Annotated in this window: 52 protein-coding genes, 1 tRNA gene and 1 pseudogene (1 of these 54 running past the window's edge); 35 read left to right on the forward strand and 19 right to left on the reverse strand. The window is 68.7% G+C overall.

Annotated features, from left to right (window positions below; all coding sequences use genetic code 11):
* The 17 genes and pseudogenes from HDC31_RS20350 to HDC31_RS17295 form a co-directional block, all read left to right on the forward strand.
* Positions 1–1338: pseudogene (locus tag HDC31_RS20350) on the forward strand (primosomal protein); the annotation flags it as partial.
* Complete coding sequence (locus HDC31_RS17220) at positions 1338–2375, forward strand: HAD-IIA family hydrolase (RefSeq protein ID WP_058633033.1); 1038 nt, start codon at positions 1338–1340, stop codon at positions 2373–2375. The pseudogene HDC31_RS20350 and the gene HDC31_RS17220, both read left to right, overlap by 1 nt.
* A 51-nt stretch (positions 2376–2426) precedes the next feature.
* Positions 2427–2603 carry a hypothetical protein gene (locus tag HDC31_RS17225; protein WP_179516377.1) on the forward strand — a complete coding sequence of 59 codons (177 nt, stop codon included), beginning with the start codon at positions 2427–2429 and terminating at the stop codon, positions 2601–2603.
* Positions 2600–3397: a TlyA family RNA methyltransferase gene (locus HDC31_RS17230; protein WP_179516378.1), complete on the forward strand. Its 798-nt coding sequence runs from the start codon at positions 2600–2602 to the stop codon at positions 3395–3397. Before HDC31_RS17225 ends, HDC31_RS17230 begins: the two co-directional genes overlap by 4 nt.
* A complete protein-coding gene (locus tag HDC31_RS17235) occupies positions 3394–4314 on the forward strand; it encodes an NAD kinase (RefSeq protein WP_046749378.1) in 921 nt (306 codons plus the stop codon). Before HDC31_RS17230 ends, HDC31_RS17235 begins: the two co-directional genes overlap by 4 nt.
* 13 nt (positions 4315–4327) lie before the next feature.
* Positions 4328–6019, forward strand: a complete 1692-nt coding sequence (recN, locus tag HDC31_RS17240; RefSeq protein WP_058633031.1) for a DNA repair protein RecN — start codon at positions 4328–4330, stop codon at positions 6017–6019.
* Between the two features lie 17 nt (positions 6020–6036).
* Positions 6037–7731, forward strand: a complete 1695-nt coding sequence (locus HDC31_RS17245; RefSeq protein WP_046749376.1) for a CTP synthase — start codon at positions 6037–6039, stop codon at positions 7729–7731.
* Positions 7724–8305, forward strand: coding sequence for an NUDIX hydrolase (locus HDC31_RS17250; RefSeq protein WP_046749375.1), 582 nt, complete (start codon positions 7724–7726; stop codon positions 8303–8305). The genes HDC31_RS17245 and HDC31_RS17250 overlap by 8 nt, the downstream gene beginning before the upstream one ends.
* Positions 8306–8307: 2 nt before the next feature.
* Positions 8308–9210: a site-specific tyrosine recombinase XerD gene (xerD, locus tag HDC31_RS17255; protein WP_179516379.1), complete on the forward strand. Its 903-nt coding sequence runs from the start codon at positions 8308–8310 to the stop codon at positions 9208–9210.
* A 194-nt stretch (positions 9211–9404) separates the two neighbouring features.
* Complete coding sequence (locus tag HDC31_RS17260; RefSeq protein ID WP_168441067.1) at positions 9405–10238, forward strand: ParA family protein; 834 nt, start codon at positions 9405–9407, stop codon at positions 10236–10238.
* Positions 10222–11079 (forward strand): ScpA family protein, encoded by an 858-nt coding sequence (locus tag HDC31_RS17265; protein WP_046749373.1) that lies wholly within the window; start codon positions 10222–10224, stop codon positions 11077–11079. Before HDC31_RS17260 ends, HDC31_RS17265 begins: the two co-directional genes overlap by 17 nt.
* Entirely contained in the window at positions 11069–11677 is a 609-nt protein-coding gene (gene scpB / locus HDC31_RS17270) for an SMC-Scp complex subunit ScpB (protein ID WP_046749372.1), read from the forward strand. Before HDC31_RS17265 ends, scpB begins: the two co-directional genes overlap by 11 nt.
* Before the next feature lie 14 nt (positions 11678–11691).
* Positions 11692–12516, forward strand: a complete 825-nt coding sequence (locus tag HDC31_RS17275; RefSeq protein ID WP_113681022.1) for a pseudouridine synthase — start codon at positions 11692–11694, stop codon at positions 12514–12516.
* The gene (locus HDC31_RS17280) at positions 12513–13649 is read left to right on the forward strand and encodes a prephenate dehydrogenase (RefSeq protein WP_141369221.1); all 1137 of its coding nucleotides are present in this window, start codon (positions 12513–12515) and stop codon (positions 13647–13649) included. Before HDC31_RS17275 ends, HDC31_RS17280 begins: the two co-directional genes overlap by 4 nt.
* Positions 13642–14361, forward strand: coding sequence for a (d)CMP kinase (gene cmk, locus HDC31_RS17285; protein ID WP_113681019.1), 720 nt, complete (start codon positions 13642–13644; stop codon positions 14359–14361). Before HDC31_RS17280 ends, cmk begins: the two co-directional genes overlap by 8 nt.
* A 40-nt stretch (positions 14362–14401) precedes the next feature.
* On the forward strand, positions 14402–15874 hold the full coding sequence (gene der / locus HDC31_RS17290) for a ribosome biogenesis GTPase Der (RefSeq protein WP_218867908.1): 1473 nt from the start codon (positions 14402–14404) through the stop codon (positions 15872–15874).
* Between the two features lie 61 nt (positions 15875–15935).
* Entirely contained in the window at positions 15936–16841 is a 906-nt protein-coding gene (locus HDC31_RS17295) for an NUDIX domain-containing protein (RefSeq protein WP_113681018.1), read from the forward strand.
* A gap of 63 nt (positions 16842–16904) precedes the next feature.
* Here the strand turns inward: HDC31_RS17295 and HDC31_RS17300 are convergent, their stop codons facing one another.
* The 5 genes from HDC31_RS17300 to HDC31_RS17320 all read right to left on the reverse strand — a co-directional run bounded on the left by HDC31_RS17300 (position 16905) and on the right by HDC31_RS17320 (position 20444).
* Positions 16905–18209, reverse strand: coding sequence for a 13E12 repeat family protein (locus HDC31_RS17300; RefSeq protein WP_257022299.1), 1305 nt, complete (start codon positions 18207–18209; stop codon positions 16905–16907).
* Between the two features lie 62 nt (positions 18210–18271).
* Positions 18272–18643, reverse strand: a complete 372-nt coding sequence (locus HDC31_RS17305; RefSeq protein WP_171011041.1) for an RNA-binding S4 domain-containing protein — start codon at positions 18641–18643, stop codon at positions 18272–18274.
* Positions 18643–19368, reverse strand: a complete 726-nt coding sequence (locus HDC31_RS17310) for a lysoplasmalogenase (protein WP_258546361.1) — start codon at positions 19366–19368, stop codon at positions 18643–18645. Before HDC31_RS17310 ends, HDC31_RS17305 begins: the two co-directional genes overlap by 1 nt.
* The gene (locus HDC31_RS17315) at positions 19365–19820 is read right to left on the reverse strand and encodes a hypothetical protein (protein ID WP_113681017.1); all 456 of its coding nucleotides are present in this window, start codon (positions 19818–19820) and stop codon (positions 19365–19367) included. The genes HDC31_RS17310 and HDC31_RS17315 overlap by 4 nt, the downstream gene beginning before the upstream one ends.
* 33 nt (positions 19821–19853) lie before the next feature.
* The gene (locus HDC31_RS17320) at positions 19854–20444 is read right to left on the reverse strand and encodes a GNAT family N-acetyltransferase (RefSeq protein WP_113681016.1); all 591 of its coding nucleotides are present in this window, start codon (positions 20442–20444) and stop codon (positions 19854–19856) included.
* 106 nt (positions 20445–20550) lie between these two features.
* Between HDC31_RS17320 and HDC31_RS17325 the strand changes: the two genes are divergently transcribed.
* Positions 20551–20627 (forward strand) — tRNA-Pro (locus tag HDC31_RS17325).
* 122 nt (positions 20628–20749) lie between these two features.
* On the opposite strand, the gene HDC31_RS17330 is transcribed toward HDC31_RS17325, so the two are convergent.
* From HDC31_RS17330 to HDC31_RS17340, 3 genes are all read right to left on the reverse strand, one after another.
* Entirely contained in the window at positions 20750–21487 is a 738-nt protein-coding gene (locus tag HDC31_RS17330) for a M23 family metallopeptidase (protein WP_179516380.1), read from the reverse strand.
* A 229-nt stretch (positions 21488–21716) separates the two neighbouring features.
* The gene (locus HDC31_RS17335) at positions 21717–22625 is read right to left on the reverse strand and encodes a M23 family metallopeptidase (protein WP_170224181.1); all 909 of its coding nucleotides are present in this window, start codon (positions 22623–22625) and stop codon (positions 21717–21719) included.
* Positions 22626–22729: 104 nt separating this feature from the next.
* Positions 22730–23224: a hypothetical protein gene (locus HDC31_RS17340; RefSeq protein WP_179516381.1), complete on the reverse strand. Its 495-nt coding sequence runs from the start codon at positions 23222–23224 to the stop codon at positions 22730–22732.
* A gap of 213 nt (positions 23225–23437) precedes the next feature.
* Between HDC31_RS17340 and HDC31_RS17345 the strand changes: the two genes are divergently transcribed.
* On the forward strand, positions 23438–24022 hold the full coding sequence (locus HDC31_RS17345) for an NADPH-dependent FMN reductase (protein ID WP_061017084.1): 585 nt from the start codon (positions 23438–23440) through the stop codon (positions 24020–24022).
* Positions 24023–24037: 15 nt separating this feature from the next.
* Here HDC31_RS17345 and HDC31_RS17350 read toward each other — a convergent pair whose 3' ends face one another.
* On the reverse strand, positions 24038–25729 hold the full coding sequence (locus HDC31_RS17350; protein WP_257022318.1) for a 2-isopropylmalate synthase: 1692 nt from the start codon (positions 25727–25729) through the stop codon (positions 24038–24040).
* A gap of 251 nt (positions 25730–25980) precedes the next feature.
* Here HDC31_RS17350 and HDC31_RS17355 point away from each other — a divergent pair, with 251 nt between their 5' ends.
* Positions 25981–26649, forward strand: coding sequence for a FadR/GntR family transcriptional regulator (locus tag HDC31_RS17355; RefSeq protein ID WP_058633197.1), 669 nt, complete (start codon positions 25981–25983; stop codon positions 26647–26649).
* Entirely contained in the window at positions 26649–27473 is an 825-nt protein-coding gene (locus HDC31_RS17360; RefSeq protein WP_061017089.1) for an ABC transporter ATP-binding protein, read from the forward strand. The genes HDC31_RS17355 and HDC31_RS17360 overlap by 1 nt, the downstream gene beginning before the upstream one ends.
* A gap of 16 nt (positions 27474–27489) precedes the next feature.
* Here the strand turns inward: HDC31_RS17360 and helR are convergent, their stop codons facing one another.
* The 3 genes from helR to HDC31_RS17375 all read right to left on the reverse strand — a co-directional run bounded on the left by helR (position 27490) and on the right by HDC31_RS17375 (position 32581).
* Positions 27490–29634, reverse strand: a complete 2145-nt coding sequence (gene helR, locus HDC31_RS17365; RefSeq protein WP_113681011.1) for an RNA polymerase recycling motor ATPase HelR — start codon at positions 29632–29634, stop codon at positions 27490–27492.
* Between the two features lie 125 nt (positions 29635–29759).
* The gene (locus tag HDC31_RS17370; protein WP_061017094.1) at positions 29760–31349 is read right to left on the reverse strand and encodes an amidohydrolase; all 1590 of its coding nucleotides are present in this window, start codon (positions 31347–31349) and stop codon (positions 29760–29762) included.
* Positions 31346–32581: an MFS transporter gene (locus tag HDC31_RS17375; RefSeq protein WP_179516382.1), complete on the reverse strand. Its 1236-nt coding sequence runs from the start codon at positions 32579–32581 to the stop codon at positions 31346–31348. Before HDC31_RS17375 ends, HDC31_RS17370 begins: the two co-directional genes overlap by 4 nt.
* A 188-nt stretch (positions 32582–32769) precedes the next feature.
* Here HDC31_RS17375 and HDC31_RS17380 point away from each other — a divergent pair, with 188 nt between their 5' ends.
* Positions 32770–33372, forward strand: a complete 603-nt coding sequence (locus HDC31_RS17380) for a TetR/AcrR family transcriptional regulator C-terminal domain-containing protein (protein ID WP_061017096.1) — start codon at positions 32770–32772, stop codon at positions 33370–33372.
* A 334-nt stretch (positions 33373–33706) separates the two neighbouring features.
* Positions 33707–34090: a hypothetical protein gene (locus HDC31_RS17385; protein WP_046749353.1), complete on the forward strand. Its 384-nt coding sequence runs from the start codon at positions 33707–33709 to the stop codon at positions 34088–34090.
* 15 nt (positions 34091–34105) lie between these two features.
* Here HDC31_RS17385 and HDC31_RS17390 read toward each other — a convergent pair whose 3' ends face one another.
* From HDC31_RS17390 to HDC31_RS17400, 3 genes are read right to left on the reverse strand one after another with little or no spacing between them, the layout of a single operon-like run.
* A complete protein-coding gene (locus HDC31_RS17390) occupies positions 34106–37564 on the reverse strand; it encodes an error-prone DNA polymerase (protein WP_179516383.1) in 3459 nt (1152 codons plus the stop codon).
* Positions 37564–39102: a DNA polymerase Y family protein gene (locus HDC31_RS17395; protein WP_179516384.1), complete on the reverse strand. Its 1539-nt coding sequence runs from the start codon at positions 39100–39102 to the stop codon at positions 37564–37566. Before HDC31_RS17395 ends, HDC31_RS17390 begins: the two co-directional genes overlap by 1 nt.
* Complete coding sequence (locus HDC31_RS17400; RefSeq protein ID WP_113680243.1) at positions 39099–39887, reverse strand: hypothetical protein; 789 nt, start codon at positions 39885–39887, stop codon at positions 39099–39101. The genes HDC31_RS17395 and HDC31_RS17400 overlap by 4 nt, the downstream gene beginning before the upstream one ends.
* Before the next feature lie 127 nt (positions 39888–40014).
* On the opposite strand from HDC31_RS17400, the gene HDC31_RS17405 reads away from it, so the two are divergent.
* From HDC31_RS17405 to HDC31_RS17430, 6 genes are all read left to right on the forward strand, one after another.
* On the forward strand, positions 40015–40485 hold the full coding sequence (locus tag HDC31_RS17405) for an A24 family peptidase (protein ID WP_113680242.1): 471 nt from the start codon (positions 40015–40017) through the stop codon (positions 40483–40485).
* Positions 40486–40534: 49 nt separating this feature from the next.
* Positions 40535–40747: a hypothetical protein gene (locus HDC31_RS17410; RefSeq protein WP_046749348.1), complete on the forward strand. Its 213-nt coding sequence runs from the start codon at positions 40535–40537 to the stop codon at positions 40745–40747.
* Positions 40740–41354 (forward strand): CYTH domain-containing protein, encoded by a 615-nt coding sequence (locus HDC31_RS17415; RefSeq protein WP_113680241.1) that lies wholly within the window; start codon positions 40740–40742, stop codon positions 41352–41354. The genes HDC31_RS17410 and HDC31_RS17415 overlap by 8 nt, the downstream gene beginning before the upstream one ends.
* Positions 41355–41416: 62 nt before the next feature.
* The gene (locus HDC31_RS17420) at positions 41417–42577 is read left to right on the forward strand and encodes a type III polyketide synthase (RefSeq protein WP_218867898.1); all 1161 of its coding nucleotides are present in this window, start codon (positions 41417–41419) and stop codon (positions 42575–42577) included.
* The gene (locus HDC31_RS17425) at positions 42574–43311 is read left to right on the forward strand and encodes a methyltransferase domain-containing protein (RefSeq protein WP_113680240.1); all 738 of its coding nucleotides are present in this window, start codon (positions 42574–42576) and stop codon (positions 43309–43311) included. The genes HDC31_RS17420 and HDC31_RS17425 overlap by 4 nt, the downstream gene beginning before the upstream one ends.
* Positions 43298–44416 (forward strand): NAD(P)/FAD-dependent oxidoreductase, encoded by a 1119-nt coding sequence (locus HDC31_RS17430; protein WP_113680239.1) that lies wholly within the window; start codon positions 43298–43300, stop codon positions 44414–44416. The genes HDC31_RS17425 and HDC31_RS17430 overlap by 14 nt, the downstream gene beginning before the upstream one ends.
* 66 nt (positions 44417–44482) lie before the next feature.
* On the opposite strand, the gene lpdA is transcribed toward HDC31_RS17430, so the two are convergent.
* The gene (gene lpdA, locus HDC31_RS17435; RefSeq protein WP_046749343.1) at positions 44483–45880 is read right to left on the reverse strand and encodes a dihydrolipoyl dehydrogenase; all 1398 of its coding nucleotides are present in this window, start codon (positions 45878–45880) and stop codon (positions 44483–44485) included.
* Between the two features lie 9 nt (positions 45881–45889).
* Complete coding sequence (locus HDC31_RS17440) at positions 45890–46540, reverse strand: copper resistance CopC family protein (RefSeq protein ID WP_113680238.1); 651 nt, start codon at positions 46538–46540, stop codon at positions 45890–45892.
* Between the two features lie 100 nt (positions 46541–46640).
* Between HDC31_RS17440 and HDC31_RS17445 the strand changes: the two genes are divergently transcribed.
* The 3 genes from HDC31_RS17445 to HDC31_RS17455 all read left to right on the forward strand — a co-directional run bounded on the left by HDC31_RS17445 (position 46641) and on the right by HDC31_RS17455 (position 48457).
* Entirely contained in the window at positions 46641–47126 is a 486-nt protein-coding gene (locus HDC31_RS17445) for an FHA domain-containing protein (protein WP_046749341.1), read from the forward strand.
* Positions 47126–47812, forward strand: a complete 687-nt coding sequence (locus HDC31_RS17450) for a MerR family transcriptional regulator (protein WP_046749340.1) — start codon at positions 47126–47128, stop codon at positions 47810–47812. Before HDC31_RS17445 ends, HDC31_RS17450 begins: the two co-directional genes overlap by 1 nt.
* A 99-nt stretch (positions 47813–47911) precedes the next feature.
* Positions 47912–48457: a MerR family transcriptional regulator gene (locus HDC31_RS17455; protein WP_046749339.1), complete on the forward strand. Its 546-nt coding sequence runs from the start codon at positions 47912–47914 to the stop codon at positions 48455–48457.
* Positions 48458–48532: 75 nt separating this feature from the next.
* On the opposite strand, the gene HDC31_RS17460 is transcribed toward HDC31_RS17455, so the two are convergent.
* Complete coding sequence (locus HDC31_RS17460; RefSeq protein WP_046749338.1) at positions 48533–49345, reverse strand: ParA family protein; 813 nt, start codon at positions 49343–49345, stop codon at positions 48533–48535.
* A gap of 93 nt (positions 49346–49438) precedes the next feature.
* Here HDC31_RS17460 and HDC31_RS17465 point away from each other — a divergent pair, with 93 nt between their 5' ends.
* The 3 genes from HDC31_RS17465 (at position 49439) to def (ending at position 55088) form a co-directional block, all read left to right on the forward strand.
* Complete coding sequence (locus tag HDC31_RS17465) at positions 49439–52846, forward strand: pyruvate carboxylase (RefSeq protein ID WP_113680237.1); 3408 nt, start codon at positions 49439–49441, stop codon at positions 52844–52846.
* A 65-nt stretch (positions 52847–52911) separates the two neighbouring features.
* On the forward strand, positions 52912–54597 hold the full coding sequence (locus HDC31_RS17470) for a MinD/ParA family protein (RefSeq protein WP_179516385.1): 1686 nt from the start codon (positions 52912–52914) through the stop codon (positions 54595–54597).
* Positions 54597–55088, forward strand: a complete 492-nt coding sequence (gene def, locus HDC31_RS17475; protein WP_046749335.1) for a peptide deformylase — start codon at positions 54597–54599, stop codon at positions 55086–55088. The genes HDC31_RS17470 and def overlap by 1 nt, the downstream gene beginning before the upstream one ends.
* Positions 55089–55143: 55 nt before the next feature.
* Here the strand turns inward: def and HDC31_RS17480 are convergent, their stop codons facing one another.
* Positions 55144–56511: the 3' portion of a long-chain fatty acid--CoA ligase gene (locus tag HDC31_RS17480; protein WP_058632789.1), read on the reverse strand. It continues 465 nt past the right edge of the window; the window shows 1368 of its 1833 coding nt (coding positions 466–1833); its start codon lies beyond the right edge, outside the window; its stop codon occupies positions 55144–55146.

Consider the following 56511-nt stretch of genomic DNA (forward strand, 5'->3'; position numbering starts at 1 on the left):
CCTCGTCGTGAGGGCGGCTACAACCGCGATGGCGGTGCTCCCCGTCGTGACGGTGGTGCGCCTCGTCGTGAGGGCGGCTACAACCGCGATGGCGGTGCTCCCCGTCGTGACGGTGGTGCGCCTCGTCGTGAGGGCGGCTACAACCGCGATGGCGGTGCTCCCCGTCGTGACGGTGGTGCGCCTCGTCGTGAGGGCGGCTACAACCGCGATGGCGGTGTTCCCCGTCGTGACGGTGGTGCGCCTCGTCGTGAGGGCGGCTACAACCGCGATGGCGGTGCGCCTCGTCGTGAAGGCGGCTACAACCGTGACGGTGGTGCGCCCCGTCGTGAAGGCGGCTACAACCGCGAGGGCGGCGACCGCTCCGCTGGGCGTTCCTTCCCGCAGCGCGGGGGCGCGGGTCGGGAGCGGCCGGCGCAGGCCGCCAACGAGCGTCCGCGGTTCGATGAGCCCCACATCCCCGACGATGTCACCGCGCGTGACCTCAACGGGGCGGCGCGCAACGAACTCAAGACGCTGAGCAAGGAGAATGCCGAGCACGTCGCCCGTCACCTCGCGATGGCGTCACGGCTCATCGATGAGGATCCTGCGCTCGCCCACCAGCACGCACTGGCCGCCTCCCGACGCGCCGGTCGCATCGCGATCGTCCGGGAGACCCTCGGCATCACCGCGTACGCCACGGAGGACTTCGCTCTCGCGCTGCGCGAACTGCGCACCTACCGTCGCATCTCCGGTAAGGACGATCAGATCGCTCTGATGGTTGACAGTGAGCGGGGTATCGGTCGCTCTGACCGGGCGCTCGAGACCGGGCGTGCAGTGGAGCGCTCTGCCCTCGAAACGCCTGTCCGCGTCGCACTCGCCATCGCCATGTCGGGAGCCCGGCTGGATCAGGGCGATCTCGAGCTCGCGCTCGGTGAGCTGGAGATCCCCGAGCTCGACCCCGATCGCGCGTTCGAATGGAGCCCCGCTCTGTTCGCTGCCCGTGCCGCCGTGCTCGAAGACCTCGGGCGCACCGACGAGGCGGAGTTCTGGGCGCACCGTGCCGAGGTCGCCGCGGAAGCACTCGGGATCGACGAAGCGGGCGACGAAGAGATCTTCATCGAGGACAGCCTCATCGAGGGCGAGTTCCCCGACGAGGACGACGCCTCGGCCGAGGCGTCCCAGGCGGACGCCGATGCAGCTGAGTCTGAAGCAGCTGAGTCCGATGCGGCTGAGTCCGATTCATCTGAGTCCGACGCATCAGACGAGGAAGAGCCCTCGGTCGAAGACGAGGTGCGCGAGCTGCTCGGCGAGGATCAGGACGAAGATCAGGACGCCGACGAGTCGGAGCCGGAGGCGTAGTGGCGCTGTTCTCTCGGAAGCGGTCGGCACCTACTCCGCTCGACGGTGTCGACACTGTCCTCGCCGACCTCGACGGGGTGGTCTATGCCGGTCCCGGGGCACTGCCGTTCGCGGTCGAGAGTCTCAACGAGGCGGCGAAGTCCGCTCGGCTCGGATACATCACCAACAACGCTGCGCGGACCGACGCGTCCGTGGCTGAGCACTTGAGCAGCCTCGGGCTCCACGTCCAGGCGACGGATGTCGTCACCAGCCCGCAGGCCGCGATGCGTCTGATGGCCCAGATCGTGCCCGCACCGGCGACGATCCTGGTCATCGGCGGTGACGGGCTCGTCGACGAGGTGCAGAAGGCGGGTTACACGGTCACCCGCAGCGCGGACGATGCACCCAGCGCCGTGGTGCAGGGCTTCGCGCCCGAGGTCGCCTGGACCGATCTCGCTGAGGCGGCCTTCGCATTGAAGCTCCCGGAGGACGAGGGCGGGATCCCGTGGATCGCCACCAATACGGACTGGACGATTCCTCGGGAGCGTGGCGTCGCGCCGGGGAACGGAACGCTCGTCTCCGCTGTCCACACCGCGATCGGCCGGCTCGCGACCGTCGCGGGGAAGCCGGAGGAGCCGATCTTCCAGGAGGCGCTCGCACGCTTCGGTGCGACGAAGGCGCTCTTCATCGGTGACCGTCTGGACACCGACATCATGGGCGCCAGCCGGGCGGGCATCGACTCCGCTCTGGTGCTCACGGGCATCGATCGGCCGAAGCATGTGCTGGCGGCACCGGAGGGGTCGCGTCCTACGTACATCCTCGGCGACCTGCGCGAGCTGCATCTTCCGTACCCTGAAGTGACTCAGCAGGACGGCGTCTTCCGTGTCAACGGCGCCGCCGTGCGTGTCACCGGTGCCGATGTCGAGATCGTGGCGGAGTCCGCAGAGCAGATCGATCTCCTGCGGGCGGGCGCTGCCGCCATCTGGGCCTCGGGAACGCCCGTGTTCGTGCTGCGGGTTCCCGAGCGTCTCTACGAGGATCCGTTCCACCGCCCCTGACGCCGTCGCGTGGCGCCCTCCTGCGTCGGAGGGGCCGCGTACAGTAGAACCGTGAGCGATGAGACGACGAGCGCACCGACCGATGGTCTGTGGAGTCGGCTGCGCCTGATCGAGGGTCAGCCGCTTCCTGCCCGTGCCGACGCGTATTCTGCGCTGCACGACGCGCTCTCCCGTCGCCTCGAGACCGGTGCGAAGGTCGAGCAGCGGGAGACGTCGGGATCCCGATGACGCGACTCGACGCCGCCCTCGCCTCCCGAGGACTCGCCCGTTCGCGCACCCACGCGGCGACCCTCATCTCAGAGGGGCTCGTCAGTGTCGATGGCCGACCGGTCGTGAAGGCGTCGACGTCGGTCGGCGAGGGGGCCGAGATCACGATCGCCGGAGCCGACCACTACGTCGGCAGGGCCGCGCACAAGCTCATCGCGGCTCTCGACGGCTTCGCCGTCCCGGTGCAGGGGCGTCTCGCGCTCGACATGGGCGCATCCACCGGCGGATTCACGCAGGTGCTGCGCGAACTCGGCGCGCGCACGGTCCTCGCTGTCGACGTCGGGCACGGGCAACTCGCTCCGTCCATCGCCGCCGACCCCGGCGTCATCGCCGTCGAGGGCTACAACGTCCGTCACATGACACGCGAGAACCTCACCGCGGCGACCGGCGAGACGGCGGCACCCGATCTCATCGTCGGCGACCTCTCGTTCATCTCCCTCGAACTCGTGCTTCCGGCCGTCGCCGCCGTGGCAGTGCCGGAGTCGGACATCCTCCTGCTCGTGAAACCCCAGTTCGAAGTCGGGCGCACAGCCGTCCGCGGCGGTCTGGTCACCGACCCCGCAACGCGCGCCGACGCCGTCGCCAGAACGGTGTGGAGCGCGTGGGATCTGGGACTCGGCATGCTCGGGATCCTTCCCTCCCCGATTCTCGGTACGCACGGGAACGCGGAGTATCTCGTGCACCTCGCCCCGGGGCGGGGCAGCAATCCGACAGAATGGCTGGACACCATCAACCGACTGGCAGGAGGACGATGAACGAGCGCTGCATCCTGGTCGTCGCTCACGCGGGCCGTGTCGACACCGTCGAGGCCGCCCGTCGGGTGATCGACGCTCTTCGAGAGGCCGGAGCGCGACCCGTTCTGGCCGTCGACGATCACGAGGACCTCGCGGCCGTCGACCCGTTCTTCGTCGACACCGACGTGCTCGGGCGTTCCGTCGACCCGGCCGACCTCGAGCTGGCGATCGTGCTGGGCGGGGACGGGACGATCCTGCGAGCCGCGGAACTGGTGCGGGACAGCGGCGCACCCGTGCTCGGCATCAACATGGGGCATGTGGGCTTCCTCGCGGAGATCGACCGCGATGACATGGACAAAGCGGTGCGCCGTGTGATCGATCGCGACTACGAGGTCGAAGAACGGCTCGCGCTGTCGGTGCGGGTCAAAGATGTCGATGGCACGGTCGTCTACGAGACCTGGGCGCTCAACGAGGCGACGGTCGAGAAGGCCAGCCGTGAGCGGATGATCGAGATCGTGCTGGAGATCGATGGACGCCCCCTGTCGAGCTTCGGCTGCGATGGCATGGTCGTGTCCACTCCGACCGGATCGACCGCCTACAACTTCTCGGCGGGAGGCCCCGTGATCTGGCCCAGTGTGGAGGCGATCGCCGTGGTGCCGCTGTCTGCGCACGCGCTGTTCGCCAAGCCGTTGGTGGTCAGCCCGGACGCGTCGGTCGCGATCGAGATGCTCGAGCGCACGGACGGCTCCGGCATTCTGTGGTGCGACGGACGCCGTTCGCACGAACTGCCGCCGGGCGCTCGTGTGGTGGTGCGTCGTTCTTCACGTCCCGTGCGGCTCGCGCGCCTGCACCCCACGGCCTTCACGGACCGTCTCGTGCGCAAGTTCCAGCTGCCCGTCGCCGGGTGGCGTGGCCAGGCGACGGAAGCGACGTCGTGAGCGAGAGGTCGTCATGATCGAGGAGATGCGGATGCAGGGGCTCGGCGTCATCGCCGATGCCGTTCTGCCGCTGGGCCCCGGCTTCACCGCGGTCACGGGTGAGACCGGTGCGGGCAAGACCATGGTCGTCACCGGACTCGGGCTGCTCCTCGGCCAGCGCGCCGATTCCGGGGCGGTGCGCGCCGGTGCGTCGCAGGCATCGGTCGCCGGCGTGTGGATCGTCCCCGAAGAGGGCAGCGTCGCAGAGATCGTCGCCGACGCCGGCGGAGAGCTGGAGCCCGCGGGTGGCGGCAGCGCCGAACTCTACGTGTCGCGCACGCTGAGCGCGGAAGGGCGCTCCCGCGCGAGTGTGGGTGGCCGCGCCGCTCCGGCGGGAGTACTCTCTTCGCTCGCGGAAGAGCTTGTCGTGGTCCACGGCCAGTCCGAGCAGCTGCGGCTGCGATCAGCGACCGCCCAGCGCGATGCGCTCGATCGTTTCGGTGGTGCTCCGATCGCGGAAGCCGTGAACACCTATGCGGCCGCTTTCGCTCGTTGGCGTGCGCTCGACGCCGAGATCTCGGAGATCACCGAGAACCGGGATCGGCGGGCCGAAGAAGCCACGCGACTGCGGGAGGCCATCGCACTGATCGAGGCGACCGCGCCGGAGCCGGGGGAGGACCAGGAGCTCACCGAGCGCTCCGAGCGTCTCGCCAACGCCGAGGAGCTGCGTCTCGCAGCATCTCTCGCCCACGCCGCGCTGTCGAGCGAAGACGGCGAGCCCGATGCCGCGGCGCTCGTCGCGGAGGCACGTCGCGTGCTCGAACGAGCCTCTGATGCCAAGTTGACCGAGATCGGGGAGAACCTCGCCGACATCGGCTACCGGATCGCCGACACGGCGGGGCTCCTCTCCGCCTATCTCGCCGACCTCGACGAGACCGGTCCGCATGAGCTCGCGGCGGTCGAAGAGCGGCGTGCGGCTCTCGGGACCCTGATCCGTGCCCACGGCTCGCTCGATGAGGCTCTGACTCTCTGGCAGACCGGATCCGCGCGGCTGGCCGAGCTCGACGACGACGGTGACCGCATCGAAAGGCTGATCGCCGAGCGCGATGCGGCCCGGGTCGAGCTCGACGCGCACGCCGATGCACTGACTGCGGTGCGCACCGAGGCGGCTTCTCGCCTGGGCGCCGCTGTGACGGAGGAGCTCCACGCTCTCGCCATGCCGGACGCCCGCCTCGAAGTCGCGGTCTCCGAGGGCACCGAGAGCGCCCACGGCCGAGATGATGTCGCGATCCTCCTCGCGCCCCACCCCGGCGCCGAGCCGCGATCGGTCTCGAAGGGAGCCTCTGGCGGCGAGCTCTCCCGTGTGATGCTGGCCATCGAGGTCGTGATCGCCGCGACCGACCCGGTTCCGACGTTTGTGTTCGACGAGGTCGACGCGGGCATCGGCGGCGCTGCGGCCATCGAGGTCGGACGCCGACTCGCCCGACTCGCCGAGAAGTCGCAGGTCATCGCGGTCACACATCTCGCGCAGGTCGCAGCTTTCGCCAACAACCACCTGTCGGTCGTGAAGGCCAATGACGGCGCGGTCACGGCCTCCAGCGTGCGGCGTCTGGAGGGGGAGGAGCGCGAAGCCGAGATGGCACGTCTGCTGTCGGGGCTCACCGATTCCGACGCCGCTCTGACCCACGCGCGTGAACTTCTCAGCCTCCGAGTGCCCACCGCCTGATAGGATCGAAGCCCGTGATGAACTCTTCTTCTGCGGGACCCAAGAACGACACGACCAAGCACATCTTCGTGACTGGTGGTGTCGTTTCGTCTTTGGGCAAGGGACTGACGGCGGCCAGCCTCGGAAACCTCCTCACGGCCCGCGGCCTGCGCGTCGTGATGCAGAAGCTCGACCCGTACCTGAACGTCGATCCGGGCACGATGAACCCGTTCCAGCACGGCGAGGTGTTCGTGACGGACGACGGCGCCGAGACCGATCTCGACATCGGCCACTACGAGCGCTTCCTCGACATCAACCTGTCGGAGGCGGCCAACGTCACCACTGGCCAGATCTACTCGCAGGTGATCGCCCGCGAGCGTCGCGGCGAGTACCTCGGCGACACGGTGCAGGTCATTCCGCACATCACGGACGAGATCAAGCGCCGGATGCGCCTGCAGGCGTCGGAAGACCCGCGTCCCGACGTGATCATCACCGAGGTCGGCGGCACCGTCGGCGACATCGAGTCGCAGCCGTTCCTCGAGTCCGCGCGCCAGCTGCGTCACGAGCTCGGCCGCGACAGCGTGTTCTTCGTGCACGTGTCGCTCGTGCCCTTCATGGGCGCCTCGGGGGAGCAGAAGACCAAGCCGACGCAGCATTCCGTGGCGGCCCTGCGCCAGGTCGGCATCCAGCCGGACGCCCTGGTGCTCCGCAGCGACCGCCCGGTCAGCGCGAGCAACCGCAACAAGATCGCGCTGATGTGCGACGTCGATGTCGAGGGCGTCATCAACACCGTCGACCTGCCGAGCATCTACGACATCCCCTCGACGCTGAACGAGCAGGGTCTCGACTCGTACATCGTGCGCCGCCTCGGCCTCGACCAGAAGGCGGCCGACGTCGACTGGACACGCTGGAACAAGGTGCTGCACGCGGTGCACAACCCCAAGCACGAGGTGACGATCGGCCTGGTGGGCAAGTACATCGACCTCCCCGATGCCTATCTCTCGGTGACCGAGGCTCTCAAGGCCGGAGGCTTCGCACAGGAGACCAAGGTCAACATCCGCTGGATCCCCTCCGACCTCTGCGAGACCCCGGAGGGCGCCAGGGAGCAGCTGGCCCAGCTCGACGGCATCTGCGTGCCGGGAGGCTTCGGCATCCGCGGCATCGAAGGCAAGCTCGGCGCGCTGAAGTTCGCGCGTGAGCAGGGCATCCCGACGCTCGGCCTGTGCCTCGGCCTGCAGTGCATGGTCATCGAGTACGCACGCGACGTCGCCGGCATCGAAGGCGCGTCCTCGAGCGAGTTCGACCCGGAGACGGCGGAGCCCGTCATCGCCACGATGGCCGAGCAGGTCGACATCCTCGACGGAGGCGACCTCGGGGGCACCATGCGCCTCGGTCTGTACCAGGCCGCCCTCGCCGAAGGATCGCTCGCCCGTGAACTGTACGGTGCGCCCGAAGCCTCCGAGCGCCACCGTCACCGCTACGAGGTGAACAACGCCTACCGTGACCGTCTCTCGGAGGCCGGACTGGTGTTCTCCGGTCTCAACCCGGAGCTCGACCTCGTCGAGTACGTCGAGCTTCCCCGCGACGTGCACCCGTACTACATCGCCACTCAGGCGCACCCCGAGCTGCGCTCGCGTCCGACCGCTCCGCACCCGCTGTTCCGCGGACTGGTCGGCGCAGCGATCGAGCGGAACCGCGCGAGCGAGCTGTTCGACGTCAGTGCGGATGACTGAGTCGCCGCAGGACCTCCGCGACGAGCCGTTCGAACCGGAGGTCCTTCACAGCGACCTCGTATACCGCGGCAGGGTCTGGGACGTCCGCTCCGACCGTGTGCGCTACGGAGACGGTGAGATCGTCCGACAGTACGTCGATCACACCGGCGCGGTGGCGATCGTCGCCCTGGACGATGAGGGGCGCGTCCTGCTGATCCAGCAGTACCGTCACCCGATTCGGCATCGGGATTGGGAGCTCCCTGCAGGACTGCTGGATGTGGAGGGGGAGGAGCCTCTTGCCGCAGCCCGGCGGGAGCTCGCCGAAGAGGCCGACCTCGTCGCCGAGCGCTGGGAACCCCTGGTCTCCTCCTGGACGACTCCGGGCGGGAACGACGAGATCATCCACGTGTTCCTCGCGACCGGGGTCTCCTCGGCTGACGCGGCACACGACCGGGAGGACGAGGAGGCGGACATCCGGGTGGCGTGGGTGCCGCTTTCGGACGCCGTCTCGGCGGTGCTCGAGGGGCGGATGCGCAACGGCATCCTCGCCATCGGGGTGCTCGCGGCATCGCAGAGGCTGCGCGACCGGGACTGACGATGCAGCTCGAGCGCGCCCTGGACGCCTACCTGCGTCATGTCACGGTCGAGCGGGGCCTGAGTGCCCACACGGTCGCGGCGTACCGGCGTGACCTCGGCGTCTATCAGGAGTGGTTGGTCGCAGAAGGGATCGCCGGCACGGCTGAAGTGACCCCTGCCGTGATCGACCGGTTCATCGCGGAGCGGGCATCTGCCCAGCCGCCGCCCGCCTCGACGAGCCTCGCGCGCCTGCAGTCGTCGGTCCGGGGCTGGCACCGTTTCCTGGCACGCGAGGGCATCGAGGCTGACGACCCCAGCGGCCGGCTCCGCCCGCCCAAGGCGCCGCGACGGCTCCCCAAGGCCCTGACCATCGAGCAGGTCGAGCGCCTTCTCGCCGCGCCATCGCCCGAGGACCCGCTCGGCATCCGCGATCGCGCGCTGCTCGAACTCCTGTATGCGACCGGAGCCCGGGTGTCGGAGGCCATCGACCTCGACGTGGACGACCTGGCGCACGGCGACGTGCTGCGACTGCGGGGGAAGGGGGCCAAGGAGCGCATCGTGCCGGTGGGCTCCTACGCGCGCGCCGCCGTGGACGCGTACCTGACGCGCGTGCGTCCGGGACTGGCGGCCAAGGGACGTGCCTCTGCCCGACTGTTCCTCGGCGCTCGGGGCGCCCCGCTCTCACGCCAGAGCGCCTGGCTCGTCATCCGCGCTGCCGCCGAGAGAGCGGAGATCACGGTCGACGTCTCCCCGCACACCCTGCGGCACTCGTTCGCGACGCACCTCCTGCAGGGCGGGGCGGATGTGCGCGTGGTCCAGGAGCTCCTCGGGCATTCGTCGGTCGCGACGACGCAGATCTACACCCACGTCTCCGTCGACGCGCTCCGCGACATCTACGCGACGTCGCACCCGCGCGCCCGATAAGAGTTGCCGCGCCCGCTCGGGTCGCCTGCCGCGTGTCGGTGGCGCTGCCGCGCGCCGATCGCTCTGCCGCGTGCCGAGGCGGCCGGAGAACCGCATGGCCGGTACAATCGACCAAGCACGACGGAGCAGGAGAACGGGTGGCTGAGAAAGTGGCGAAGTCCAGGGCGAAGGCGCAGAAGGCCGACGAGACCCCCATGGGACCCACCGGCCGTCCGTATCACGGCTTCCCGATCCCCGAGCCGCTGAAGTCCCACGGCCCTGCACGCATCATCGCGCTGTGCAACCAGAAGGGCGGCGTCGGAAAGACGACCACGTCGATCAACCTCGCCGCGTCGCTGGCCGAATACGGCCGGAAGGTGCTGGCGGTCGACTTCGATCCCCAGGGTGCGCTCTCTGCGGGCCTCGGTATCCCCACCCACGACGTGCCGACGATCTACGACCTGCTGTTGGACACCAAGCGCGACGCCCACGATGCGATCGTGCACTCGAGTGTCGAGGGCCTCGATGTCATGCCGGCGAACATCGATCTCTCCGCTGCCGAGGTGCACCTCGTCAACGAGGTCGCGCGAGAGACGATCCTCGCCCGCGTCCTGCGCCAGGTGGCGGGGGAGTACGACGTCATCCTGATCGACTGCCAGCCTTCGCTCGGCATCCTCACCGTGAACGCGCTGACGGCGGCCCACGGCGTGATCATCCCGCTCGAGTGCGAGTTCTTCGCCTTGCGCGGGGTCGCGCTGCTGATCGAGACGATCGACAAGGTCCGCGACCGGCTCAACCCTTCGATCACGATGGACGGCCTGCTGGCGACGATGTACGACCCGCGCACGCTGCACTCCCGTGAGGTGCTCGAGCGTGTGGTCGAGGCATTCGGCGACGATGTGCTGGAAACCGTGATCGGCCGCACCGTGAAGTTCCCTGACGCCTCCGTGTCGGGCGTGCCGATCACCGAGTTCGCCCCCGAGCATGCCGCCGCTCAGGCGTATCTGCGGCTGGCGCGGGAGCTGGTCGCCCGTGGCGCCGTCGCCTGACGAAGCACCCGTCGACCCGTCGCTCCAGGAGAGCGCAGACGAAGGAGCGTCCGCCGAAGCCAGCGGCTTCACGGTCTCGCTGTCGAACTTCGACGGCCCCTTCGACCTGTTGCTGAACCTCATCTCGAAGCACGAGATGGACATCACCGAGGTATCGCTGAGCGCGGTCACCAACGAGTTCATCGCGTACCTCGGCCAACTTGACGACGACGAGGACCTCGATCAGGCGTCCGAGTTCCTGGTCGTGGCCGCGACCCTGCTCGACATGAAGGTCGCCGGTCTTCTCCCTCAGGGCGAGCTGGTCGATGCCGAGGCGGTGGCTCTGCTCGAGGCGCGCGACCTGTTGTTCGCACGCCTGCTGCAGTATCGGGCCTTCAAGGAGGTCTCGACCTGGTTCGCCCGCTGTCTGCAGCGCGAAGACCGTCGTCACGTGCGCGCTGTCCGTCTGGAGGAGAAGCACCGACGTCAGACGCCGGAGCTCGTGTGGTCCTTGAGTGTCGACGACTTCGCCGCTCTCGCCCTCCTGGCCTTCGCCCCGAAGGAGATCCCGCACGTCGGGCTCGATCACCTGCACGCGCCCCTGGTCAGCATCCGCGAGCAGGCGGCGATCGTGGTGACGCTGCTGCGCGGCACCGAGTCGGTGAGTTTCCGTGAACTCGTGGCCGGCGTGACCGAGCCGGGCATCGTCGTGGCACGGTTCATCTCGGTGCTGGAGCTCTACCGGCACGCGGCGCTGTCGTTCGAACAACTGGAACCGCTCGGCGAGCTGACGCTGCGCTGGGCAGCCGACTCCTGGTCGGATGAGACGCTGGCGACCCTGGGAGCCGACTATGACCGATGATGTGACGGACGAGACGAACGCCGACCTGGCCGGTGCCGAGGAGATTCCTCTGACCGAGCGGATCGAGGCGATCCTCTTCATCGTGGATGAGCCGATCGGTCTCGTCGCCCTGGCCGCCGCGGTCGGCTCGCCGGTTCCTGCCGTGCGCCAGACCCTGGAGATGCTGGTCGAGGACTACGACGGGCGCGGGAAGGGACCGCGACGCGGTTTCGAGCTTCGGGAGGTCGGCGGCGGGTGGCGTCTCTACGTCAGGGAAGAGCTCGACGACGTGGTGGCGGCATTCATCGGCGGTCAGGCTCCCGCACGTCTCTCGCAGGCCGCCCTGGAGACCCTTGCCGTCATCGCCTACAAGCAGCCGGTCACGCGCAGCCAGGTCGCCTCCATCCGCGCGGTGAACGTAGACTCCGTCGTCCGTACGCTCGTCGCTCGTGGACTGATCACCGAATTGTTCGCAGACTCCGAGACCGGTGCGATCAACTACGGCACCACCGACGCGCTCCTCCAGCATCTGGGCATCAACTCCCTCGACGAGCTGCCCCCGATCTCCCCGCTGCTCGACGATGGCGCAGACGGATTCGACGAAGGGACCATCCGATGACCGGCCACGACGCCATGAACGACGCCTCGAACGCAGCCTCGAACACCGCCTCGAACGATTCCGGGGCTGCACCCGAAGGCGTGCGCCTGCAGAAGGTTCTCGCCGCTGCAGGAGTCGCTTCACGCCGCGTGGTCGAGCAGTACATCACCGAAGGCCGCATCCGCGTCAACGGCATCGTGGTCTCCGAACTCGGGAGACGGATCGACCCGGAGAACGACCTCGTCGACGTTGACGGCACCGCCGTGCAGCTCGACGTCTCGAAGCGCTACGTCATGCTCAACAAGCCCACCGGTGTCGTGAGCAGCATGAAGGACGAGAATGGCCGCCCCGATCTGCGCCGGTTCACCGCCGACTACGAGGAGCGGCTGTACAACGTCGGACGGCTGGATGCCGAGACGAGCGGTCTGCTCATCCTGACCAACGACGGCGCGCTCGCTCATGTGCTGGCGCACCCGTCGTTCGGCGTGACCAAGGTGTACATCGCGAAGGTCGAGGGAACGGTGCTGCCACAGACGATCTCGAAGCTCACCAAGGGCATCGAGCTGGAGGACGGACCGATCGCCGCCGACAAGGCGCGGCTCCTGGACACCTCACGAGGGTCGAGCCTGGTGGAGTTGACACTGCACTCCGGTCGCAACCGCATCGTCCGTCGGATGCTCGCGGCCGTCGGCCACCCGGTCACGGAACTGGTCCGTCGACAGTTCGGTCCGCTCCACCTGGGAACCCTCCCGGCCGGAAAGACGCGGGAACTGAGTAAAATCGAACTCGGCGCGCTTTTGACCCTGTCGCGCCGTGATTCCGGTGTCGCCGAGGCGCCAGGCGAGCAGGAGAGCGAATGACCGATACGACGAGTGCGCCCGCGGGGCGGAGAGCGGGCTTCGTCGCGCCGCGTCTCTCCGGGACCGTCCGCATCGTCGGCGCGGGCCTCCTCGGCGCGAGCATCGGTCATGCCCTCCGTGCGAAGGGCGTCGACGTGGTGCTGTCCGACGCCTCGCCGGCCCAACTGCGCCTCGCGGTCGACTACGGCGCCGGCCGGATCGCGGCGGAGGACGACGCCCCCTCTCTCGTGGTGGTCGCCGTTCCGCCCGATGTCACGGCAGACGTGATCCAGGCCGAGCTCGAGCGGTTCCCGCAGGCGGTGGTCACCGATGTCGCCAGTGTGAAGCTCGAGCCGTTCCGCACTCTTCAGACGCGCGGCGTGGACCTCGCCCGCTACATCGGCTCGCATCCCCTCGCCGGCCGTGAGCGCGGTGGGGCGATCTCTGCTCGCGCTGACCTCTTCATCGGACGCCCCTGGGTCGTGTGCCGAGACGCGGAGACGAAAGCTTCCGATCTCGCGCTCGTCGAGGCCCTCGCCCTCGATGTGGGAGCGACGCCGCTCGAGATGACCCCGGAGGAGCACGACCGTTCTGTCGCGCTGATCTCGCATGTGCCGCAGGTGGTGGCGAGTCTGCTCGCCGGTCGCCTCGCAGAGGCCGAGGAAGGGGCGCTCCGTCTCGCGGGCCAGGGCGTCCGCGACACGACGCGCATCGCTGCGTCGGCACCGGAACTCTGGGTGCAGATCCTCGGGGCGAACGCCGAACCGGTGGTCGAGATCCTCGATGCCCTCGCTTCCGACCTCGGTGAGATCTCCGACGCCCTGCGCGATCCGGCCGCCCCCGGCGCCCGCCGCACGGTAGCCGAGACCATCCGCCAGGGCAACGACGGGGTCGAGCGTCTTCCCGGCAAGCATGGACAGAACCAGCGCTTCGACACCCTCGTCGTCATGATCGACGACACCGCCGGGCAACTCGGGCGGCTCTTCGGCGAGCTGGGTGAACTCGGAGTCAACGTCGAGGACCTGCGCCTCGAGCATTCGCCGGGAGCGCAGTTCGGCCTCGCCGAGATCAGCGTCGACCCGGCGGCTCTGCACGGCGCGATCACCGGGCTCCAGGAACGCGGCTGGCGTATCGCGGGGAGCACCAATGACTGACATCTCATTCTCCGCCGCGGAGGCGCACGTGACCGACGCACAAAAGTTCATCGCGATCGACGGCCCCGCCGGCTCCGGCAAGTCCAGCGTTTCCAAGGCTGTGGCGCGCAAGCTCGGCTTCGGGTACCTCGACACCGGGTCCGCCTACCGTGCGCTCGCTTGGCATGTGCTCGACCGCGGGGCCGACACGGACGACTCCGAGGCCGTCCTCGCTGCGGCGACCGACTTCCCCGTGCGACTGGGCCTCGACCCCGACGACCGCACGGTGCTCGTCGGAGACGTGGAGGTCACCGAGGCCATCCGCGACCCGCGAGTCTCCGGAGCGGTGAGCGGCGTGGCGCGCGTGCCCGAGGTGCGAGCACAGGTCAACGAGCTCTTCCGCCGGCTGGTAGCCGAGTCGTCGTATCCCGCCGTCGTGGTGGAGGGACGTGACATCACGACCGTGGTGGCACCGGACGCCCCTGTACGGATCCTTCTCACCGCAGCCCCCGAAGTGCGGGCTGCGCGACGTGCCGGTGAACTCGCCGGCGAGAATGCGGCTGCTGTCGCCGCGGCATTGCACAAGCGCGATGCCTCAGACAGTGCCGTCGTCGACTTCCTGAACGCTGCAGAAGGCGTCGAGGTCGTCGATTCGACGGAGCTCGATTTCCCCCAGACCATCGACGCCGTCCTCACGGTGATCGAACGAATCCAAGGAGCACCCCGTGGCTGACGACGAATACGAAGGCGGCCCCGACCAGCTCGCCGAGAAGATGGACCAGCTCGACGAGCATCTCGCCGAGCAGCGTGCGGAGACCCTCCGCGCCGGCCTCTCCGACTACGAGCTCGACGACGAGGACGCGGAGCTCCTCGCGGGCATCACGCTCGGCGAGGACGGCATCCACTACAGTCCCGCACTTCCCGTGGTGGCGATCGTCGGACGGCCGAACGTGGGCAAGTCCGCGCTCGTGAACCGCATCCTCGGTCGCCGTGAGGCCGTCGTGGAGGACACCCCCGGTGTGACCCGCGACCGCGTGACGTACAAGGCGGAGTGGGGAGACCGTCGCTTCTCGCTCGTCGACACAGGCGGGTGGGAGCCGGACGCCCGCGGCATCGACCGCTCTGTCGCGATGCAGGCGGAGGTGGCGATCGACCTCGCCGACCTGGTGCTGTTCGTCGTCGACGCCATGGTGGGTGCGACCTCCACCGATGAGCACGTGGTGAAGCTGCTGCGCAAGAGCGGCAAGCCTGTGTTCCTGGTCGCCAACAAGATCGATGACGCCCGGCAGGAGCCGGAGACCGCAGCTCTGTGGAGCCTCGGTCTCGGCGAACCGCACCCGGTGTCCGCCATCCACGGACGCGGTGTCGCCGATCTGCTCGACGCCGTGATGAAGAAGCTTCCCGAGGTCTCGGCGGTCGCCAAGCAGGAGATCGGCGGACCCCGCCGGGTCGCCATCCTCGGTCGCCCGAATGTCGGCAAGTCGTCGCTGCTGAACAAGGCGGCCGGCGAGGAGCGCGTGGTCGTCAACGATCTCGCCGGCACCACGCGCGATCCGGTCGACGAGGTCGTGGAGCTGGGTGGCAAGATGTGGCGTCTGGTCGACACCGCCGGCATCCGTCGTCGCGTGCACATGGCGCAGGGCGCGGACTTCTACGCGTCGCTGCGCACCTCCGCTGCGCTGGAGAAGGCGGAGGTCGCTGTCGTCGTGCTCGACGTCTCCGAGTCGATCAGTGAGCAGGACGTGCGCATCATCGACCTGGTGCTGGAGTCGGGTCGTGCACTGGTCCTCGCGTTCAACAAGTGGGACCGCCTCAACGACGACGACCTCGAGAACGCCGATCGCCGTCGCTACCTCGAGCGGGAGATCGAGCAGGACCTCGCACACGTCGCCTGGGCCCCGCGCGTGAACATCTCCGCGAAGACCGGGCGTCACCTCGACAAGCTCGTTCCCGCCTTGGAGACCGCGCTGGAGAACTGGGACCGTCGTATTCCGACGGGCAAGTTCAACGCGTTCCTCGCGGAACTCGTGGCGGAGCACCCGCACCCGCTGCGTGGAGGCAAGCAGCCGCGCATCCTGTTCGGTACGCAGGCATCGACGCGCCCGCCGACGTTCGTGCTGTTCACGACCGGTTTCCTCGACCCCGGGTACCGCCGGTTCATCCAGCGGCGTCTGCGCGAGCTCTACTCGTTCGAGGGCACGCCGATCGTGATCAACATGCGCGTGCGCGAGAAGCGTCAGCGCTGATCTGTTCCGGCGCATGTCGCGCCGTGGTGCCGTCGCCCCGATGCTGTGAAAGGCTGAGTGTGTGACTGTCGTACCTCCTGCTTCCGGTGAGCCGCGTCGCCCCGAGGGGCCGCGGAATCCCGGCGATGCCTGGGTGATCTCGGAGTCGGGGGGAAAGTACTGGGGGCGCTTCGGCGCCGCCGGTCTTCTCGCCTACGATCCCGCGCGCGGGATCCTGCTGCAGCACCGCGTCTCCTGGAGCCACTTCGGGGGGACGTGGGGGCTTCCCGGCGGGGCGCTGCACGAGGGGGAGAGCGCGATCGACGGAGCCGTCCGCGAAGCCCAGGAAGAGGCCGGCGTGCCCGACGGTGCTGTGCGCGCCCGGTTCACGAGCGTGCTCGACCTCGGGATCTGGTCGTACACGACCGTCATCGCCGACGTGCAGGTGCCGTTCGAGCCGGTGATCAGCGACCCCGAGAGCGTCGCCCTGGAATGGGTGCCGGTGGATGAGGTCGACGCCCGCCCTTTGCACCCGGGGTTCGGGGCGTCGTGGCCTGCGCTGCGGGCGCTGCTCGGGACGCGTCCTGCGATCGTGGTGGATGCGGCGAACGTCGTCGGTTCGGTCCCGGACGGCTGGTGGAAGGACCGTGCCGGAGCGGCGGCTCGACTTCGCAGCCGTCTCGAACGCTTGGCTGTTCCCGCCGAGGAGCTGGAGCTCGGGGGAGATGTGTGGTTCCCCGAGGTCTCGCTGGTGGTCGAGGGACAGGCGCGAGGCATCCCCGACGAACCGGGACCCGTCCGCCTGGTACGTGCCGAGGCTGAGGGCGACGACGCGATCGTCGCTGAGATCGAGCGTCGGGTCGCGGGCGAGGAATCCGTCGTCGCCGTCACCAGCGACCGCGGCCTTCGGGAACGGGCCGATCACGCGGGCGCCGCGCACATCAGGTCGGCGGGATGGCTGCTCGAGTTGCTCGACGCGCAGGGCTGACGTCGAATCCCTGCGTCGCGGTCCGGTCGCCGTCGCCCCCGGAAGCCCGGAGTCAGACGAACATCACCCTTCGAGGAGGCGAGTCGGCGTAGTCCCGGCCCAGTGGGCTGTGCCAGGTGACGCTGCCGTCTCTCTCCTGCTGAGCGGTCCACCGATGCGCCTCCGGAATGTCGGGGTGCTTGAGCGTGTGGTGATTCCGGCAGAAGTGCGCGAGATTGTCGAGCGCGGTCGTGCCGCCCTTCGCATGATCGTGGTTGTGGTCGATCTCGCAGCGGTGCACCGGCGGCTCCAGCCCGTGTTGCGCGCTGCGAGCTCGCGCGCGACGTCGGGGTGCAGCGCTCCGTGCCCGTCGAGCTCCGCCGGGTCGTCGTCAGCGCCGGTGAGGGTGCTGGCCGCGATCGTCACCTGCACGCGGGCCTGGATGCCGTCGAGGCCGTCCCCGTGTGCGGCGCTCGGGTCTGCCGTGAGGAGCAGATCAGCGAAGAGGTCGGCCTGGGTCTGTGCCCACGTACGGGTGTCCGCCGGGAAGCGCACGACGTCGGGGTCGGTCGTGAACGTGCTCTCGTCGATGCCACGGATCACACGGTCATCGAGGAGGTCGAACACCGGATCGTCGAGGGAGATGTCCTCGGGGCTGATGCCCTCACGCCCGTCGTCGAACCACCAGGGCGGAGGAACGACATCGCTGTCATCCCGGGCGCGTACGACCGCTCGTGTCATCTGATTCAGTCGGTCGGCGATGGCGGTGGCGATCCACTCGGGCAGCACGGCGGTGAGCAGCGCGAGCCCGTCGTCGAGCGACTTCACCGTCACGCACCGTTCCTCGGCCGCACGTCGGTGTCTGTCGACGAGCGTCTCGCCGACGAGGGCGGCGACGACCTGTCGAGCGTGCGCCTTGGTGCGCGCTGCGGTGTCCTGCTCGGCGACCACCAGCACCGCCGTCTCGAACAGCTCCATGACTGCCGGATCGATCTTGCGGTTGCGGATGGCCTCGGCCACGCTGGCGCTGGCCCTGGCGATCTCGCGAACGTGTCCAGCGCTGACAGTGCCGCGCGAGAACGAAGCGCGGGTCGCGGGGAGATGACCGACCAGGGCCTGGGCGTCTGCGAAGGCGAACTCCATGGACCCCTTCGGCAGGCGGCCGGCAGCCGAGAACTCCGCGACCATCGACCGGTAGATCGCATCGCGGTGGAACGGGCTTGAGGCGACATCGGCATCGTGGATGGCGATCTGCTCCGTGAGCAACTCGGCTGCCTCGGCCTCGAGTGCGGCGATGCGGCGACGGGTCGCGACCCAGGCGTCGAGAACTCGACGACGTTCCTCGAGATCGAGATCGAGGTAGAGGTCGGGTTTCTTATCGTTCGCCATGAACTCAGTTTAGAACAAAGCTTCGAAAGCGAGAAGGTGCGGCCACGATGCATGCCGAGATATCAGCTCGGGAGATCGTCGTTGCGGCCGCGCAACCGATCGATGTCGCGTCGTTCGCGTTTGGTCGGTCGCCCCGCTCCGCGGTCGCGCACGCCCAGTGCTGCCTGAGGCTCTCGTTCGGGCGTCCGGTCGTCGTAGGCGAGAGCGGCGACGGGAGCGCCGACACGCTTGACGAGCAGCTGGCGGACGAAGAGGATTCGATCGAACCCGGCGATCCTGATGCGGACCTCGTCGCCCACCCGGATCTGCTGCGCGGCCTTCACCCTGTCTCCGTTCACGCGCACATGCCCCGCGCGGCATGCCGTCGTCGCCGCCGAGCGCGTCTTGTAGACACGGATAGCCCAGAGCCAGCTGTCGATGCGTGCGGCATCCATCAGGAACTGCTCTTCCTCAGTGCCACGAGAGCGCCGGCGACGATCAGTCCCTGCCCGATCGTGTAGGTGAGCATCACGGCGGGGCTGCTCCAGGGCGGCAGGGAATCGGGGAGGAAGAGTCGGAAAGCGAGGATCGTGTCGCTCGCGAGGAAGAACGACCCTCCGACGGCGATGACGGGATGGCAGCGCGCGGAGAAGGCGGCGGTCCCCGCGAGCACCAGTCCGTAGAGAGCGACGGCGACGAGAAGGCCACCGGTGTGCGGACCGAGCACGGCGATCATGGCGACCCACCAGCCGGCGTACACGAGAGCCCACCAGGGCATGCGCCGGGTCGACAGGTGACGTGCGAAGAGCAGGATGTAGGCCACGTGGGCGATGCCGAAGAACAGCAGCATCAGGGGCAGTTCGGGGCCGCCGGGGAAGAATGTCCCGGCTCCGTCGCCGAGCCAGGAGAAGAACACGGCAGCGAGCAGCAGGATCAGCGCGGAGCGCGGAACGAGGCGTCGCGCAGAGACCACGACCGGAACAGCCAGCAGCGGCATCAGGAGCAGTTTGGTGGGCGCGGCGAGCGGGCTGTCGACCGCCAACAGGACGACGTGGAGGAGAGACACGACGGTGTAGGGGAGGAACGTGGAGGCGAAGAGCACGCGGCGCCGCTGGAGCTCGTCGTCGTGTCGCGGCACCGACGGGGCCTGCGACCCGTCCCTCATGGCGCTGCTGTTCACGATTCGACGGTGACCTCGACGACGCTGTCGTCGACACCGAGATGCACAGCCGGCCAGTATCCCTCGGGGAAGTGCTCGCCGCAGCCGTCGGTCAGATGGAGAACGACCGTGCCGTCGGCGGCCGCTTCGATGGCCTCGACGGCGAGGTCTGTGCTGGCCTCGTCGAGCTCGAGACTTCCCGGTTCGCCCGCGCTGAACTTCGTGACGACGGCATCCGTGGCGATGCGTCGCACGATTTCGAGTCGCTTCACCGTGTCGCGCAGTCGGGGGAGCAGAGGCTCGACCTCGTCGGGGGCCGTGCCTTCCAGCATCAGTTCGAGCTCGGTGCCGTGGACCGAGACCGTGCCGACGAACCAATCGTGTGTCAGCACCGTTCCATCCGTGAGTTCCGAGCGTGCGCGCGTGAACGTGCCGAGCTCAGGATCGTCGATGGTCGGAGTCTCGTTGCTCATGACTTCACGCTAGCGGCTTCTCGTCGGTGGCGATCATCCGACGTGATCGAAGGAGAGCGCCACGAGCGTGCGACCCGGCTTGAGCTCGGCCTGTTCCATGAAGCCGGCCGCGAGGAACGTTCCGAGCGTGCCGTGGAAGAGGCCGTTGGAGCGCTGCTTCTCGCCGCGGGTGTCGACCGGATACCCCTCGATGAGGCGTGCCCCGGATTCTCGGGCGTACTCCACCGCCGCGCGCAGGAGCTCGAGGTTGAGTCCGCTGCCACGGTGCTCTCGGCGCACCACGAAGCACGTCACCGCCCAGACCGACTCGTCATCGAACGGCTCGGTGCTCGCCGCCGCGATGATGCGTGTGCGAGCGACCCGCGCTTGGCGCGTGCGAGGGCCGATGCGGATCCAACCGGCAGCCTCGCCGTCGACGGAGGCGACGATTCCCGGAGGCGGTCCCTCATCGATCTCGGCGCGGAACATCTCCGTGCGCTGCGGCGTCGTGGTCGTGTTCCAGTCTTTGTTGCTCAGCACGGGCCAGATGCACTGGCAACTGGCGCCGTCTCCGCCACCCGTGAGCGCGTGCTGGACATCGTCCCAGCGCGCCATCGTCGCCAGCTCGGTCGTGATCGTCGCCATGACGCGACGCTACGCGGGGCATCCGACACTCGCAACGCCTCGGTTCGCGGAGGGGGTGCGGATACGGCTAAGATAGGGGAGTTGCCTGCGCGAGAGTGCAGAACAACGGGCTGTGGCGCAGCTTGGTAGCGCACTTGACTGGGGGTCAAGGGGTCGCAGGTTCAAATCCTGTCAGCCCGACCATAAAAGCCCCGGAGAACCGCTGAAAAACGCGGAACTCCGGGGCTTTTTCCGTCTCCGGCGCCGTGCGGAGGGCTCCCACCGAGCACTCGGCATGGTGGGAGCCTTCCGTCACGCGCTCGCGACTACGCCGTCGGCGCCCCGATATAGCCGGCGAGGAAGGTGAAGGTGTCCCAGGAAACTCCGGGCACCTTCGAGAGCTCGGGCAGAGGCATGAGATCGGTTGCTCCGAGGCTGCGCAGGGTGTCGACCTGCATGCGGAAGTCGTTGTACTGCTGCTGGCTGGCGAAGTCGGTCTTCCCGCCGTACCTGAGGTGAACCACGGCTCCGGTCGGGACCTTCACGATTGCTTCCATTGCTGTCTCCTGTTGAGGTGTCGTCGGTCCGCTCCCTGCGAGCGGCGCGTCGTCGATGTAGGGATCGGGGTTGAGTGCCACGCCGTTGCGCTGGACTTCGATGTGCAGGTGCGGACCGGTGGACTGGCCGGTGTTGCCGACTCTGCCGATGAACTGCCCGCGTGAAACCGGCCCTGTGCCGATGCGCGTGCCCTCGAGCATGTGCGCATAGACGGTGCGATAGCCGTCGGCGTGCTGAATGTGAATGCTCTCGCCGTAGGCGCCCTTGTTCCCGGTGATACTGCTGATGACGATCGTCCCATCGGCGACTGCGTGGATCGGCGTCCCCAAACCCGGGGTGTAGTCGATTCCGGCGTGCGCCGGGTACTGTCCGACGAAGCCGCGCGAGCGCCCGGAACGGAACGTGAACGGGTAACCCCAGGTCACGGCCGCGGCCGCTGATTGCGGGCGACCGACCGCGCCCACGCCGGCAGCAGTGACCGCCGCCGTGATCGCAGCGGCCGTCATGAACGTTCTGCGACCTACTCCGGGCAGCACTGATGGGGGTTTCGGTTCGTTGGGGTGCATGTCAATGACAGTAGCGGGCTGTCCCCAGATCAACGTGCCGTGGTCCGATAGACGCTCGGGCGAGGTAGACCGCTGAACAGTACATGCAGATCGTCCGGCCCCCGAAGGCGGGCCGGACGATCTGACGGTCATCGCGTCTGGAAGCGGGACCGTAACAGCAGGGGCGGCGTCACGCCGGCCAGTAGTTCTTCTTGACCGTGACTTCTTCGATCTTCGCGGTGCCGCCGACCGACCGCACATGCGCGTAGAGCCGGACCGGACCGACCAGGGTGTACGGCATCACGTACTGCGCGTGGGTGATCCCGTCACTGGAGACGGTCTTCGGGATCTCGACGGTGGGCTGCACGAACGACTGTGCGACGGCGCCAGCGGAGTTCAGAGCCTCCGCGACCACACGGAGCTGGAGGGCGGAAGCGACGCCGGATGCCCGCAGGTTGACGACGACGTCTCCGGTCTCACGCCGTCCGGCGGCGAGTACCGCGAGATAGAACTCGGTTGCCCCGACGCGCACGGGCATCCAGGAGTTCGCAGGGATGACGGTGTTCCATGCGTAGGTGGTGGACTGATGGGTGGGCACGGGATCCTCCGAGGCGGGGGGTTGACTGGGTGAGTTGTCGATGACGTAGTTCTCGAAGTCGACGGTGTTCCTGAATCCGAGCTGGTTCGGTGAGCCGCCGATCCAGAGTGAGACGTGGACGTGTGCTCCGTAGCCGGTCTCGCTGTCGAAACCGGACGCTCCCGAGTAGGCGATGACCGTTCCCTGCGTCACGCGCGTGCCCACTCGGACCACACTCGAGTCGAGGTGCAGATAACGGATGTAGTTGCCGTCGTCCCCGCGGAGCGCCAGGTAGCGGCCCGTCGCCGTGGACGTGGTGTCCTTGCGATCGACGATGAGGCCATTCGTCACGGCCATGACGGGCATGCCCCTCGGCACGGAGTAGTCGGTGCCCGGCTCCGCGGAGTTGCGGTTGCGGTGCCCCTGCCAGGAGTCGGAGATCGGTGCGTAGCCACACGGCCGGATGTACGTCCCGGCTGCAGCCGCTCTTTCTCCGGGGGCCACGACGTTCAGCCCGAACATCGCGGCGCCACCTGCGACTCCGGAGGCGATCAGGGCCGATCTTCGAGAGAGAAGGGGAGGCGCCGGCGGGCTCGACGACTCCACCGTCGGTTCTGAGCCGCACATCAGCGGTCGCCGCCCTCGTTCTTCCCGTCGATCAACTTCTGGATCTGATCCTCGGGGAGGCGCTCGATCGACGCGGACGACAGCCCGATGTCCGGATTCGACGGAGAACCACCGATCGTGCACTGCGCCTCTCCTTGGAAGCCGGAGGTCTGCGCCGGGACGATCACGAGCCACTCCGGGGTCACGCTGCGGTGCTCGATGCGGCTGGCGGCCGAGTCGAACTGCACGTCGCCGGCGAAACCCGATCGCGTCGAGTCGACGCAGATCTCGACCAGCTGGGTGGCGGTGAAGTCCCCGAAGTCTCCGGAGCTGGAGCTGGGGGTCGGAGTGGGGGCAGGTTCCGATGTCGTGCTCGGGCTGACGGAGGGAGCGGGGGTGGAGGTGGGGACAGCGCTGGAGGTGGGGGCTGAGCCGGAGGCACATCCAGCGAGGGTGACTGCTCCGAGAGCCAACGCGGCTCCCAGGGCGAAGCGTTCGAGGCGGGGAGATCTCATGGTCCGAAAATAGCAGCGGCATCGCGCGGTGCCGGGGTGCCTCGACGGCCTGAGGCGAATCCGGGCGAAGAATCGCGGGCTCTGTTCCGCGTGCTCAAGCCTCGGTGCACGGGCGGCGAGGCAATGGAAGGGGCTTGCTATGCCGGGACACGGGGCTAGCCTGAACGCGAACACGTCCGACAAGCACATCCGAACAAGCAAGGGAGTATCCGCATGGCACACCGGATCGGCTACCTCATCGGAAGCCTCGCCCATGACTCGATCAACCGCGTCGTCGCGACCGCGCTCGTGAAGCTGGCCCCGCCCAGCCTGGAGATGGTCGAGATCCCGATCCGCGATCTGCCGCTGTACAACCGTGACGACGAGCTCGATCCGGTCGCCGCCGTGACCACGTTCAAGCACGCGGTCGAGCGCGCCGAAGGCCTCCTGATCGTGTCGCCGGAGTACAACCGCTCGATCCCCGGCGCCCTGAAGAACGCGATCGACTGGGGGTCGCGGCCGTGGGGTCACAACTCGTTCGCCCGCAAGCCCACCGGCATCATCGGAGCCTCCACCGGCGCCATCGGCACCGCGGTGATGCAGTCCTCGATGCGCAGTGTGCTGAGCTTCCTCAACGCCCCTCAGCTGAACGCCCCCGAGGCGTATCTGACCTACCGTCCTGAGATGTTCGGCCCCGACGGCACGGTCGAGGATGCCGGCACGAAGAAGTTCCTCGAGCACTACATGGAGGAGTACGCCGCCTTCGTCGAACGCGTGCTCTCCCTCACGGCACCCGGGCACGTCGGCGACCAGGACTGAACTTCTAGGCGGGAGTCAGCTTCCAGAGCGGGCGACCGCCGCCGCCATGAATGCGGACAGACTCGCGGAGAGTACGGATCGTCCGCGGCCGGCCGACCACGAGCTCCCCGCCGCGGTGCGGTGTTCGAGGAGCGTCAGAGCATCGCTCTCCGCCCCCGATCCGACGCTCGTCTGGTGGAGCCCGACGATGTCCACGCGCACGCCATGGGCGGAGAGTGCCGCAGAGAGAGCCTCGATAGGGCCCCCTTCACGGTGGACCGTCGTGTACTCGCGGCCCTCGACCTGGAGTGTGATGCGCGTGCGTGGGTTCCCCTCGCCGTCGGCGGAGTCGTAGGAGACGAGACGGGTCCCGGAATCACTGCCCGAAACGGCGCGGAGATAGACCGCTTCGAAGACATCCCACAGCACTGCCGCCGTGACCTCGGCTCCGGTCGCGTCGGTGTGCCGCTGCACGTGTCGGGCGAAGTCGATCTGCAGGCGCCGAGGCAGTTCGACCCCGTACTCGCTCTCCAGCAGATATGCGATACCTCCCTTGCCCGACTGCGAGTTGACGCGGATCACGGCGTCGTAGTCGCGACCGATGTCCGCGGGGTCGATCGGCAGATAGGGGACCCGCCACTCGATCTCCCTCTCATCGCGGTCCTCCGCGGCGGCGCGGGCGCGGTGCTCGGCGAAGCCCTTCTTGATCGCATCCTGGTGCGTGCCGCTGAACGCCGTGTGCACCAGATCGCCGACGTAGGGATGGCGGGCGTGCACCTCGATCCGGTTGCAGTGCTCGACGGTGCGGCGGATCTCGTCGATGTCGGAGAAGTCGATCATGGGATCCACCCCCTGCGCGTGGAGGTTCAGCGCGAGCGTCGCGATGTCGACGTTGCCCGTGCGCTCGCCGTTTCCGAAGATGCAGCCCTCCACCCGCTGCGCTCCGGCCAGTACCGCGAGCTCGGCGCAGGCGATACCCGTCCCGCGGTCGTTGTGGGGATGCACGGAGAGGACCACGCAGTCACGGCGTGCGAGGTTCTTGTGCATGTACTCGATCTGATCCGCGTACACGTTCGGGGTGGCGATCTCGACCGTCGCCGGCAGATTGAGGATCACCGGCCGCTCGGGGGTGGCCTGCCACAGCTCGGTCATCGCATCGCAGATGTCGATCACGTAGTCGGGTTCGGTCAGGTTGAACACCTCGGGGGAGAACTCGAAGCGCACGTTCGGCAGATGCCCGGCGAGCTCCCACAGGTCGCGGCCGCCGGAGAGGATGAGCTGCTTCAGCTCCTCGCGCTCGTGCCCCAGCACCAGGCTGCGCCACGCGGGGGCTGTCGCGGTGTACATGTGGATCACGACCTGGTTGGCGATGCCGCGGACGGACTCCACCGTCCGTTCGATGAGATCGCGGCGCGCGGGGGTGAACACCACGATCGTCACGTCCTCCGGTGCGATGTCGCTGTCCGCGATCAGCCGCACGAAGTCGTAGTCGGTCTGCGACGCCGACGGGTATCCCACTTCGATCTCCTTGTACCCCATCCGCACCATCAGCTCGAAGAACCGGTGCTTGCGGGCTGGATCCATCGGCTCGGCGAGAGCCTGGTTGCCGTCGCGCAGGTCGACCGGCACCCACAGCGGGGCGGCCGTGAGTCGATGGGTGGGCCAGTCCCGCTCGGTGAGCGGCACCTCGACGCGTGAGTAGACGTCGCGGTAGCGGTGCGAGGGCATCGGCGAGTTCTTCTGCCGGTTCCAGGCGGGAGCGTCGTCGATGCCGGCGGCGGCGGAGTCATGGATGGGCGATGTCGTGGTCATGGTGATGCGGCGTCCTTCTCGGAGAGGGGAGACCGGCACACTCGACCCCACGGCGGGGTGCCGGTCCGGCTACGCCCCGCCGTGGCGGCGAAGAAGGAGGTGCTCTGACGAGAACATGGCTAGACTGTAGCAGAACTCCTCAGACAAGTAGACGAGAGGCCGCGCGAATGGCACAGGTGAGACGGGCGCCGCTGGCGGACCAGGCGGCCGAGCTGCTGTGGCAACGCATCACGGCCGGGGAATGGGCGCTGGGGGAGAAGCTCCCCGGCGAGACGACGCTCGCCCTGCAGCTCGGTGTCGGTCGATCCACCGTGCGCGAGGCGATCCGGCAGCTCGCCGGGCGCGGAGTGCTGGCTTCGCGGCAGGGGGCTGGAGTCTATGTGACCGCGCTCGAAGCCCCGGAGGACTGGGATGCCGTCCTGCGCAAGGCCGACATCGTCGCGGTGATCGAGGCACGCATCGCGATCGAGACGGAGGCCGCCGCGCTCGCCGCCGCGAGACGCACTCCCGCGGATCTGCGCAGCATCCGCCGTGCTCTCGCCGATCGCGCCGCGCACCGCTCCCATATCGAGGCACACGTCGACGCCGACACCGCGTTTCATCGGACGATCGTGGCCGCCGCGCACAACCCGGTGCTCCTCGACCTGTTCGACAGCTTCACCCCGCGGTTGCGTGAAGCCATGGTCGAGATGCTCCGCATTCGGCGGTCGTTCGGGGACGACACCGACCAGGACGCGCACGCCGAGCAGGTGGAAGCCATCGCCGACCACGACGAAGCTGCCGCAGCCGAACGCAGTCGGGCTCATCTCCTCACCCTTCGCGAGGCGCTGTCGTGATGTCGGCGAAGGGTCTCGACGGCTCCGTCCCCCGCGACGTCCTCGCGCTGAGGGGCGTCGACGTCGTCCGCAACGCGCGGCAGATCCTGACCGGCATCGACCTCACCGTCAGGCAGGGCGAGCACTGGGCCGTCATCGGGCCGAACGGAGCGGGCAAGAGCACGATCCTGAGCATGTGCGGTGCGCAGGCGCACCCGACCAGAGGCTCTGTCCACGTGCTCGGACAGCAGCTCGGACGCGTCGAGATCAGACAGCTGCGGGAGTCCATCGGTCACGTGAATCCGCGTCACCCACTGCGCTCGCCGCTGACGGTGCGAGAGGTCGTGCTCACCGGAGCAACGGGGACCACGGAGATGATGAACAGATGGGAGCCCTCCCCGGCGATCCTGGCGCGCGTCGAGCACCTCATGGCGCTGCTGGGTCTCGAGGCGATCGAGGCCGCAACGTGGCCCACCATGTCCCAGGGAGAGCGCGGAAGAGCCCTCATCGCTCGCGCGTTGCTGCCCGACCCCGCGCTCCTTCTCCTCGACGAGCCCTCGACGGGTCTGGACGTCGCGGCGAGGGAGCAGTTCCTCGAGACGCTCGATCTGCTGCACAGCACGCAGCCCGAACTCGCCACCGTCCTCGTGACGCATCACCTGGAGGAGCTGCCCCGGTCGACCACGCATGCGGCACTGATCGCGAAGGGGGAGATCGTTGCCAAGGGGCAGGCCGACGCCGTGCTCACGACACCCCTGGTGACGGCGGCGTTCGCATACCCCATACGGATCGAGCGGCGCGAGGAGCGCTGGCAGGCCCTCACCGGTCGCGTCCTCGTCGGGTGACGTCGCGAGCGTCGCTTCACCGGAGCACGATGAGCTCGCTGGTGGATCGGGTCATGGACACGTAGCGGTCCACGGCGCCGGTCACGTCATGTCCGAACTGATCGGGATGGACCAGCACGACCAGGTCGAACTCCAGGCCCTTCGCACCCTCGGGCGTCAGGGATCGCACGCGCGCGGTCGGGGCGAAGTCGGGGGCGCCGATCACGCACGCCACGCCGTCCGGATGCGCGTCGACCCAAGCCTCCAGCAGGCGCGGGAGTGCGGCGACGACGTCATGACGCACCGGCATTCCGCTCTCGCGCACCGAGGACGGGACGTTCGCATCGGGGATCGCCGCGAGGATCTCTGGAGCAGCGGCCTCCATCACCTCCGTCGGCGTCCGGTAGTTCACCCCCAGATGAGAGATCCTGACGTCGCGGAGTCCGACGCGGGCGAGTCGGGCCTCCCAGCTCTCGGTGAATCCGTGACGTGCCTGCGCGCGGTCTCCCACGATCGTGAAGCTCCTCGAAGGGCAGCGGGCGATGAGCATCCGCCACTCCGCGTCGGTGAGCTCCTGTGCCTCGTCGACGACGATGTGTCCGAACGGTCCGGACAGCTCGTCGGGTCGCAGCGCGGGGGGAGCGTCGACACCGAGCAGCACATTCCGTGCGTCCTGGCCCCGCAGGATCGACATCACCTTCATCTCGCTGTCGTCGTCCTCGATGAGGTGGTCGACCACGTGGGAGATCTGCTCCTGGGCGGAAGCGATCACGGCCTGGCGTCGGTGCTCGTCGCGGACGGTATCGGGGTCGCCGATGCGGCGGCGCGCGGCGTCCAGGAACGGGATGTCCGACACGGTCCATGCCGTCGACCCGTCCCGCTGCAGGAGTGCGATCTCCCCCGGTGAGAGCCCCGGCGCACAGTGCCGCAGGAATTCGGGTGAGCTCCACAGTCGTGCGACGACCGATGTCGGGGACAGCATCGGCCAGGCGCGCATGAACGTCCCGGTGAGTTCCTCGTCCTGACGCAGCCACCTCCGCACCGTGTGGGGCGGCGCATCCTCGTCGTCCACCTGGTCCGTCAGCAGCTCGAGGATCTCCTCCCACACCTCGTCGCGTGCCTCGTTGTGCGAGATGGCAGGGTCCGCGTTCGAGAACAGTTCAGCCCATTCGTCGCGACTCAGCCACAGGTCGGCCCACGGCGATTCCAGACGCATGGCGTGATGCGGCGGGCGCTCGAACCACCTCGCGGCAGCGTCGAGCAGCGAGACGGGGTCGAGCGTGCCCTTCAGCCGCGCCACTCGGGCGTCGTGTTCGGTGCTCCGCTCGTCGGAGGCCGAGGCTCCCTCCGGGACGAGGTCGCGGATGGTCGCCAGTCGCACGGTGTCCTCGCCGAGGCTGGGAAGCACGTCCTCGACGTATGCGAGATAGTGCGCATGAGGGCCGATCAGCAGCATGCCGCCCGCACTCTGCGTGAGGCGCGGCTCCGCGTAGAGGAGTTGGGCGGCGCGGTGCAGTGCCACGACGGTCTTGCCCGTGCCCGGGCCGCCGTCGACGACGAGAGCTCCCCTGGACGAGGTGCGGATGATCGCATCCTGGTCGGCCTGGATGGTCGCGAGCACGTCGCGCATCCTGGCCGTGCGATGAGTTCCGAGGCTGGCGATGAACGCGGATTGATCGTCGAGGGAGGCCGCGCCGTCGAACGCCGCGTCGCTCAGCGCCTCATCCCAGTAGTCACGGATGCGTCCGTCGGTCCAGCGGTAGCGACGTCGGGAGATCACACCGCGCGGATGCTCGAGGGTCGCCGCGAAGTACGGCTCTGCGGCAGGAGTACGCCAGTCGATGAGGAGCCGGGACCCGTCCGCGTCCGCGAGGCCGGTGCGGCCGATGTACCGATGTTCGCCATCGTCGAGGGTCATCCGGCCGAGGCAGATGTCGAGGCCGAAGCGCTCGAGCACGCGAAGGCGTCCGCTCAGTCGGCGGATCTCCAGGTCCCGGTCGACGACGGCATCTCCGAGGTCCGCTTCCCGGCGGCGCGCTTGCGTCAGTCGCGAGATCACGTCTGCGCGCTGCAGCTCGAGAGCGTCGGCGATCCTCCGGAGATGCTCGCGGTCATCGGCGATCAGTTCCGGAGCGGCTTTCGCGCGCAGATCGTCCGCGAGGTGGAACGGGTCGAAAGGCATGGATCTCCTTCACGCCGGGCGTCATTCGCACGAGCGAGGGTCGATTCTGCCCCAGGGTGGGGGCCTTGCGGCAAGCCCCCACCTCGGCGATATCCTGGAAATGCGCAGGAGAGGTGCTCTTCGCGCTAGCTCTCGTACACGGTGCGTCCGGCGATCACGGTCTGCGATATGCGTGTCCCCAGCAGAAGGGCCGGATCGCCCGCGAACGGGTCGGCGTCGAGCACCACGAAGTCAGCGGCGTATCCGACCGCGATGCGGCCGCGCCAGCTGCCGTCGCCGATCGATGCCGCGGCGTCCCTGGTGGCGTGCGCGATGGCCCGTTCCAGCGGAAGTGCCTGAGTCGGGTCGACGGCCGGCACACCCGGAACCAGCGCCGAGGCACGTGTGGCGGCGACGTACATGTTCGCGAGCGCCTCGTAGGGGGCGGTCGGCGCATCGGTCGAGAAGGCGAGGAGTGCTCCTGCTTCGTCGTACTCCGACCACGCGAACGCGCGGGCGACGCGATCGTCGCCGATCTGCGCCGCCCAGTTCGCGAAGATCGCGGGGTCGGCGTGCACGGGCTGCATGGAGGCCGTCACCCCGAGCCGCGCCATCCGCCCGGCGGTTCCCGGCGCGGCGTACTCGAGGTGCTCGATGCGGTGCCGACGCGGGCGGTCGCCGTTCACCGCGACGGCGTGCTCGATCGCATCGAGGGCGAGTGCGCTCGCGGCGTCGCCGATCGCGTGCATCGCGATCTGAAGTCCCGCCGCGTCCGCCGCCGCGACCACCGGCAGCAGCCGCGCGGCCGGCCAGATCGGCTCGGCGTTCGAGCCGTCGGCGTAGGCAGCTCCCATGGCGGCAGTGCACGCGTCGATCGTGCCGTCGAGCACGAGCTTTATCCCGACGACGCGAACACCCGCGGTCGACGCCGATGCGTGCACCGACGCCTGAGCGACCTGCGCGAGGTTCGCCGCATCGTCTCCGCTGTTCGCGACGAACCAGTGCGCGGCGACGCGCAGGGGCAGCTCGCCGCGTTCGGCTGCCCTTTCGAGCGCAGCGAGTCCGAGCTCGTCGAACGCCATGTCGACGGCCCCCGTCACGCCGGCGGAGAGGTAGGCGGACACGACCCGTGCGACTGCCGCATCCCGCTGAGCGTCCGTCGTGGAGGCGTCGCGCTGCGCCCACGCGTACTGCTGTGCGGCGGTCTCATAGAGCATCCCCGTCGGCTCGCCGGACGCGTCGCGGGCGATGCGTCCGCCGAGCGGGTCGGGGGTGTCCCGCGTGATCCCCAGCTCGCGCAGCGCCGCCGTGTTCACCCAACAGGAGTGGTAGTCGTTGGCATCGAGGTAGACGGGGATATCGGCGACGACGGCATCGATCATCGTCGCGGTCGGCTCCCCGTCGGGGATCGCGTCGAACAGCCAGCCGCGTCCGCGCAGTACTCCCGACGTGGTGCGGCGGGCCTCGTCCAACCGGCGTTGGATCTCCTCGAGCGATGCGGCGTCGGTGAGTCCGACCTGTCCGAGCGCCTCGCCCATCATGAGCAGGTGGGTGTGCGCGTCGGTGAACCCCGGAAGGACGACGCGTCCTCCGAGATCGACCTCCGCGTCGGCGTGCGGGGCTTCCGCCTCGGAGCCCACGTGGATGAACTCCTCGCCGTCGACGACGATGGCCTCCGCCCAGCGGGACTCGTCTCCCGTGAAGATCCGGGCGTTGCGATAGAGGGTGCGGGTCATGCGGTGGTCTCCTGAGAGGTCATGCGATCCAGACGCGTCGATAGGAGGGCGATCGCCCCGGCGGGTACGGCGAGGACGAAGCTCGCGATGCCGAGGGCGACCGCGAATCCCTGATAGCCGAGAACGCCGACGAGGGCTGCGCCGATGACGGGGGTGAGGGCCGACCCGACGAGGTACACCGCGAGCAGGGGGCCCGACCAGCGGCCGTCGGCATCCAGGGCCGCCGATGTCGACACGAAGTACATGAAGGCGATCGCGTACACCGAGTTCCAGGCGATGAAGATCACGATGAACGTGGTGGGATCGGTCACGAAGCCCTCCACGATCTTGAGCGCGCCGCCGGCGACGAGCAGGATCACGAGCGGTACCGCGCGCCCGAGACGTGCCCCCACGATCATGAGGAGCAGCGAACCGAGCAGTCCGCCGGCCGTCGCGCCGCTCAGCGCGATGCCGAGTCCCTCCGGCGTCAATCCGGCCTGTTCCGCGCCCATCACGCCCGCCATGGCCCACAGCGAGTCCTCGCTGGCCGCCCACAGCGCGAACACCAGCAGGAGGCCGACGCCGGCCGCGGTGACGGTCCGTGTGCGGGTGGGGGACGTCCTGACTGTCCCGGTCGGCGGCACCTCGATCGGCATCGCCTCGGCGACGGCTGCTCCGGCCTGCGGGGCGACGACGGGGGCGGCGGGCAGCCAGGCGGTGGCGACGAGCCCGATCAGGGAGAACAGGGCGAGCGCGCCGAACACATCGATCGGCGCGAGGCCGATCAGGGGGATGACGGCGAGCACCACGGTGATGACGCCCCGGTTCGCGAGTCCGTTGAAGCCGGCGACCCGGTCCGGGTTGCGGAACGCGGCGAGCGCTGCGCCCGATGCGGCGACCGCTCCGCCCGCTCCGGCGCCGCCGAGGAGGAGGCCGGGGAGCATGGCGGCGGGTGCGAGTGCGGCGGTCGCGAAGCCGACGACGGCGAGACCTAGTCCCGCGCGGGCCACGGTTCGGCGATGCCTGCCGGCGCACAGCGGAGCGATCGCCAGTCCGGTCACGGCGGTGAGCAGGAGTGTCGCGGTCACGAGCCAGCTGGCGGCGAGCACGTCGAGGCCGAGGCCGGTCTGGGCGGCCGTGATCATGTACGGCGACAGGTTGACGCCCAGATACCCGGCGATGCCGATCGCGAAGGTCGCGGCCGCTGTCGGGAAGCGGAGAGGGATTCTGGTGCGGAGATCGAGCGTGGTCATGGAGCTCCAAGGGGAGTCGGCACGGCATTGTGCGCGGGGAGGGGAGACAACGGGTGTGCGTCGGATGGGGCACGAGATCATAAACGAATGGTGTTCGTAAACGAATGGTGTTCATTATTATGCACAGGAGGGGGTTCTTGCGGAACCCCCGAACTCACGACCGGTCCGCCGGAGAAAGCGAGCCCCCGATGCCGAGGCCCTCCACACCGCTCCTGTCTCCGGAGATCATCGGCGCCGCGGGCCTCGCTCTCGCGAGAGGCGGCCGGCCCTTCGGGGTCAATGCCATAGCCCGCGAGCTCGGCGTGCGCCCCTCCTCGCTGTACAACCATGTCGACGGCATGGACGGGATACTCGAACTCATCCGCGGGCAGCTCGTGCAGGGATACCTCGTGCAGTGGGACGGCGAGCCCTGGGATGTCTTCGTGCTCGCGGTGCTGCGAACCCAGCGCCGAATGTATGCCGACCATCCGCAGCTCGTTCCATTGCTCGTGGGGAAGACGATCACGCATCCGGCCGTCATCGCCGCATACGACGACCTCGCCTCGGCGCTCGTCGACGGCGGTTTCCCCGAGGACGAGGTGCTCTCGGTGATCGCCGTCATCGACGCCTTCGCGATCGGCTTCGGTCTCGATCTCGCGTCGCCTGACGAGATCTGGCAGCCGGGGGAGCCGACCCGCACGCTTGGACGCCTCATCGACGGGGCCGAGCGGGGGAGCGCCCGCTCTGATCGCACCTTCGAGCTCGGGGCCGACCTTCTCCTGGAATCCCTGCGCACACGACTTGCGCGCTGATCGCCGGAGGTGCACGATCGCCGAGGCGATGCGAAGGAGCCGTGGATCGAGTCCAGCGCAGTGTAGTGCGGTGGGGAGATTTGCCCTCTCGATGACCCGCCCCAGATGGTGCCGCCGAGAGGGCTCACCGCCCTTCCCGGACGGTAGGGGAGGCGGCGAAGATCTCGCTGCGCTCACGGCTGATTTCCCCAGGTCATCAGCCTCGTAGCCCCCGCTACGAGAGCAGAATATCGCTTAATCGGCTTGTCCGCCATTTGGGGGACAAAGAAATTTTCGAATTCGGGTAGCGGGGACTCGCTGTTGTCTTCCTCTGGTGCTTCTCTAGGGTGGACTCATGGACAGACTGCTCGTGCTCACCGCTCAGGTCGCCATCCCCCACGGCCATCGCATCGACGTGACGGAGCAGGTCGATCCGCTCACCGATGAGCCGGTGGTCCTGGCCATCGTCGACCTCGACACCGGCATCCGCTACCGACGCGAAGAGGACCCGAGTGGCGACTTCTCCCGCTGGATCGGGCGGGTGTTGAGGTGCACGGTCACCATCGGAGGCGCAGGAGCCCACACCACGCTGCTCGTCGATCCCCTCGGTCCCGGGTATACCGGTGCCAAGGTGGCTCTCCACGAAGCCGACGCCGCTGCCGATGCCGCCAAGGCCGAGGCGGACCGGTGGGGCGGAGCCGATCGCCCGCCGGCAGAGGAGCCGGAGCGCTTCTGGTGAACCCGGCGCGCAGCGTCACCGGAAGTCTCTGGAGCGATGGGTGAGACCGGTGCGCAGATCCTCGAACCCATCGGCCAGCACATTGACCACGCCCTCGGCCGATCGTTCCAGGATGCCGCGGATGATGAGCGCCGGTGAGTCTCGGGCCACGCGGCGGTAGCGGTTCCAGACCCCGGCCGAGCAGACGACGTTCACCAGCCCGCTCTCATCCTCGAGGTTCACGAAGGTGATCCCGGAAGCCGTGGCCGGTCGTTGACGATGGGTGACGAGCCCGGCGACCTCGATGCGTCGACCCGCCTCGTGCCTCTGCAATTCGACCGCTGTCAGCACGCCGCGAGCGCGCAGAGCCTCCCGGAAGTGCGTCAGGGGATGGTCGTCGGTCGACACCCCGGTCGCCCACAGGTCGGCGGAGAGCCGCTCGTAGCTGCTCTGATCGGCGAACAGGGGCGGCTGCACCGCGACTGTGGTCCCCGGGAGGAAACGGGAGCGATCCTCGGCGGCGGCTCCCGCCATCCAGATGGCCTCCCGGCGTTCCAGGCCCAGACAGTCGAAGGCCCCGGCGGTGGCGAGCGCCTCCAGCTGGGCGGCTGTGGCATCCGTGCGTCTGACCAGGTCGTTCAGGTCCCGATAGAGGCCGTTCGCTTCGCGCTCGGCGACGATCTTCTCGGCCATCGCCATGCCGATCCCACGGATGCCGCCGAGTCCCAGCCGCACAGCGGACCCGCCGTCTCTGCGGTGCGCGGCGGATTTATCCGCGGCAGACCTGTCGAAGCGCAGCACCGGCGGCTGAGGGACGCTCAGGCACGGATCCTGGCCGGTCGGCCCTCTCGGGGTGTCCGAGGAGAGCGGCTCCAGCAGCTCCATCGCACCGGAGAGATGCAGATCGGGGCGGCGCACCTCCACTCCGTGCCGTCGGGCATCCGCGGTCAGGGTCGCGGCGGAGTAGAAGCCCATGGGCTGCGAGCGCAGGAGTCCCGCGAGGAACGCGGCGGGGTAGTGCAGCTTCAACCAGGAGCTGGCATAGACGAGGAGTGCGAACGACAGCGAGTGCGATTCGGCGAAACCGAAGTTGGAGAACGCCTGGATCTGCGCATAGATACGATCCGCCGCCTCGTCGACGAGCCCGCGCCTCGCCATCCCCGCATAAAGCTTGTCCCTGACCTTCTCGATCCTCTCGAGGCCCCGTTTGGAGCCCATGGCCCGGCGCAGCAGATCGGCTTCGTCCGCTGTGCAGTCGCCCACGGCGGTGGCCATCTGGATGAGCTGTTCCTGGAAGATCGGGATGCCCAGCGTGCGCTTCAGGATGTCCTCCAGATCGCTGTGCGGGTAGGGGATGGTGAACTCCACCGGCGGTTCTCCCCGAGACCCCCGTTCCCGGTTCTCCTCGTCGACGCGGTCCTTCGCCATCTTGCGCCGGACGAACGGGTGCACGGCCCCGCCCTGGATGGGGCCGGGCCGGATGAGGGCGATCTGGATGGCGAGGTCGTAGAAGCTCCGCGGTTGCAGGCGGGGGAGCAGCCCTATCTGAGCACGGGACTCCACCTGGAAGACGCCGATCGAGTCCGCGCGGCAGAGCATGTCGTAGACGCCGGCCTCCTCCTTCGGGATCGTCTCGAGCGTCCACTCCTCACCCGTGGTCTCCCGGATCAGGTCGAAGCAGTGCTGGAGGGCGGCGAGCATCCCGAGTCCCAGCAGATCGAACTTCACCAACCCCATGAAGGCGGCATCGTCCTTGTCCCACTGGATGACCGTGCGGTTCTCCATGCGGGCGTGCTCCACAGGAACGACCTCTCCGACGGGGCGCGCGGTGAGCACCATGCCCCCGGAATGGATGCCGAGATGTCGAGGCGCCTTCAGCAGCTCTCCGGCGTAGGCGAGCACGTTCTCGGGGATGTCGTGCCCCTCTGCGGGTTCCAGTCCCGCTCCCCAGCCGTCGACCTGGCGGGACCAGGCATCCTGCTGGCCCGGGGAGTGGCCGAGAGCCCTGGCCATGTCGCGCACCGCATTCTTGGGGCGGTACTGGATGACGTTCGCCACCTGGGCAGCCCGCTCCCTCCCGTACTCCGCGTACACCCACTGGATGATCTCCTCACGGCGGTCGGAGTCGAAGTCGACGTCGATGTCCGGCTCCTCCGTCCGCGTGGTCGCGAGGAACCGCTCGAAGGGCAGACGGTAGAGGATCGGATCGACCGCGGTGATGCCCAGCAGGTAGCAGACCGCGCTCGCCGCAGCCGACCCCCTGCCCTGGCAGAGGATGCCGCGCCTCCGGGCCTCCGCGACGATGCCGTGCACGATCAGGAAGTACCCCGGGAAGTCCTTCTCCTCGATCACGTCGAGCTCGCGGGCGATCCGGTGCCGGCCGTCATCGTCCAGTCGTGGATACTTCGACGGCACGGCCTCCCACACCAGGTGACGCAGCCAGGTCATCGGAGTGTGCCCCTCCGGAACCTTCTGCTGCGGCAGGGCCGGTCGAGCCAGGCGAAGCGGGAAGGCCGAGGTCGCGGCCAGCTCGAGCCCGTACGAGATCGCCCCGGGGTGCCGCTGGAAGCGCGCCGCCATCTCCGCACCGCTGCGCAGATGCGCCCCTCCGTGCGCGGGCAGCCAGCCGTCGAGCTCGTCCATGCTGCGCACCGCGCGGACCGCGGCCACGGCCTCGGCGAGCGGCGCCTGTGCCGGTGTGGCGTAGTGCACGTTGTTGGTCGCGACCACCGGCAGCCGCATCCGACGCGCCAGGTCGGCGAGAGCGTCGTTGCGTCGAGTGTCGAGGGGGTCGCCGTGATCGAAGAGCTCGACGACGACGTTGTCGCTTCCGAACAGGTCGACGAGCGACCCCAGCGGCGTGCCCGCGTCCCCCGCTTCGAGTCCGCGACGCACGGCGCCCTTCCGACATCCGGTCAGGATCGTCCAGTGCCCGTCCGCGCGTGCCACGAGATCGTCCAGGTCGTAGACCGGGCGCCCCTTCTCACCTCCCCGCAGCTGCGCAGAAGTGATCGCCCCCGAGAGTCGGTGGTATCCCTCCATGCCTCGGGCGAGGACCAGCAGGTGCTCGCCTGCGGGATCCGCGGAACCCCGTTGCGGCGCCGGCAGGTCGAGCGACAGCTCTGCCCCGAACACCGTCTGCAGCGGGCTCTCCATGAGATCGGCCACCTCGGCGAAGCGCGCGGCTCCGTAGAAGCCGTCGTGGTCGGTGAGGGCGAGAGCGGTCAGGCCGAGTCGCTCGGCCTCGGCGAGGAGGTCTTCGGGGGACGACGCCCCGTCGAGGAACGAGTACGACGAATGAGCGTGCAGCTCGGCGTAGGGGACCGCGTCCGCGGGGCGGGGGACGGCGACGGGGGGAGTGCGCTTGCGTCGGCGGCTCACCGGTCCCGGATCCCTCCGCTGCCCTCGGGGCTCGGCGACCGGGGGGCGCGACTCCTCGCCGCTGAGGGTGCGCTCCAGATCGTTCCAGGACAGCGGCGGATTGTGCCAGCCCATCAGCGGTACCTCCCCTCGGCCCACCAGCGCTCGCCGGTGCAGAACACCAACCACGCACGGTCGTCGTCGTCGACGATCTGGAGCCGGTGTCCCCGCTTCCCGCCCCCTGGCGCCCAGCGTCGTTCGTGCACGGGCCAGGGTCCTGCCCAGGCCTGCACGGCGGATCCGTCGATGCGGGCGGGGTCGTTCGAGAGCGAACCCCGCTCATCGACGCTGATGGTGCTCTCGTCCGCAGCGACCACGCCGATGGGTCTCGGCGGTCGGAAGACCTCGGCCGGCAGGGGGTCGGGAAGGCTCCCCGGCCACGGGGAGCCGGGGTCGCGGGGCGGGACGGTGCGCTCTCCCCACGGGGTGAGCACCTGGCGATCCGCGAGCCAGCGACCACCGGCGACGGCGGCGGTGACCACGCCCTGATGGCCCAGCATGGTCTGCACGCGCGAGACCGCATGGTGCAGACGTTCATCCGTGCCGGAGCCGAAGAGCCCCGGCTGGTGGTGCGCGGCATCGTCCACGGCCGCGGGGACGATCCGCACCGCCACGATGCCGCCGAACGCCCGCGCCTCGTCGACCGGCTCCTTCGCGGACTGCGCGGCCAGGGATTCCAGCTGCCAGCGCACCCGGTCGACGAGGTCGGAGGCGTCGAAACAGGTCGGATGCAGCCAGGACCGGGAGAAGACGGCGCCGTTGTCGTCGGTCAGATCGATCCGCACCTCCGTGCAGACGAGGGAGGCGTCGCCCAGAGCGAGCATCACCGCGTCCGCCGTCTGACGCACCGCGAAGGCCACCTGGTCCGTTCCCCCCAGCGGGGAGTCGAACTCGATGGCCCGCACCAGCTCCGGATCGGGCGGGCGCGGCGTCAGCGGACGGGAGTCGGCACCGGCGGCGAGGGCGTGCAAGCGGGCGCCGTGCTCGCCGAAACGGTCGCGCACGTCGAGCGCGGTGAGGGATGCGAATTCACCGAGCGTGCGCACGCCGAGCCTGACGAGGAGTCCGGCGATCTGCTCGTCGCGCAGCACCTGGACGGGATACGGTGCCAGGAACTCTCCGGACGCCCCCTGCGGCACCACAGTGCAGGGTGCGGTGCCGCGCGCCGCGATCTCAGCCGTGAACGGGCCGTCGGCGACGCCGACCCGCACCTCGGGGAACCCTGCATCGGCCAGGACGGCGGTGAGGGCTTCGGCGGCTTCCGCCTCTCCTCCGTGATAGCGGGAGATGCCTCTGGCGCGGAGGATCGCGAGTCCCGGTCGCAGCAGCGTGACCCCTGGCGCATGCTTCTCGATCAGGTGCAGCACCGGCAGGAAGGCCCGCTCGTCGCGGTCGGGGTCGTGGGAGAGCACGCGCAAAGAGGCGAGGTGCCCCTGCGCGATCCTGCGGCGCTGACCGGTGCGCACACCGTGCTCCCTGGCGGACGCGGTGCAGGCGACGATCGTGTTCGCCTGCACCAGGGCGGTGGGCGGGTGCGGGGGAGCGATGCCGAGCGCCGCCCGCATCGGCCAATCGGGGAACCACAGCACCAGCACACGGAGCGGGCTTTTCATCCGGCTTCCGCCCATCGCAGGAGCTCAGGTGGCGGGGATCCGCTCGATATGGCGGTCTCCGGAGCGAGCGCCGGCAGCGCGGTGAGCTCGGCTCCGACGGTCTCGACCGCACCATGTCCTCCTGGCAGCTGCACGCGCACGCTCGACGGACGAGGGCTGTGCCGTGTCCGGGCGGTCACCGTGACCGTGCAGTCCGAGAGCAGTCCCCATCCGGCGCCGAGTCCGTGCCAGTGCGGGTCATGCAGGCGTATGGTTCCTTCGCTCTGTGGCCAGCGCTCCGCCCCCGGTGTCTCGGTGACGAGGAGTGTGCAACCGCGATCGCGCAGACGAGCGCTCAACCGGGCGACATCGGCGTCTCGTGCGCGTGAGCCGGGGGAGACGACGATCAGGGGCACGACCTCGGCCAGAGCGGATGTCGCGGCGAGCCAGCGATCTCCCGGCGTCGGTACGAGGATCAGGCGGGCGAGGTCGATGCCGAATGCGGCTGCGGCTTCCACGCCGAGGGTCGGCATGCCGACCACGGCGCACCACAGCCCCTTCTGCGACGCGGCGCCGAGCAGCGCGAGGACGAGGCTGGGTGAAGGGGACACGGAGTAGGAGGTGCCGGTCTGCAGTCCCCCTTCCGGAAGGAGTGAGGCGAAAGCAGGGTCGAGGGGCAGCAGCGCCTGTTCGCTGCGCCGTCGTTGCATCCGGCTGATCTCGCGACGCAGCCGCAGCACTTCTCCCGCACGGGAGTCGCCCGTGGGGGAGAGCGAGGCGATTGCGTCGAGCCCGATCACCTGCATCCTTTCTCGAAGATATATTCTAATATAACAAGTCGTCTGATCGACGATAGTTCGTACATCGGACATTCGCCAGGGGGTTGTCCACAGGCTGTCGGAGAGTGCTCCCTCGATCTCCTAACCTGCCGGGATGGACATCCGGCTCACGCTCATCGCGCTCGTGCATGCTGCCTTGATCGGTGTCGGAGGCTGGCTCATCGTGATCGACGCCCGCACTCACCGTCTCCCCGATCGGATCGTGATGCCGACGCTCGGTGTCCTCCTGGTGCTCGTGTCGATCGATGCTCTCGCCGCAGGGCAGTGGGCGTCGTCCGTGCGCGCCGCTATCGGCCTTGTGGTCCTCGGTGGTTTCTATGCCGTGCTGCGGATGGTCAGCCGCGCGGGGATGGGCGGGGGAGACGTGAAGCTCGCCGCCGTCATCGGCCTGGTGCTGGGATGGCACGGCTGGCAGGCGCTGATGATCGGGGCGGCCTCGGCATTCGTGCTGGGCGCGCTCTATGCGCTGGTGCTCATCCTGCTGCGCAGAGCCGACGGAGCGACCCGCATCGCCTTCGGGCCCTGGATGATCGCCGGCGCCCTGCTCGGAGTCGCCTTCGGCTGAACCCGCACGCCTCGCCCGCATTCCGCGACGACGGGGCTACCCTGAGCACATGGCACTCGCACGACTTCACGGCGGCCCGCTCGACGGGCAGATCATCCCCCTCGGCGACGCGGACGACAAGCTGATCGTCCCCTACAGCGAGACGCAGGTGGTGTACAACCGCCGCGGCGAACCGCAGAACACCGGAGAGGGCGACGGTCCCACCGAGGTCGACTACTGGTTCGAGGAGTCGCTCGAGGACCTCACCCTCGAGGATGACTGAGCCGTCCCGCACGGTCGAGGTCGAGCGCAAGTACGACGTCGACCTCGAGACCCCGTTGCCCCGGTGGGAGAGGATCCCCGGCGTCGAGGCGGTCAGCACCGGAGAGGTCCGCGCCCTGGACGCCCGGTACTTCGACACCGCTGACGGCACTCTCTCGCGTGCCGGAGTGGCGCTGCGTCGTCGCACCGGCGGCCCCGACGAGGGCTGGCACGTGAAGGGCCCGCGACAGGGAGACGGTCGACTCGAACTCGGCTGGCCGCTGGGAGAGGGCGACACGCTCCCTCCCGCCGTGGCCGAGACCATCTCCGAATGGACGACAGCTCCGCTCACCCCGCTCGCCCGGATCGAGAACGACCGCACCGCCTATCTGCTCAGCGGCCCGCACGGGGTGGTCGCCGAGTTCGTCGACGATCGGGTGCGAGCGACCGATCTGCGCGGGAACGTGACGCGCGAATGGCGTGAATGGGAGATGGAACTCGGTCCAGCCGCGCCCACCGATGAGGCGGGACGCACCGCGTTCTTCGACGCGGTGGAGCAGGCGGTGGCTGCTGCCGGAGGCACGGAGTCGGCGTCGGGGTCGAAGCTCGCCAGAGCTCTCGGCGTCTAGGGCGGACAGCGCTCGGGCGCAACCCCTTCCCCCCGAGCGGTGCGCAGTGCTTGAGTGACACCATGAGCCGAACGCCTGTGCTTCGATCGCTGCAGACGATCGTCCCCGACACCGTTCTCGTGCAGGAGCAGGTGCGTGACGTCTTCGCACAGCAGCCCGACCTGGGAAGACTCGCGCAACGGATCGTCACGACCTCGTTCAACGTCTCGGGCATCGACACCCGCCACACGGTGATCGATGAGCTGTCACCCGATTCGGACGTCACCGACCCCGTCTTCTTCGACCGCCGAACGGGCATGCTGCTCGCTCCGGGCACGAAAGCGCGCAACGACTTCTACACCCGTGAGGCCACCGTGCTCTTCGTCGAGGCCGCGCGGCGGGCGATCGACGCCGACCCCGACCTCCGCCCCGCCGATGTGACACACGTCATCACGGTCTCCTGCACCGGGTTCCACGCCCCTGGTCCCGAGTACGAGATCGTGCGCGCGCTCGGCCTCCCCGATGCCGTGCAGCGCTTCCACTTCGGATTCATGGGCTGCTATGCGTCGATGCCGGCGCTCCGGGCCGCGAGTCAGTTCTGCGCCGCGGACGAGAACGCGGTCGTCCTGGTCGTGAGCGTCGAACTGTGCACCCTTCACCTTCGCACCTCGGAGAACCCCGACACGATCGTCGCGTCTTCGCTGTTCGCCGACGGTGCGGCCGCCGGAATCGTCACGGCACGCGACCTTCCCTCCCCGGTTCCCGCACTGCGCCTGGATCGCTTCCACACCGCGATCGCGCCGGAGGGCGAGAAGGACATGGCCTGGACGATCGGAGACACCGGTTTCGAGATGATCCTCTCCACGGCCGTCCCGCAGATCATCGGCGAGACCATCATCGGTGCGCTCCGGCCGCTGTACAGTCCGGAAGAGGACCTCGGGCAGGCCTTCGAAGGCGGCGGCGTGGGGGAAGCCGTGCAGCATTGGGCCATCCATCCGGGCGGACGCAGCATCCTCGACAAGGTGCAGGAGCGGCTGAACCTCAGCGACGCTCAACTGCACCCGGCCAGGGAGGTGCTGCGGAACAACGGCAACATGTCCAGCGCGACCGTGCTGTTCATCCTGAAACGGATCCTCGAGGAGGAGGGTGCCCGTGCCGGTGACCGCGTCTCCGCGATGGCTTTCGGGCCGGGGCTGACCGCCGAGAGCGCGCTGATGACCGTCGTGGCACCGCCTCGTTCATGACCCGGCCTCTCACGACGCGGGACGTCGACACCCGCGAGTTGATGGACGACCCGGACGCCGATGCACGGATGCTGGCCCGGACCTATGGGCGGTTCGGGTTCGTGAACGCTCTGGTCTCCCGCCCGGGTAGCCTCTACCGGCGTGACGTCCGGCCACGGGCCGCGCACGCCAGGGAGCAGTCGCGCGCCTTGCGTATCCTCGACGTCGGTGCGGGTGGGGGAGATCTCTGTCGGCTGCTCGCCTGGAGACTGCGTCGGGACGGCTTCGATGCAGAGGTCACCGCGCTCGACGCCGACGTGCGGGCGATCCGCTGGGCATCGGCGCACGATCGCGGCGCGGGCATCCGCTACCGTCGTGCCCTCACGACCGAGCTGGTGGCTGCGGGAGAGATCTACGACATGGTGCTGTCCAATCACGTGCTGCATCATCTCGACGATGCCGAGCTGCGGACGGTGCTCGACGACTCCGTGCGGCTCGTCGCTCCCGGCGGGATGGTCTCGCACCGTGACATCGCCCGGAGCCGCACCGCTCATGCGCTGTTCTCCGCGGCCACCTGGACGATCTCGAGCACCCTCCTCGCGGACTCGTTCATCCGTGAGGACGGTCTCATCAGCATCCGCCGCTCGTACACGACGGCCGAGCTCAGGGCGATCGCTCCTCCCGGATGGGTCGTCCGCGGCGGCGTGCCCTCTCGACTGGAGCTGCGGTGGGTGGGAGCGCATGCCCGAACATGACGTCCTGATCGTCGGTGCGGGTCCTGTCGGTCTGCTGCTGGCCTGTCTGTTGGCGCAGGAGGGGCTGCGGGTGACGATCTGCGAGCGGCGGACGGGGACCGACGACCGGACCAGAGCCATCGGCATCCACCGTCCCGGCCTGGATGCCCTGGACGCGGCAGGGGTCGGCGGCGAGGTGCGGGCGGAGGCGCTGCGACTCGCGGGCGGCGAGGTGCGTAGCCGTCGGCGGACTCTGGCGACGCTGACCTTCGACCGCGACCGCCCGGTCCTGGTGCTTCCGCAACCTCACACGGATGCGGTGCTGCGCGCCCGTCTGCGCGCGCTCGCTCCCGACGCTCTGGTCGTCGGCTGCGAGGTGCGCGAGGTGCGCCAGACCAATGACGAGGTCGTCGTCGCGACGGAGACGATCGAAGGATCACGCGAGGTCACCGCATCGATGGTGGTGGTCGCCGACGGGGTGCGGAGCCGACTGCGCGGTGACCTGCGGATCGGCTGGCGTCCTCGGCCGGGGCGCGGGTCGTATTCGATGCTCGACGTGCACGACGAGACTCCGGATGACCGCGCGATCCTGCACTGCGAGCCGGATGGACTCGTCGAGTGCTTCCCGCTGCCGGGTGGGCGGCGCCGATGGGTGGTGAGGGAGGGGGACGAGGGGGTCGGTTCCGCAGCGGGCTTCCGCACGGCCGTCCGGCAGCGCACCGGGATCGACCTCGAGCTCCCGGTGGGCGCGCAACCGGCGTCGTTCGTCGCCGCGCAGCACATGGCCACACGGGTGCATCGGGGGAGGGCCGTGCTCCTGGGCGATGCCGCGCACGAGGTCAGCCCGATCGGAGGGCAGGGGATGAACCTGGGGTGGGCCGACGCCGTGCGCCTCGCCGAGCAGCTCGTCCGTTCCCTCCCGACACGGGTTCCCGACCTCGCCGCCTACGACCATCGCGTGCGCCGGGCTGCCGCCATGGCCGGACGACGCTCGAGGTTCTACATGTCGATGGGCGCGCCGGCGCCGGCTGCGGTCGTGCAGGGCAGGGAGCTGGTGATGCGCGCCCTCGGTTCGGCGCCGTTGCGGGGCTGGACGACGGGTCTGCTCACGATGCGCGGGATCTGACGCCGGCTCCGGGATGCAGAAGGCCCGGTCCGCTGTGCGCGGACCGGGCCTTCTGCGGAGTCTCGATCAGAAGTTGATCATGTGGCCTGCGAGGCCGTGGAAGCCCTCCTGCAGCGCCTCCGACAGCGTCGGGTGCGTGTGCACGTTGCGGGCCAGCTCGAGAGCCGTGAGGTCCCACTTCTGTGCGAGCGTCAGCTCGGGGAGGAGCTCCGACACATCGGGGCCGATCATGTGCGCGCCGATGAGCTCGAGGTGCTCGGCGTCGGCGATCAGCTTGACGAAGCCGACCGGCTCGCCGAGGCCGTGTGCCTTGCCGTTCGCCATGAACGGGAAGGTCGCGACCTTGATCTCGCGTCCCTCGTCCTTGGCCTGCTGCTCGGTGAGGCCGAACGAGGCGACCTGCGGGGAGCAGAACGTCGCACGCGGCATCATGCGGTAGTCGCCCAGCGTCTGGGTCTCGGCGCCGCCGATGGTCTCGGCCGCGACCACACCCTGGGCCTCGGCCACGTGGGCGAGCTGCAGCTTGGCGGTCACATCGCCGATCGCGTAGATGCCCTCCACATTGGTGCGCATGTGGTCGTCGATGTCGATCGCGCCGCGCTCGGTCAGCTTCACGCCGGTCTTCTCCAGGCCGAAGCCCTCGATGTTCGGGGCGAACCCGACCGACATGAGAACCTTGCCGGCCTCGATCGACGACTGCTGTCCGTCCTTGCCGGTGTAGGTGACGGTGACGGACGAGCCGTTGTCGACGACCGACTCGACCTTGGTCGAGGTGAGGATGTCGACGCCGTAGTTCTTGTACTGCTTCGTGATCTCCTTCGACACGTCCGCATCCTCGTTGGGGAGTGCGCGGTCGAGGAACTCGATGATGGTCACCTTGACGCCGTAGTTCGTCAGGACGTAGGCGAACTCCATGCCGATGGCGCCGGCGCCGACGATGACGATCGACTCGGGCAGGTCCCGGGTCATGATCTGCTCTTCGTAGGTGACGACGTTCTCGCTGAGCGTGACGCCGGGGAGCAGACGCACCTTGGAGCCGGTGGCGATGATCACGTTGTCGAACGTGACCTCTTCGGTGGAGCCGTCGGCCTTGGCGACCGAGATCGCCTTGGGGCCGGTGAAGGTGCCGCGACCGTTGTACTCGGTCACCTTGTTCTTCTTCATCAGGAAGTGGATGCCCTTGACGCGACCCTCCGCGACCTCGCGGCTGCGGTCGAACGCCTTGCCGAAGTCGATCGTGAACTCGCCGGAGATCCCGAAGAAGTCGGCCTTGTGGTTCAGGGTGTGCGCGAGCTCCGCGTTCTTCAGGAGCGCCTTGGAGGGGATGCAGCCGACGTTGAGGCAGACACCACCCCAGTACTTCTCCTCGATGATGGCGGTGGAGAGACCGAGCTGCGCGCTGCGAACCGCAGCGACGTATCCGCCAGGACCTGCACCAAGGATGACGACGTCGTAGTGTGGCATGCCTTAAGCCTATCGCTCCGAGGGGGTGTCGGAATCGGTCGCGGCCGCGCCTCGGCGGCGGCTCATGACGATCCAGACGACCACGCCGGCGACCACGAGCACAGCGAGGATCGCGACGATCCAGATCGCCGCCGATCCACCCGCCTCGTCATCCGCGTTCGCGGTCGGCGTGCTCGTCACCTCGGGGGATGCCGTCTGCTCCGCGGTCGGCGCGGCCGTCGTCGGTGCGGCGCTGGGCTCCTCCGTGGCGGCTCCTTCGTCCCCCACGGTCACGGTGAAGGAGTACTCGCCGGAGGTGGGGTGCCCGTCGCTCGACACGACCTTCCAGATCACGTGATAGGCACCGGCCGGTCCCGCGCCCTGCAGGGGCTGCGTGACGATCGCACCGTCGACCGTCGCCGGCCCGTCCGTGATCGGGTTCCCCGCGGGGTCGGTCACGACGACCTCGGTCGCGCCCTCGCCGCCGATCAGCTTCGCGCTGAAGGTGAGGGTCAGCGTGTCGGGGACCGTCTCGACCGACTCGTCGGCTGCCGGTGACGACGAGACGAGCGCGTCGTGCGCCGAGGCCGACAGCGGGGAGAGGAACACGAGGAAGGCGGCGAGCAGGGTCGTGGCGAGGGCGATCGGTGCGGCCGAGCGGCTCAGAGCTTTGGTCTTCACGAGTACAGCCTATGAATCCTCGGTATGGGACGGCTGAGTGTGGATGCGCCCTCCCGCGAGCCCCTCGGCATCCGTTAGTCTGGACAACCAGGAGGGCACAGTGACTGACAGCGACAGCCGACCGGCCGGAGAAGCCGCGATCCACCGTTCCGGTGAGCAGAGACACGACGTGACGCAGACGTTCGGACACGATTCCGATCTGTCCTTCGTGCCGTTCGGTGTGGAGCTCACCGACGTCGAGCAGACGGCCATCGCCGCGCTGCCTGCAGGATCGGCTCTTCTGCTGGTCCGTTCCGGCGCTCTCGCCGGGGCGCGGTACCTCCTCGACACCGATGTGACGACCGTGGGTCGCCACCCCGAGGCCGACATCTTCTTCGACGATGTGACCGTCTCCCGTCGGCATGCGGAGATCACCCGCACGGGATCGACGTTCGAGATCATCGACCAGCGCTCGCTCAACGGCACCTATGTCAACGGTGAGCGCGTCGACCGCAGCACTCTGGCTGACGGCTCCGAACTCCGCGTCGGCAAGTTCCGTCTGAACTTCTTCGCCTCCCCGCAGGACCGCCAGGCGGCGAACGCCTGATGGCGGCCTCTCCCGCCCGCGAACGCTCTGCGTCCGCGGGCCTGCTGAGTATCGGTCAGGTGCTCGCGAGGCTCACCCCGGAGTTTCCCGACCTGACCTCCAGCAAACTGCGGTTCCTCGAGGTGCAGGGCATCGTCAGTCCTTCTCGCACGGACTCCGGCTACCGGAAGTTCTCGGCGTCCGACATCGAGCGTCTCCGTCTCGGGCTCACCCTGCAGCGCGATCACTACCTTCCGTTGAGCGTGATCCGCGAGCAACTCGACGAGGCCGATGCCGCCGGGGACTCGACCCCGCTGCTGCCACCGCCGTCCATCGCCCCGTCGCCCCGTCGCTATCGCCGAGACGAACTCCTCGCCGCGGCGGGAGCGGGACCGCAGCTTCTCAACGACGCGATCAGCACAGGGGTCATCACCGCGCAGGAGAGCTATCCCGAGGCGACCGTGACGCTGCTGCGCGGCCTGGTCGCGCTCGACCGCCACGGCATCGAGCCACGGCACCTGCGCTCGCTGCGTCAGGGCGCCGAACGTGAGGTCGCCCTGATCGAATCCGCCATGTCCGCGCTGCTGCGCCGGACCGACGCCGCGTCACGGGCGAAGGCCAGCGAACTCGCCCCCGAACTGGCCTCGCGCATCGACGAGGTGCGATCGCTCTTCGTCAAGGATGCGCTCTCGCGCGTGCTTTCGTAACGAACTGATTGCGACACACCTTCGCGGCCTCACGGATGTGATTGCCGGTGCCCTGGCACTGCTCTACCGTGGAAGAAACCGTTCCAGAGAGGATTTCAGATGAATGCGGATGAGCTCGCAGGCGACCCGCGGTTCGTACCCGAACTCCTCTTCACCGACGGACTCCCGGCCATGGATGACGAGGTCGGCTACCGTGGTGCGGTCGCAGCGCGTGCCGCCGGTATCACCTACCGTCAGCTCGACTACTGGGCGCGCACCGAGCTGGTCGAGCCCACCGTGCGCGGCGCGAACGGCTCCGGCTCGCAGCGTCTCTACGGCTTCCGTGACATCCTCGTCCTCAAGCTGGTGAAGAGCCTTCTCGACACCGGCATCTCGCTGCAGCAGATCCGCACGGCCGTCGAAGAGCTCCGGCGTGCCGGTATCCGCGACCTGGCCGGAACCACGCTCATGAGCGACGGAGCCTCGGTCTACCTCTGCACGTCGAACGACGAGGTCATCGACCTCGTCAGCCGCGGGCAGGGTGTGTTCGGCATCGCCGTCGGCAAGGTCCTCCGCGAGGTGGAGTCGACGCTCGTCTCCTTCGACGCGACGGCGCCCGACCCGGTCGACGAGCTGTCGGCGCGCCGGACCAAGCGCTCGGCGTGATACAGCGCCTCACCCACAGACAGAAAACGGCCGTCCTCGAAGAGGGCGGCCGTTTCGCTGTATGCGTCGGACGTGTCAGCTCTGCTGACCGCTCTCGGGCACGGCGATGCGTCCGGTGCGGATGATGCGGTCGAGCAGCTGGTCGAAGTCGGCGGCGAGTTCCTGAGCGGAGTCGCCCGGCCAGATGTGCAGGGGCTTGGCGGCGCCCTGCGCCTGCTGCAGAGACGTGCGTTCCGGAAGCTGGGGGGAGAGCACGAGAGGGCCGAACATGTCGCGGAGCTCCTTGATGCGGAACTGGTGCTCGATGGACTGCGGACGCACGCGGTTCACCACGATGCCGAGCGGCTGGAGTCGCGGCGAGAGACCGCGGCGGATCTCCTCGATCGCGCGGAGGGCACGGTCGGCTGCGGCGACGGAGAAGAGGCCGGGCTCGGTGACGACCATGACGCGGTCGCTCGCCGCCCACGCCGTGCGGGTCAGGGCATTCAGCGACGGTGCGCAGTCGACGAGCACGAGGTCGTACTCGGACTCGACGGATGCGAGAGCCTCCTCCAGCTTCCACACGTCGCGCACGCTCGGGTGCGGGCCGTCGAAATTGATCGCGGAGGGACTGCCGATGAGGACATCGATCGTCCCGGGGTGCACCTTCGCCCACCCGCTGGACGTGATCGCCTGACGGACGACCTTCTCCTTCGGGTTCGCCAGGACATCGGCGATGTTGAGTCGTCCGGCCACCTGGATGTCCATCCCGGTGGAGACGTCGGACTGCGGGTCGAGGTCGACGACGAGCGTCCGGACTCCTCGGGCGAAAGCCGCTGAGGCCAGCCCGAGTGTCACGGTCGTCTTGCCGACGCCTCCCTTGAGAGAGCTGACGCTGAGTACGTGCACGGAGACAACGTTACCTTCCCCTAGGCTGGGGGAACACTCAGCCCCGCCCCATGCGCATCGAAAAAGCTGCGCATCGAGCTTCCAGAGGTGTGCATGTTCCAGAAGATCCTTGTGGCGAATCGCGGCGAGATCGCGATCCGCGCCTTCCGTGCGGCAGTCGAAGTGGGAGCGCGCACCGTCGCGGTGTTCCCTTACGAAGATCGCGGCTCCGTGCATCGGCTGAAGGCCGATGAGGCCTATGAGATCGGCGAACGCGGTCATCCCGTCCGCGCCTACCTCGACGTCGACGAGATCATCCGGGTCGCGCTGGAGTCCGGCGCCGATGCGATCTACCCCGGGTACGGGTTCCTCTCCGAGAACCCGGAGCTCGCCGAGAAGGCCGCAGCGAACGGCATCGTGTTCATCGGCCCACCCTCGAATGTGCTCGAGATGGCGGGGAACAAGGTCGAGGCGAAGCGGCACGCGGTCGAGGCCGGAGTGCCGGTGCTGCGATCCACAGAAGCCTCCGACGACGTCGATGCACTCGTCGCCCAGTCGGCGGAGATCGGCTTCCCGCTGTTCGCCAAGGCCGTGGCCGGTGGTGGAGGCCGCGGGATGCGTCGTGTCGAGACGGCAGGTGATCTCGCGCCCGCTCTCGCGGAGGCGATGCGGGAAGCTGCGAGCGCGTTCGGGGACGCCCGGATGTTCCTCGAGCAGGCGGTCGTGCGCCCTCGGCACATCGAGGTGCAGATCCTCGCCGACAAGACGGGTGAGACGGTCCACCTGTTCGAGCGCGACTGTTCGGTGCAGCGGCGCCACCAGAAGGTCGTGGAGATCGCTCCGGCGCCGAACCTCGACGACAGCGTGCGGACGGCGCTGCACGGCTACGCCGTGGCCTTCGCCCGGTCGATCGGCTACGAGAACGCGGGAACCGTCGAGTTCCTGCTGGAGACCGCGGGGGAGCGCACGGGCGAGGTCGTCTTCATCGAGATGAATCCGCGCATCCAGGTCGAGCACACGGTCACAGAGGAGGTCACCGACGTCGACCTCGTGCAGAGCCAGATGCGCATCGCCTCCGGCCAGACCCTCGCCGACCTCGGTCTGCAGCAGCAGAATCTGCACCTGCGCGGAGCGGCGCTCCAATGCCGGATCACGACGGAGGATCCCACTCAGGGATTCCGTCCTGACACCGGCAAGATCACCACCTACCGCTCGCCGGGAGGCGCCGGCATCCGTCTCGACGGCGGCACGGTGCACCAGGGCGCACAGATCAGCCCTCACTTCGACTCGATGCTCGCGAAGCTCACGTGCCGCGGTCGTGACTTCCCTGCGGCGGTCGCCCGCGCACGTCGAGCGCTCGCGGAGTTCCGCATCCGGGGTGTCTCCACCAACATCCCCTTCCTCCAGGCTCTCCTGGAAGATGACGCGTTCATCGCTGGTGACGTCAGCACGTCCTTCATCGATGAGCGTCCAGAGCTGCTGCGTGGCCGGGTTTCGAAGGACCGTGGAACGAAGCTGCTCAACTGGCTGGTCGACGTCACGGTGAACAAGCCGCACGGTGCACACCCCGGCGTCATCGATCCGGTCGCCAAGCTTCCTTCCGTCGATCTGACGACCGAGCCGGCTCCGGGCTCTCGCCAGAGGCTTCTCGAACGGGGACCGGAGGGTTTCGCCCGCAGTCTCCGTGCGCAGACGGCGCTGGCGATCACCGACACCACCTTCCGTGACGCGCATCAGTCCCTCCTCGCCACGCGTGTGCGCACGAAGGACCTCGTCGCCGCGGCTCCTTATCTCGCACGGCTGACTCCCGAGTTGCTGTCGGTCGAGGCGTGGGGAGGGGCGACATACGACGTCGCGCTGCGCTTCCTCGGCGAAGACCCCTGGGAGAGACTCGACAAGCTCAGGGCCGCGCTCCCGAACGTGGCGATCCAGATGCTGCTGCGCGGGCGCAACACGGTCGGATACACCCCGTACCCCACCGCGGTGACCGAGGCGTTCGTCGCCGAGGCGGCCGCCAGCGGGGTGGACATCTTCCGCATCTTCGACGCCCTCAACGACGTCGAGCAGATGCGTCCGGCGATCGAGGCCGTCCGCAACACGGGGACCGCCGTCGCCGAGGTCGCGCTCTGCTACACCGGTGACCTGCTCGATCCGGCAGAAGACCTCTACACGCTCGACTACTACCTGGGCCTGGCGGATCAGATCGTCGAAGCTGGCGCGCACATCATCGCCATCAAGGACATGGCTGGTCTGCTGCGACCCGCGGCGGCGGCCAAGCTGGTGACGGCGCTGCGCGAGCGCTTCGACCTGCCCGTGCATCTGCACACGCACGACACCCCCGGAGGCCAGCTCGCCACGCTTCTCGCCGCCAGCGCGGCCGGCGTCGACGCGGTGGACGCCGCATCGGCACCCCTCTCGGGGAGCACGAGCCAGCCCTCGCTGTCGTCCCTGGTGGCTGCGCTCTCCCACACGGAGCGCGACAGCGGCATCTCCCTGGGAGCGGTCTCCGACCTGGAGCCGTACTGGGAGGCGGTCCGTCGCCAGTATGCGCCTTTCGAGTCGGGACTGCCCGGACCCACGGGCCGTGTCTACCACCACGAGATCCCCGGCGGCCAGCTCTCCAACCTCCGGCAGCAGGCGAAGGCACTCGGTCTGGCCGACGACTTCGAACTCATCGAGGACATGTACGCCGCCGCGGACCGCATCCTCGGGCGGGTGCCCAAGGTCACGCCGTCGTCGAAGGTCGTCGGAGACCTCGCGCTCCATCTCGCGGCGGTGAAAGCCGATCCGGCCGACTTCGAGGCCAACCCCGAGAAGTACGACGTGCCGGACTCGGTCGTCGGATTCATGGCTGGTGAACTCGGCGACCTTCCCGGCGGATGGCCAGAGCCGTTCCGTACCAAGGTCCTCGCAGGACGGTCGGTGCGCACCGGGATCACGGCGATCACCGCGGACGATGAAGCAGCGCTCGGTGGCACCAGCTCTGAGCGCAGAGCGCGGCTCAACACCCTGCTGTTCCCTGCGCCGAGTGCGGAGTTCGCCGAGCGCCGTGAACTGTTCGGCGACCTCTCGGTGCTCGACACCAGCGACTACCTCTATGGCCTCGTCGCCGGCCAGGAGCATCAGGTCGAGATCGACCGGGGCGTGCGGCTCTACGTGGGACTCGAGGCCATCGGCGACGCGGATGACAAGGGCATGCGCACGGTCATGACCACCCTCAACGGGCAGCTTCGTCCGGTGTTCGTCCGTGATCGCGCGGTCAAGGTCGATGCGATCGAGGTGGAGAAGGCGGACACCTCGGTTCCCGGCCAGGTCGCCGCACCGTTCTCCGGTGTCGTCACGTTGAAGGCCGAGGTGGGGGCCACCGTGCACGCCGGTGAACCCGTCGCATCCATCGAGGCGATGAAGATGGAGGCGGCCATCACCGCACCCGTCGACGGTGTCATCGAGCGGCACGCCATCGCCGAGACGCAGCAGGTGGACGCCGGAGATCTTTTGGTCGTGATCCGCCCGGCGCACTAATCTTGTGCGGGCGAGGGCCGCGCATCCGTGCGCACCCGGGGCTCGCGCAGGCTTGGAGCGACATCGTGACACCGAAGAACACCACCGACCCCGAGGACGACTCGCTGGGGGTGCTCGACGAAGCCGCGTCTCTCGACACGGCCGGTATCGGCATCCTCGGCGGGACGGCCCAGGTCCGTGTGACCCTGCCCATGAACGAGGACGACGATCTCGCCGACGACGAGGTGATCGACGGCGAGGTCATCGGAGACCTCGTGATCGATCCGGTGCCTGCCGTCGAACAGGAGACGGCGTTTCCGGCGAAGACGAAGACGAAGCCGTTGCCCGAGGCACCCTCGATCGATGCGGCGTCGGCGGAGGAGCCGCCCGCAGAGCCCGATGTCGTCACCGGTGTGATCGATTCGCCCGTGATCGAGCCGATCGCGATCGATGCGACAGCGATCGGTTCGCGTCCGCATGCGGACGCCGTCATCGATGCCGTGATCGTCGATGACGAGGAGCCCGGCGACTCGATCGCCGACGCTCCCGACGCCGTTCGTGAGCGTGCTGCCGAGGAAGCGGCTGCCGCAGAAGAGACTGCCGAGGAAGAGGCTGCCGAGGAAGAGGCTGCGGCGCGTTTCCTCGCTCAGGCCCGGACCGAGACGACGGCATCTGCACCGGCACCCGCCGTGCGGACACCCGCTGAGAAGGAGACCACCGTGTCCATCCCCGAAGAGAGGCCCGTCGTGGCCCAGCCGGCACGCCCGGCGGGTCGCGCGGACGTGACACTCACGTCGAAGCGCCTGGATGAGCTGGGCGAATCCTCACGCGAATCCGCTGATCTGCTGACGGCAGACCGACTGCTCGATCCGCATCAGATCACCAAGCCCGAGCCTGAGGGAGCGTGGAGTCATCTGCTGTACGCGGTCTCCGGCCGGCGGATCAACATCGGCGACGGGCGCCGCGCGCGGGAGCGCAAAGCCCTTTCCGCACGGATCGCGGCGCCGATCGCGGGCGGAGCGCGCTTCGTGCCGGTGCTCTCCCGCAAGGGAGGGGTGGGCAAGACCACGATCACCGCGCTCCTGGGCATGGCCCTGGCCGATGCGCGTGAGGACCGGGTGATCGCGGTCGACGCGAACCCCGACCGTGGCACGCTCGCGGAGCGTATCGTGCGACCGAACCACAGCAAGTCGGTGCGCGACCTCGTCCGGATCCACGACGACGTCAGGGGTTACCACGACATCTCCGCGATCGTTGCGCGTGACGCGACACGCCTCGACGTCCTGGCCTCCGATGCCGACCCGCGCATCGCTGAGGCCTTCAGCGACAGCGACTACCGCGACGTCGCGGACGTCGCCGCTCACTACTACTCGCTCGTCCTCACCGACACGGGGACGGGGATCGTCCACTCGGTGATGTCGGCGACCCTCGACCTGGCGGATCAGATCGTCATCGTCTCGGGGCTCAGCGTGGACGAGGCGAGACTCGCATCCGAGACGCTCACGTGGCTCGAGACCAACGGGTACGCGGAGCAGGCGCGGGAGGCGATCGTCGTCCTCAATCAGTCCACGCCGGGCGCTCCGCTCGTGCGTCTGAACGAACTGCAGGCGCACTTCGCCACGCGGGCCAGGAGTGTCGTCCGCGTGCCGTACGACCCGCAGATCGCCGGGGGAGGGGCGATCGTGTTCGCCAACCTCCTGCCGGAGACACGGATCGCCGCCCGCGAACTCGCCGCGTTGCTCGTCGAGGGCCTCCGGGCGAAGGCCGCCTGATGGCCGTCCGCGAGATCCGCATCTTCGGCGACCCCGTCCTGCGCACGGTCTGCGCCCCGATCGAGGAGATCGACGACGGAGTGCGCGCCCTCGTCGCAGACCTGGTCGATACCGTCGAGCTCCCCGGGCGCGCAGGCGTGGCCGCGCCTCAGATCGGCGTCGCCCTGCGCGCGTTCAGTTACAACATCGACGGTGACATCGGATATGTCCTCAACCCCGTGCTGACCGAAGTCCGCGGCGAGCCCGAGCCGACGGGGGAGGGCTGCCTCTCGGTCCCCGGCCTGTGGCACGACGCGCAGCGCCATCCATGGGCACGCGTGGAGGGAATCGACCTCGACGGCAACCCGGTGGTCCTCGAAGGCGAGGGCCTCCTCGCCCAGGCTCTGCAGCACGAGACCGATCATCTGGACGGCAAGCTCTTCCTGACTCGCCTCGACCCGGAAACGCGCAAGATCGCGATGCGGGAGGTGCGGGAGAGTTCCTGGTTCTGATGAGCACACGAAGAAGGGCCCCGCACCTGCGGGGCCCTTCTTCGTGTGCTCAGGGTCAGCCGCCGATCGGCACGTTCGTGGTGGCGACGGGCTCGTCATAGATCGCGGCGATCTCGTCGGCGAAGTCGTTCATGATGATGTTGCGCTTGATCGAGAGCTTCGGCGTCAGGTGACCGGAGGCTTCCGTCCACTCGGAGTCGAGGATCGTGAACTTGCGGATCGACTCCGCGCGCGAGACACGGCCGTTCGCGGCATCGACCGCACGCTGCACCTCCGCGCGCACCGCCGCGTTCTTCGAAGCATCGGCGAGCGACATCGTGCCCTCGAGTCCGTTGTTCGCGAGCCATGTCGGGAGCATCTCGGGGTCGAGCGTCACCAGGGCCGAGATGAACGGACGCTGGTCGCCGACCACGACGACCTGCCCGATGATCGGGTTCGCGCGGATCGGGTCCTCGAGCGCGGCGGGTGCGACGTTCTTGCCGCCGGCGGTGACGATGATCTCCTTCTTGCGGCCGGTGATCGTCAGGAATCCCTCGGAGTCGAAGCTGCCGATGTCGCCCGTGTGGAACCAGCCGCCTTCGCTGAAGGCGTCGGCCGTCGCCTCCGGGTTGTTCCAGTACTCCTTGAACACGTTGATGCCGCGGACCTCGATCTCGCCGTCGTCGGCGAGACGCACACCGACGCCGGGGAGAGCGGGACCGACGGTGCCGATCTTCGACTTGTCCGCCAGGTTCACCGTCGCGGGGGCCGTCGTCTCCGTCAGGCCGTAGCCCTCGAGGATCACCACACCGAGGCTGTGGAAGAAGTGTCCGAGTCGTGAGCCCAGGGGAGCGGAGCCGGACACCGCGTAGACGACGTTGCCGCCCATGGCCTCACGGAGCTTGCTGTAGACGAGCTTGTTGAACAGCGCGAACTTGAGCTTCATGCCGAACGGGATCGGCTTGCCCTCCTCGAGCAGCTTCGAGTGCTCGACCGCGACCTCGGCGGCGGCGCGGAAGATCTTCCCCTTGCCCCCGGCTTCCGCCTTCTGCTCTGCCGAGTTGTAGACCTTCTCGAAGACGCGCGGCACGGCGAGGAGGAAGGTCGGCTTGAACGACCCGAGTGCAGGCAGGAGCTGGCGCGTGTCGGGCTGGTGCCCGGTGCGCACTCCGGCGTGGACATCGAGGATCGAGATGAATCGCGCGAACACGTGCGCGGTGGTGATGAAGAGGAGTGTGGATGCGCCGGGCGTCTGGACGACTTCGTCCAGTGCCTTCGCCGAGTTGCGCGACAGCTCGACGAAGTTGCTGTGCGTGAGGACGCATCCCTTCGGGCGGCCTGTGGACCCCGAGGTGTAGATGAGCGTCGCGATATCGGAACCGACAGCGAGGTTTCGCCGGCGCTCGATCTCGGAGTCGCTCACCGACGCGCCCTGGGCCGTCAG

Source organism: Microbacterium sp. JAI119, from assembly GCF_013410135.1.
GTDB classification, from domain to species: domain Bacteria; phylum Actinomycetota; class Actinomycetes; order Actinomycetales; family Microbacteriaceae; genus Microbacterium; species Microbacterium oxydans.

What these genes read in the sequence shown, in the direction of transcription:
- HDC31_RS17395 (WP_179516384.1), bottom strand. Translation starts at nt 39,102, where the DNA reads ATGAAAAGCCCGCTCCGTGTGCTGGTGCTGTGGTTCCCCGATTGGCCG.
- HDC31_RS17330 (WP_179516380.1), bottom strand. Translation starts at nt 21,487, where the DNA reads ATGACGGCCGCTGCGATCACGGCGGCGGTCACTGCTGCCGGCGTGGGC.
- HDC31_RS17355 (WP_058633197.1), top strand. Translation starts at nt 25,981, where the DNA reads ATGGCACAGGTGAGACGGGCGCCGCTGGCGGACCAGGCGGCCGAGCTG.
- HDC31_RS17340 (WP_179516381.1), bottom strand. Translation starts at nt 23,224, where the DNA reads ATGAGATCTCCCCGCCTCGAACGCTTCGCCCTGGGAGCCGCGTTGGCT.
- HDC31_RS17410 (WP_046749348.1), top strand. Translation starts at nt 40,535, where the DNA reads ATGGCACTCGCACGACTTCACGGCGGCCCGCTCGACGGGCAGATCATC.
- HDC31_RS17280 (WP_141369221.1), top strand. Translation starts at nt 12,513, where the DNA reads ATGACCGATACGACGAGTGCGCCCGCGGGGCGGAGAGCGGGCTTCGTC.
- HDC31_RS17275 (WP_113681022.1), top strand. Translation starts at nt 11,692, where the DNA reads ATGAACGACGCCTCGAACGCAGCCTCGAACACCGCCTCGAACGATTCC.
- HDC31_RS17370 (WP_061017094.1), bottom strand. Translation starts at nt 31,349, where the DNA reads ATGACCCGCACCCTCTATCGCAACGCCCGGATCTTCACGGGAGACGAG.
- HDC31_RS17375 (WP_179516382.1), bottom strand. Translation starts at nt 32,581, where the DNA reads ATGACCACGCTCGATCTCCGCACCAGAATCCCTCTCCGCTTCCCGACA.
- HDC31_RS17405 (WP_113680242.1), top strand. Translation starts at nt 40,015, where the DNA reads ATGGACATCCGGCTCACGCTCATCGCGCTCGTGCATGCTGCCTTGATC.
- lpdA (WP_046749343.1), bottom strand. Translation starts at nt 45,880, where the DNA reads ATGCCACACTACGACGTCGTCATCCTTGGTGCAGGTCCTGGCGGATAC.
- HDC31_RS17305 (WP_171011041.1), bottom strand. Translation starts at nt 18,643, where the DNA reads ATGGATGCCGCACGCATCGACAGCTGGCTCTGGGCTATCCGTGTCTAC.
- HDC31_RS17245 (WP_046749376.1), top strand. Translation starts at nt 6,037, where the DNA reads ATGAACTCTTCTTCTGCGGGACCCAAGAACGACACGACCAAGCACATC.
- HDC31_RS17400 (WP_113680243.1), bottom strand. Translation starts at nt 39,887, where the DNA reads ATGCAGGTGATCGGGCTCGACGCAATCGCCTCGCTCTCCCCCACGGGC.
- scpB (WP_046749372.1), top strand. Translation starts at nt 11,069, where the DNA reads ATGACCGATGATGTGACGGACGAGACGAACGCCGACCTGGCCGGTGCC.
- HDC31_RS17455 (WP_046749339.1), top strand. Translation starts at nt 47,912, where the DNA reads ATGAATGCGGATGAGCTCGCAGGCGACCCGCGGTTCGTACCCGAACTC.
- HDC31_RS17420 (WP_218867898.1), top strand. Translation starts at nt 41,417, where the DNA reads ATGAGCCGAACGCCTGTGCTTCGATCGCTGCAGACGATCGTCCCCGAC.
- cmk (WP_113681019.1), top strand. Translation starts at nt 13,642, where the DNA reads ATGACTGACATCTCATTCTCCGCCGCGGAGGCGCACGTGACCGACGCA.
- HDC31_RS17390 (WP_179516383.1), bottom strand. Translation starts at nt 37,564, where the DNA reads ATGGGCTGGCACAATCCGCCGCTGTCCTGGAACGATCTGGAGCGCACC.
- HDC31_RS17260 (WP_168441067.1), top strand. Translation starts at nt 9,405, where the DNA reads ATGGGACCCACCGGCCGTCCGTATCACGGCTTCCCGATCCCCGAGCCG.
- recN (WP_058633031.1), top strand. Translation starts at nt 4,328, where the DNA reads ATGATCGAGGAGATGCGGATGCAGGGGCTCGGCGTCATCGCCGATGCC.
- HDC31_RS17415 (WP_113680241.1), top strand. Translation starts at nt 40,740, where the DNA reads ATGACTGAGCCGTCCCGCACGGTCGAGGTCGAGCGCAAGTACGACGTC.
- HDC31_RS17250 (WP_046749375.1), top strand. Translation starts at nt 7,724, where the DNA reads ATGACTGAGTCGCCGCAGGACCTCCGCGACGAGCCGTTCGAACCGGAG.
- HDC31_RS17235 (WP_046749378.1), top strand. Translation starts at nt 3,394, where the DNA reads ATGAACGAGCGCTGCATCCTGGTCGTCGCTCACGCGGGCCGTGTCGAC.
- HDC31_RS17335 (WP_170224181.1), bottom strand. Translation starts at nt 22,625, where the DNA reads ATGTTCGGGCTGAACGTCGTGGCCCCCGGAGAAAGAGCGGCTGCAGCC.
- xerD (WP_179516379.1), top strand. Translation starts at nt 8,308, where the DNA reads ATGCAGCTCGAGCGCGCCCTGGACGCCTACCTGCGTCATGTCACGGTC.
- HDC31_RS17360 (WP_061017089.1), top strand. Translation starts at nt 26,649, where the DNA reads ATGTCGGCGAAGGGTCTCGACGGCTCCGTCCCCCGCGACGTCCTCGCG.
- HDC31_RS17425 (WP_113680240.1), top strand. Translation starts at nt 42,574, where the DNA reads ATGACCCGGCCTCTCACGACGCGGGACGTCGACACCCGCGAGTTGATG.
- HDC31_RS17430 (WP_113680239.1), top strand. Translation starts at nt 43,298, where the DNA reads ATGCCCGAACATGACGTCCTGATCGTCGGTGCGGGTCCTGTCGGTCTG.
- HDC31_RS17380 (WP_061017096.1), top strand. Translation starts at nt 32,770, where the DNA reads ATGCCGAGGCCCTCCACACCGCTCCTGTCTCCGGAGATCATCGGCGCC.
- HDC31_RS17385 (WP_046749353.1), top strand. Translation starts at nt 33,707, where the DNA reads ATGGACAGACTGCTCGTGCTCACCGCTCAGGTCGCCATCCCCCACGGC.
- HDC31_RS17230 (WP_179516378.1), top strand. Translation starts at nt 2,600, where the DNA reads ATGACGCGACTCGACGCCGCCCTCGCCTCCCGAGGACTCGCCCGTTCG.
- HDC31_RS17450 (WP_046749340.1), top strand. Translation starts at nt 47,126, where the DNA reads ATGGCGGCCTCTCCCGCCCGCGAACGCTCTGCGTCCGCGGGCCTGCTG.
- HDC31_RS17345 (WP_061017084.1), top strand. Translation starts at nt 23,438, where the DNA reads ATGGCACACCGGATCGGCTACCTCATCGGAAGCCTCGCCCATGACTCG.
- helR (WP_113681011.1), bottom strand. Translation starts at nt 29,634, where the DNA reads ATGCCTTTCGACCCGTTCCACCTCGCGGACGATCTGCGCGCGAAAGCC.
- HDC31_RS17315 (WP_113681017.1), bottom strand. Translation starts at nt 19,820, where the DNA reads ATGAGCAACGAGACTCCGACCATCGACGATCCTGAGCTCGGCACGTTC.
- HDC31_RS17350 (WP_257022318.1), bottom strand. Translation starts at nt 25,729, where the DNA reads ATGCCCTCGCACCGCTACCGCGACGTCTACTCACGCGTCGAGGTGCCG.
- HDC31_RS17320 (WP_113681016.1), bottom strand. Translation starts at nt 20,444, where the DNA reads ATGGCGACGATCACGACCGAGCTGGCGACGATGGCGCGCTGGGACGAT.
- HDC31_RS17465 (WP_113680237.1), top strand. Translation starts at nt 49,439, where the DNA reads ATGTTCCAGAAGATCCTTGTGGCGAATCGCGGCGAGATCGCGATCCGC.
- HDC31_RS17300 (WP_257022299.1), bottom strand. Translation starts at nt 18,209, where the DNA reads ATGGCGAACGATAAGAAACCCGACCTCTACCTCGATCTCGATCTCGAG.
- der (WP_218867908.1), top strand. Translation starts at nt 14,402, where the DNA reads ATGGACCAGCTCGACGAGCATCTCGCCGAGCAGCGTGCGGAGACCCTC.
- def (WP_046749335.1), top strand. Translation starts at nt 54,597, where the DNA reads ATGGCCGTCCGCGAGATCCGCATCTTCGGCGACCCCGTCCTGCGCACG.